Annotated in this window: 48 protein-coding genes (1 of these 48 only partly in view); 29 read left to right on the plus strand and 19 right to left on the minus strand. The window is 43.7% G+C overall.

The genetic code is table 11. The features are described 5' to 3' along the window. The first annotated feature begins 82 nt into the window (after positions 1–82). The 9 genes from LX99_RS10135 (at position 83) to LX99_RS10175 (ending at position 11,085) form a co-directional block, all read left to right on the plus strand. Positions 83–1,201, plus strand: a complete 1,119-nt coding sequence (locus LX99_RS10135) for a GNAT family N-acetyltransferase (protein WP_109607781.1) — start codon at positions 83–85, stop codon at positions 1,199–1,201. Next, positions 1,198–2,184 (plus strand): NAD-dependent epimerase/dehydratase family protein, encoded by a 987-nt coding sequence (locus LX99_RS10140; RefSeq protein ID WP_109607782.1) that lies wholly within the window; start codon positions 1,198–1,200, stop codon positions 2,182–2,184. Before LX99_RS10135 ends, LX99_RS10140 begins: the two co-directional genes overlap by 4 nt. 40 nt (positions 2,185–2,224) lie before the next feature. Then, positions 2,225–3,547: an inositol-3-phosphate synthase gene (locus tag LX99_RS10145; protein WP_109607783.1), complete on the plus strand. Its 1,323-nt coding sequence runs from the start codon at positions 2,225–2,227 to the stop codon at positions 3,545–3,547. Positions 3,548–4,038: 491 nt separating this feature from the next. Continuing rightward, positions 4,039–6,606: a DUF5686 and carboxypeptidase-like regulatory domain-containing protein gene (locus tag LX99_RS10150; protein WP_109607784.1), complete on the plus strand. Its 2,568-nt coding sequence runs from the start codon at positions 4,039–4,041 to the stop codon at positions 6,604–6,606. Between the two features lie 25 nt (positions 6,607–6,631). Further along, positions 6,632–7,369 (plus strand): CDP-alcohol phosphatidyltransferase family protein, encoded by a 738-nt coding sequence (locus LX99_RS10155; RefSeq protein ID WP_109607785.1) that lies wholly within the window; start codon positions 6,632–6,634, stop codon positions 7,367–7,369. A 277-nt stretch (positions 7,370–7,646) separates the two neighbouring features. Then, positions 7,647–8,273, plus strand: a complete 627-nt coding sequence (locus LX99_RS10160; protein ID WP_109607786.1) for a sterol desaturase family protein — start codon at positions 7,647–7,649, stop codon at positions 8,271–8,273. Position 8,274: 1 nt separating this feature from the next. After that, positions 8,275–9,210 carry a phosphatase PAP2 family protein gene (locus LX99_RS10165; protein WP_109607787.1) on the plus strand — a complete coding sequence of 312 codons (936 nt, stop codon included), beginning with the start codon at positions 8,275–8,277 and terminating at the stop codon, positions 9,208–9,210. Positions 9,211–9,620: 410 nt separating this feature from the next. Continuing rightward, complete coding sequence (locus LX99_RS10170; RefSeq protein ID WP_109607788.1) at positions 9,621–10,418, plus strand: hypothetical protein; 798 nt, start codon at positions 9,621–9,623, stop codon at positions 10,416–10,418. Between the two features lie 109 nt (positions 10,419–10,527). Beyond that, positions 10,528–11,085 carry a CAP domain-containing protein gene (locus LX99_RS10175; RefSeq protein WP_109607789.1) on the plus strand — a complete coding sequence of 186 codons (558 nt, stop codon included), beginning with the start codon at positions 10,528–10,530 and terminating at the stop codon, positions 11,083–11,085. A gap of 72 nt (positions 11,086–11,157) precedes the next feature. On the opposite strand, the gene LX99_RS10180 is transcribed toward LX99_RS10175, so the two are convergent. The 5 genes from LX99_RS10180 to LX99_RS10200 all read right to left on the minus strand — a co-directional run bounded on the left by LX99_RS10180 (position 11,158) and on the right by LX99_RS10200 (position 14,446). Next, positions 11,158–11,403 (minus strand): DUF1456 family protein, encoded by a 246-nt coding sequence (locus tag LX99_RS10180; RefSeq protein ID WP_022832440.1) that lies wholly within the window; start codon positions 11,401–11,403, stop codon positions 11,158–11,160. A 28-nt stretch (positions 11,404–11,431) separates the two neighbouring features. After that, positions 11,432–12,733 (minus strand): DEAD/DEAH box helicase, encoded by a 1,302-nt coding sequence (locus LX99_RS10185; RefSeq protein WP_109607790.1) that lies wholly within the window; start codon positions 12,731–12,733, stop codon positions 11,432–11,434. 118 nt (positions 12,734–12,851) lie between these two features. Beyond that, positions 12,852–13,121: a hypothetical protein gene (locus LX99_RS10190; RefSeq protein WP_109607791.1), complete on the minus strand. Its 270-nt coding sequence runs from the start codon at positions 13,119–13,121 to the stop codon at positions 12,852–12,854. 57 nt (positions 13,122–13,178) lie between these two features. Further along, on the minus strand, positions 13,179–13,856 hold the full coding sequence (locus LX99_RS10195) for a pseudouridine synthase (RefSeq protein WP_109608062.1): 678 nt from the start codon (positions 13,854–13,856) through the stop codon (positions 13,179–13,181). A 239-nt stretch (positions 13,857–14,095) separates the two neighbouring features. Continuing rightward, positions 14,096–14,446, minus strand: a complete 351-nt coding sequence (locus tag LX99_RS10200; RefSeq protein WP_109607792.1) for a hypothetical protein — start codon at positions 14,444–14,446, stop codon at positions 14,096–14,098. A gap of 271 nt (positions 14,447–14,717) precedes the next feature. Here LX99_RS10200 and LX99_RS10205 point away from each other — a divergent pair, with 271 nt between their 5' ends. From LX99_RS10205 to LX99_RS10240, 8 genes are all read left to right on the plus strand, one after another. Beyond that, entirely contained in the window at positions 14,718–15,188 is a 471-nt protein-coding gene (locus LX99_RS10205) for a pyrophosphohydrolase domain-containing protein (protein WP_211318995.1), read from the plus strand. A gap of 23 nt (positions 15,189–15,211) precedes the next feature. Further along, entirely contained in the window at positions 15,212–16,168 is a 957-nt protein-coding gene (rlmF, locus tag LX99_RS10210; protein ID WP_245927888.1) for a 23S rRNA (adenine(1618)-N(6))-methyltransferase RlmF, read from the plus strand. A 105-nt stretch (positions 16,169–16,273) separates the two neighbouring features. Then, a complete protein-coding gene (locus LX99_RS10215) occupies positions 16,274–16,978 on the plus strand; it encodes a 3'-5' exonuclease (RefSeq protein WP_109607793.1) in 705 nt (234 codons plus the stop codon). After that, complete coding sequence (locus tag LX99_RS10220) at positions 16,962–18,869, plus strand: DUF294 nucleotidyltransferase-like domain-containing protein (RefSeq protein ID WP_109607794.1); 1,908 nt, start codon at positions 16,962–16,964, stop codon at positions 18,867–18,869. Before LX99_RS10215 ends, LX99_RS10220 begins: the two co-directional genes overlap by 17 nt. 71 nt (positions 18,870–18,940) lie before the next feature. Further along, complete coding sequence (locus tag LX99_RS10225) at positions 18,941–19,627, plus strand: NUDIX hydrolase (RefSeq protein ID WP_022832448.1); 687 nt, start codon at positions 18,941–18,943, stop codon at positions 19,625–19,627. A gap of 252 nt (positions 19,628–19,879) precedes the next feature. Then, positions 19,880–20,776, plus strand: coding sequence for an NUDIX domain-containing protein (locus LX99_RS10230; RefSeq protein WP_109607795.1), 897 nt, complete (start codon positions 19,880–19,882; stop codon positions 20,774–20,776). A gap of 4 nt (positions 20,777–20,780) precedes the next feature. Further along, complete coding sequence (locus LX99_RS10235) at positions 20,781–22,196, plus strand: nicotinate phosphoribosyltransferase (protein WP_109607796.1); 1,416 nt, start codon at positions 20,781–20,783, stop codon at positions 22,194–22,196. Between the two features lie 71 nt (positions 22,197–22,267). After that, positions 22,268–23,164, plus strand: coding sequence for a ribose-phosphate diphosphokinase (locus LX99_RS10240; RefSeq protein ID WP_109608065.1), 897 nt, complete (start codon positions 22,268–22,270; stop codon positions 23,162–23,164). A 59-nt stretch (positions 23,165–23,223) separates the two neighbouring features. Here LX99_RS10240 and LX99_RS10245 read toward each other — a convergent pair whose 3' ends face one another. The 6 genes from LX99_RS10245 to LX99_RS10265 form a co-directional block, all read right to left on the minus strand. Beyond that, the gene (locus tag LX99_RS10245) at positions 23,224–25,035 is read right to left on the minus strand and encodes a DUF262 domain-containing protein (protein ID WP_109607797.1); all 1,812 of its coding nucleotides are present in this window, start codon (positions 25,033–25,035) and stop codon (positions 23,224–23,226) included. Position 25,036: 1 nt separating this feature from the next. Further along, positions 25,037–25,828, minus strand: a complete 792-nt coding sequence (locus tag LX99_RS10250; RefSeq protein ID WP_109607798.1) for a hypothetical protein — start codon at positions 25,826–25,828, stop codon at positions 25,037–25,039. Between the two features lie 320 nt (positions 25,829–26,148). Then, positions 26,149–26,289, minus strand: a complete 141-nt coding sequence (locus LX99_RS25625) for a hypothetical protein (protein WP_170122668.1) — start codon at positions 26,287–26,289, stop codon at positions 26,149–26,151. Positions 26,290–27,127: 838 nt separating this feature from the next. Continuing rightward, entirely contained in the window at positions 27,128–27,466 is a 339-nt protein-coding gene (locus LX99_RS10255; RefSeq protein WP_109607799.1) for a nuclear transport factor 2 family protein, read from the minus strand. Positions 27,467–27,628: 162 nt separating this feature from the next. Further along, positions 27,629–28,876, minus strand: coding sequence for a cation:proton antiporter (locus LX99_RS10260; RefSeq protein ID WP_109607800.1), 1,248 nt, complete (start codon positions 28,874–28,876; stop codon positions 27,629–27,631). Between the two features lie 42 nt (positions 28,877–28,918). Continuing rightward, complete coding sequence (locus tag LX99_RS10265; protein WP_109607801.1) at positions 28,919–30,217, minus strand: NAD(P)/FAD-dependent oxidoreductase; 1,299 nt, start codon at positions 30,215–30,217, stop codon at positions 28,919–28,921. Between the two features lie 203 nt (positions 30,218–30,420). Between LX99_RS10265 and argB the strand changes: the two genes are divergently transcribed. From argB to LX99_RS10295, 6 genes are all read left to right on the plus strand, one after another. Then, positions 30,421–31,266 (plus strand): acetylglutamate kinase, encoded by an 846-nt coding sequence (gene argB, locus LX99_RS10270; protein WP_109607802.1) that lies wholly within the window; start codon positions 30,421–30,423, stop codon positions 31,264–31,266. Beyond that, positions 31,263–32,078, plus strand: coding sequence for a pyrroline-5-carboxylate reductase (proC, locus tag LX99_RS10275; protein ID WP_109607803.1), 816 nt, complete (start codon positions 31,263–31,265; stop codon positions 32,076–32,078). Before argB ends, proC begins: the two co-directional genes overlap by 4 nt. A 198-nt stretch (positions 32,079–32,276) precedes the next feature. Further along, a complete protein-coding gene (locus LX99_RS10280) occupies positions 32,277–33,653 on the plus strand; it encodes an aspartate kinase (RefSeq protein WP_109607804.1) in 1,377 nt (458 codons plus the stop codon). Between the two features lie 100 nt (positions 33,654–33,753). Next, a complete protein-coding gene (locus LX99_RS10285; RefSeq protein WP_109607805.1) occupies positions 33,754–35,094 on the plus strand; it encodes a hypothetical protein in 1,341 nt (446 codons plus the stop codon). Between the two features lie 14 nt (positions 35,095–35,108). Further along, the gene (locus tag LX99_RS10290) at positions 35,109–38,027 is read left to right on the plus strand and encodes a DUF6493 family protein (RefSeq protein ID WP_146203095.1); all 2,919 of its coding nucleotides are present in this window, start codon (positions 35,109–35,111) and stop codon (positions 38,025–38,027) included. Positions 38,028–38,198: 171 nt separating this feature from the next. Then, positions 38,199–40,931 carry an alpha/beta hydrolase family protein gene (locus LX99_RS10295; protein ID WP_245927889.1) on the plus strand — a complete coding sequence of 911 codons (2,733 nt, stop codon included), beginning with the start codon at positions 38,199–38,201 and terminating at the stop codon, positions 40,929–40,931. A gap of 50 nt (positions 40,932–40,981) precedes the next feature. On the opposite strand, the gene LX99_RS10300 is transcribed toward LX99_RS10295, so the two are convergent. From LX99_RS10300 to LX99_RS10315, 4 genes are all read right to left on the minus strand, one after another. Next, the gene (locus LX99_RS10300; protein WP_109608066.1) at positions 40,982–41,641 is read right to left on the minus strand and encodes a protein-L-isoaspartate(D-aspartate) O-methyltransferase; all 660 of its coding nucleotides are present in this window, start codon (positions 41,639–41,641) and stop codon (positions 40,982–40,984) included. 170 nt (positions 41,642–41,811) lie between these two features. Next, positions 41,812–43,401, minus strand: coding sequence for a dihydrolipoamide acetyltransferase family protein (locus LX99_RS10305; protein ID WP_109607808.1), 1,590 nt, complete (start codon positions 43,399–43,401; stop codon positions 41,812–41,814). Positions 43,402–43,443: 42 nt separating this feature from the next. Beyond that, positions 43,444–44,691: a competence/damage-inducible protein A gene (locus LX99_RS10310; RefSeq protein WP_109607809.1), complete on the minus strand. Its 1,248-nt coding sequence runs from the start codon at positions 44,689–44,691 to the stop codon at positions 43,444–43,446. A gap of 6 nt (positions 44,692–44,697) precedes the next feature. Next, a complete protein-coding gene (locus tag LX99_RS10315; RefSeq protein ID WP_109607810.1) occupies positions 44,698–47,442 on the minus strand; it encodes a putative LPS assembly protein LptD in 2,745 nt (914 codons plus the stop codon). A gap of 52 nt (positions 47,443–47,494) precedes the next feature. On the opposite strand from LX99_RS10315, the gene LX99_RS10320 reads away from it, so the two are divergent. Then, positions 47,495–48,427 carry an N-acetylmuramoyl-L-alanine amidase family protein gene (locus LX99_RS10320; protein WP_109607811.1) on the plus strand — a complete coding sequence of 311 codons (933 nt, stop codon included), beginning with the start codon at positions 47,495–47,497 and terminating at the stop codon, positions 48,425–48,427. A gap of 113 nt (positions 48,428–48,540) precedes the next feature. Further along, positions 48,541–49,485 (plus strand): MlaD family protein, encoded by a 945-nt coding sequence (locus LX99_RS10325; RefSeq protein ID WP_109607812.1) that lies wholly within the window; start codon positions 48,541–48,543, stop codon positions 49,483–49,485. 155 nt (positions 49,486–49,640) lie between these two features. Here LX99_RS10325 and LX99_RS10330 read toward each other — a convergent pair whose 3' ends face one another. The 4 genes from LX99_RS10330 to LX99_RS10345 all read right to left on the minus strand — a co-directional run bounded on the left by LX99_RS10330 (position 49,641) and on the right by LX99_RS10345 (position 53,004). Beyond that, positions 49,641–50,555 (minus strand): ribonuclease Z, encoded by a 915-nt coding sequence (locus LX99_RS10330; protein ID WP_109607813.1) that lies wholly within the window; start codon positions 50,553–50,555, stop codon positions 49,641–49,643. Positions 50,556–50,576: 21 nt separating this feature from the next. Further along, positions 50,577–50,954, minus strand: coding sequence for an STAS domain-containing protein (locus tag LX99_RS10335; protein WP_109607814.1), 378 nt, complete (start codon positions 50,952–50,954; stop codon positions 50,577–50,579). 50 nt (positions 50,955–51,004) lie between these two features. Then, on the minus strand, positions 51,005–51,949 hold the full coding sequence (locus LX99_RS10340; protein ID WP_109607815.1) for a phosphoribosylaminoimidazolesuccinocarboxamide synthase: 945 nt from the start codon (positions 51,947–51,949) through the stop codon (positions 51,005–51,007). An 89-nt stretch (positions 51,950–52,038) separates the two neighbouring features. Next, a complete protein-coding gene (locus tag LX99_RS10345) occupies positions 52,039–53,004 on the minus strand; it encodes a PhoH family protein (protein ID WP_109607816.1) in 966 nt (321 codons plus the stop codon). 101 nt (positions 53,005–53,105) lie between these two features. Here LX99_RS10345 and LX99_RS10350 point away from each other — a divergent pair, with 101 nt between their 5' ends. The 4 genes from LX99_RS10350 to LX99_RS10365 all read left to right on the plus strand — a co-directional run. Further along, entirely contained in the window at positions 53,106–53,882 is a 777-nt protein-coding gene (locus LX99_RS10350; RefSeq protein ID WP_109607817.1) for an SAM hydrolase/SAM-dependent halogenase family protein, read from the plus strand. Between the two features lie 16 nt (positions 53,883–53,898). Then, a complete protein-coding gene (locus LX99_RS10355; protein WP_109607818.1) occupies positions 53,899–54,423 on the plus strand; it encodes a hypothetical protein in 525 nt (174 codons plus the stop codon). Positions 54,424–54,451: 28 nt separating this feature from the next. Beyond that, entirely contained in the window at positions 54,452–56,284 is a 1,833-nt protein-coding gene (locus LX99_RS10360) for an ABC transporter ATP-binding protein (RefSeq protein ID WP_109607819.1), read from the plus strand. A gap of 161 nt (positions 56,285–56,445) precedes the next feature. Beyond that, positions 56,446–57,671: the 5' portion of an MBL fold metallo-hydrolase gene (locus tag LX99_RS10365; protein ID WP_109607820.1), read on the plus strand. 181 nt of this gene lie beyond the right edge of the window; the window shows 1,226 of its 1,407 coding nt (coding positions 1–1,226); its start codon is at positions 56,446–56,448; its stop codon lies beyond the right edge, outside the window.

Below are 57,671 nucleotides of genomic sequence, written 5' to 3' on the forward strand. Positions count from 1 at the left end.
GTTTACTTTTAAACTAAAGTAAACCGGATGCACATTATTATTTATAAGGCATACCAATTTGCCCTATTAATCATTTACCAGCATGATTACAATTGTAACGGTTAAATCAAAAAAACAACTGGCTTCGTTTATCGATTTTCCTCACGACCTGTATAAGAACGACCCGTACTACGTTCCTGAGCTTTTTATCGCCCAAAGGGATCTTTTAACTAAACATCCGTTTCATAAACACAATACTGTACAACCGTTTCTGGCTTACGATGGCGATAAAATTGTTGGCCGAATCGCCGCTATTTTAAATAACGGGCATAACGAGTACAGCCATGTGAATGATGGTTTCTGGGGATTTTTTGATTGCATCAACGATACTTCGGTTTCAACCGCTTTGTTTGAAACCGTTACCAGGTGGCTTAAAGAAAAAGGTGTAACCGGTAAATTGTTAGGCCCTACCAACTTTTCAACCAACGAGCCATGCGGCTTATTGATTGAAGGTTTTGACAGTTCGCCATTTTTGATGAACACCTACAACTTTGCCTATTACGCCAATTTGGTTGAAGCTTTTGGCTTTACCAAAGATGTTGACCTGATAGCATGGCACTGGGATGGGCAAAATTACGACGATAAATCGGTTCGCCTGTTAAATTCGCTCGAAGAGCGTTTAAAACGCAACGATATCGTGATCCGTAAAATCAACATGAAAAATTTCAAGGAAGAGGCGGTAAAACTTCGCGAAGTTTACAACTCTGCCTGGGATAAAAATACAGGCTTTGTACCGCTCACCGATGAAGAGTTTGATTACCTGGCCAAAGACCTGAAACTTATCCTCGACCCCGACTTTGCCATTGTAGCCGAGCACAAAGGCAAATTGGTGGCTTTTGGTTTGGCGCTGCCTAACTACAATGATATTTTTAAAACCATTAAACGCGGCAGGTTGCTGCCTACGGGCATTTTCAAATTGCTGTTTGGCAAAAAAGCGATTACAGGTATCCGTATTTACGCGTTGGGTGTTATTGAAGATTACCGCAAAATGGGCATTGAAGCCTGTTTATATGGCACCATCATCAGGGAGTATAAAGCTAAAGGCTACGCGCATGCCGAAGCAGGCTGGACATTGGAAAACAACGACATGGTGAACCGCGCCATTGAGGCGATAAAAGGCGATCCGTACAAAAAATACAGGCTATACCAAAAAGCGATATGAAGGAGCGGGTTTTAATAACCGGTGCAAGCGGATTTGTAGGATATCATTTGATAGAAGAGGCATTACAAAACAATTTTGAAGTTTTTATAGCGATACGAAAAAGCAGCAGGATCGATCATCTTAAAAACTTCGACATCCAATACATCTACCCCGAATTTAACAACCCGGAAGCTTTGAAACGGCAACTGGCCGAAATTAAGCCCGATTACATTATCCACGCCGCGGGCGTTACCAGCGCCCGGTCTGAAGCCGAATATAACCGCATTAACGCTACTTATACTTACAACCTGGCCCTGGCGGCAAAAGAAGCCTGCCCTACTTTAAAAAAGTTTGTATTGGTTGGCAGCCTTGCCGCAGTAGGCCCTTTAAATACCTTAAACGGGTTGATAACGGGGGATACAATCCCCCGGCCTGTTACCGCTTACGGTCGGAGCAAACTACTGGCCGAGCAAAAACTAAAAACGGTTACAGGTTTGAGCTACACCATACTGAGGCCTACCGCGGTTTATGGCCCGCGCGACACCGGCATATTTATATTTTTTAAACAGGTGGCTAAGGGCATTGAGCCCTACATTGGCAACGCACAACAAAAGCTGAGCTTTATATATGTTAAAGACCTGGCCAAGGCCTGCATTAAAGCGCTTTATGCCGTTAACAACCAAACATTTAACCTGAGCGACGGCAATTTTTACAGCCGTTATGAATTAGGCGACATCACCAAAAATGAGCTGAAACTCAAACCCCTTAAGTTTCATTTGCCTGTAAACTTTGTAAAAATAATTGCGGTGGTTTCTGAAAAACTGAGTTATTTGAGAAATAAAGCCGCGATACTGAACGTTGAAAAATTGAATGAACTGATGGCTGTTAACTGGCACTGTGATATTGAAGCAGCTAAATCCGATCTCGGTTTTTATCCCTCCTACAATCTGCAAGCCGGGGTGACCGAAACACTAAAATGGTATAAAGCCAACAATTGGCTTTAAACCCTCCAGATTTGCTTAACCAAATAAATTGTTACATAAAATGAAAATTAACATTACACCTGCCAATGGTAAGCTCGGCATCCTGATTCCCGGATTGGGTGCGGTAGCCACTACCTTGATTGCCGGCGTAGAGGCCGTTAAAAAAGGCATCTCGCAGCCAATTGGCTCCCTCACGCAAATGGGGCACATCCGCCTGGGTAAACGGACCGAAAACCGTAACCCTAAAATCAAAGAATTCGTTCCGCTGGCCGATCTTAACGATATCGTTTTCGGGGGCTGGGACGTTTACGAGGATAACGTATTTGAAGCCGCATCTAACGCGCAAGTGCTTGAATCAGGGTTGTTACATGCCGTGAAAGCCGAGTTGGAAGCTATTAAACCGATGAAAGCCGCGTTTGATAAAAACTACGCTAAAAACCTTGATGGTACACACGTTAAAACCGGAACCAGGCTTGAACTTGCCGAGCAGGTGATGGATGATATCAAAAACTTTAAAGAGGCTAACGGCCTTGACAGGGTTGTTTTGGTATGGTGCGGATCAACCGAGATCTATTACGAAGCATCGGCTGTGCACCAGTCGTTAGCGGCATTTGAAGAAGGCTTAAAAAACGACGATAAGCTGATCGCTCCAAGTATGATCTACGCTTACGCGGCCTTAAAACTGGGCGTACCTTTCGCTAACGGCGCCCCTAACTTAACTGTTGATATCCCTGCCTTGGTGGAGTTGGCTAAATTAACCAAAACCCCTATTGCCGGTAAAGATTTTAAAACCGGTCAAACTTTAATGAAAACCGTTTTGGCGCCGGGTTTGGCTGCCCGTTCATTGGGTGTGCATGGCTGGTTTTCAACCAACATTTTAGGTAACCGCGACGGCTGGGTGCTTGACGATCCGGATAACTTCAAAACCAAGGAAGTATCAAAACTGGGTGTATTGGAAGATATCTTTAAACCGGAAGATAACAAGGAGCTTTATGGTAACATTTACCACAAGATCCGCATCAACTACTACCCTCCGCATGGCGATAACAAAGAAAGCTGGGACAACATTGACATTTTTGGCTGGTTAGGCTACAAAATGCAGATCAAGATCAATTTCCTTTGCCGCGATTCGATCCTGGCAGCTCCTATCGCGCTGGATCTGGCAATATTCTGCGATCTGGCTAAACGTGCCGGTATGAGCGGTGTGCAGGAATGGTTGTCCTTCTACCTGAAATCGCCTCAAACCGCGCCTGGTTTACCGGCCGAAAACGATATCTTTAAACAACTGATCAAACTGGAAAACACCCTGCGTTACATCATGGGTGAAGACCTGATCACCCACCTCGGGTTAGATTATTACGAAGACGCGTTTGCCGGGCAATAATCGCCGTTAACGACATAACGTTACAAACAGCCGTGGGTAGTGATGCTGCTTCACGGCTGTTTGTTTTTGTTTGGTAAAAATCTGCAATCTGCGGTAACAATAATTTACACATGCTGTTGTAATTGCGGTTTGTAAAACGATATGTTAAAAAGTGTTATTATGCTATACAGGTTACAATTTTACCAGGTTGCAGAAGTTAAATGACTTATATAAGGCTATGGGTAAACAATATTTGACTTTTTGACCACATTAGTCTGTAGTGTTTTTTTTTTACCTTTGGCCTGTTAATTGCAAGCTCCGATAATTATCTGCCGGGAGCGTACTAATGTTCAACAAAACAGGTTATTATCAGGCGGATACCTGTAAAAAAAGGGGCGGAACAATATATCTGCCAAAAGTATAGATTAAACTAATACATACGTCTTTATAACAAGTATAGCAGTATTACAGTGGAAAAAAGAAGTTTGTATTTGCACAATTGCTCAAGATACATGGATTTTAAAAGAATTTATAAAAGCTTATTTTTCCTGATACTGTTCTTTTCAGCTTCGGCTTTGTATGCACAGCAAACGGTAATAACCGGTACCGTTACAGATGCCGGTAACAAACAAACCCTGCCTTCTGTAAGCATTTCATTTACCGGTACCACCATAGGCACCACTGCCGATGTAAACGGGAAATACCGTCTCGTAACATCAAACCAGGATTTAAAACAAATAAAAGTTTCTTTTTTAGGCTATAAAGACGCGTTTTTAACCGTTGTGCCAGGTAAAGAACAGGTAATTAATGTACGGTTGTCCACCGCCTCGCAACAGTTGAACGAAGTTGTGGTAAAATCAGCCAAAAGAACTACCAGGTATCGTAATAAAGATAACCCGGCTGTAGAACTGATTCGTAAGGTTATTGAAAACAAGGAAAAAAACCGCCCTGAAGCTTATAATTACGTAGAGTACAAGGAATACGACAAAATGATGTTCGCGCTGAGCAATGTATCCGCGCAGTTTTCCGACAGGAAGTTTTTCCGCAAATACAAATTCATTTTAGATAACCGCGACAGCTCATTGGTGCCGGGTAAATCCTTGCTTCCAATTTATTTGGATGAAAAAGTACAGCAGGTTTACTATCGTAAAAAACCTGAAAAAACCCGGGAAAACGTATTAGGTCAAAAAAGTGTTAATTACGGGCCGGGCATTGATAATGAAGGCCTTACCCAATATTTTAAACACCTGTACAACAAGGTTGATATTTACACCAATAACGTATTTTTAATAACCAGCCAGTTTTTAAGTCCTATTTCAGACAACTCGCCAAACTATTACAAATTTTTTATTGCTGATACCATTGTTGATGAGCACAACCAAAAGCTGATCAAGCTTGATTTTACCCCGCGCAACACTACTGATGTATTATTTGAAGGTAGTATTTACATTACGCAGGATGGTAACTTTGCCGTTCAGAAATGTGATCTGACCATCAACAAGCATATCAATATCAACTTCATCAGGTCGATGACTGTTAACCTGGAGTTTCAGCAAAACCCCGACGGGCGTTACCACCTGAGCAAAAGCACTACCATTGCAGATTTTGGCGCCTCTAAAAAAGATGCGAAGAGTGGGTTGTTTGGGATAAGGGCCATAACGTTCAGCAATTATGTGGTGAATAAAGCCCGGCCGGATACCACCTACGAGGGATCGGAATATGCCGAACTGAGCGATGAAGTGAAGCACCGTCCGGAATCGTTCTGGCAGGAAAACAGACCCGATACGCTAACCGCTGCCGAGGGTAAGGTTTATAAAAATATTGATAGTTTGCGCAATATGCCCTCGTTTAAACGTACGGTAGATATTGCTACGTTATTACTGGCAGGCTATAAAGGTTTTGGCAAATTTGAGTTAGGCCCCGCAAACACGTTTTACAGCTTCAACCCGGTTGAAGGGTTTAGGTTACGTGTGGGTGGCCGTACCACGCCCGAACTGAGTAAACGTTATTATTTTGAAACTTATGCCGCTTACGGTTTTAAAGATGAGCGCTGGAAATACTTCTTAAGTGCTACCTATTCGCTTAACGATAAATCCATCTATCGTTTTCCGCAAAACTATATCCGTGCAAGCTTTCAGCGCGATACAAAAATTCCGGGCGCAAGCCTGCAGTTTGTGCAGGAGGATAACTTCCTGCTATCATTTAAGCGCGGCGTGAACGACAAGTTCTTATATAACGATTTTTACCGCTTTGACTATGTGCATGAACTGGAAAGCCATTTCTCGTACGAGATGGGTTTTAAAAGGTGGACACAGGAACCCGCAGGATCATTATATTTTAACAATGTAATTGATGGCTTTGCCCATTCGGTTCACCAGCTTACTACTACCGAGTTAACCGGTAGCGTGCGCTGGGCACCTCATGAGCAGTTTTACCAGGGAAAGATTTACAGGATACCTATTCCAAACAAATACCCCGCCTTTGAGTTAGACTATACAGCAGGGATAAAAGGTTTATTTAACGGCGAATACAACTACCAGAAACTTGATTTCCGTGCCGATAAGCGTTTTTACTTTTCGCAGTTAGGCTACGCGGATATCAATGTTTCGGCAGGCAAAATCTTCGGTACCGTTCCATATCCGTTGTTAACTATTCACCGGGCCAACCAAACCTACGCTTACGATATTGATTCGTATAACCTGATGAACTTCCTGGAGTTTGTGAGCGATAAGTACGCGAGTTTCAGGATCGATCAGCACTTCAGCGGTTTCTTCTTTAACAAAATACCTTTGCTAAAGAAACTGAAATGGCGCGAAACAGCATCGGTTAAAGTACTTTACGGTGGCCTGTCTGATCAGAACAACCCATCAATACACCCGGCCTTATACCAGTTACCGGTTGGTACCGATGGCGTACCTATTACTTACACTTTGGGCAAAACGCCTTATGTTGAAGGTAGTGTTGGTATCGAAAATATATTTAAATTTATACGCATAGATTTTGTAAGACGCTTTAATTACCTTGATCAGCCAAATGTTGCCCAATGGGGACTTCGTACAAGGGTTAAATTCGACTTTTAAACATCGCGCCTAATACGTAGAGAAAATGGAACAACAAGCAACAACATTGAGAAAATCTTTTAGAACCAGCCTTCAATTAGGTATTTATAAGGTTATTGATCCGTTTGTAAAGATCCTCATAAAAATCGGCTTAACTCCTAATGCCGTTACCACTATCGGTTTTGTGCTGAATGTGGGCGTAGCAGGCATATTTATTTTAGGAGCGGAAGAAGGTAACCGCGGCGACCTGAGTTATGTTGGCTGGGCCGGCGGATTGATATTGTTTGCTGGATTGTTTGATATGCTTGACGGGCAGGTTGCACGTTTAGGTAACATGAAATCAACATTTGGGGCATTATATGATTCGGTGCTTGACCGCTACAGTGAGCTGATTATGTTTTTGGGCATCTGCTATTACCTGGTGGCCCATCACTACTTTTTAAGTTCGATAGCGGCGTTTATAGCCTTGATAGGTTCTATGATGGTAAGTTACGTACGCGCCCGTGCCGAAGGCCTTGGCGTTGAAATTAAAGGCGGTTTAATGCAGCGCCCCGAACGTGTAGTTACCATTGGTTTATGCGCGGCCCTATCAGGCATTGTGGCCCAATATATAGGCGGTAACTACAAGTTATTTATCCCCGGAATTAAATTCCATGTATTTGAAACCATATCGATATTTACCATCCCGTTGGTAATCCTTGCAGTGCTTACTAACATAACTGCCTTTAACCGCTTAAAAGAGGCTAAAAAAGCATTGATAAAACTGGAAGAGGAAGGGAAATAAGTCTAAAGTTCCGAGCCTGAAGTCTTAAGTTCTAAGTCGAGGGTTTAAATACTTTCAGGCTCTCGACTGCTGACTTCGGACTTAGAACTTCAGACGTAGAACTTTCGACTTAGGCACAAATATCATATCTTCGCAACATTAAAACAAAGGCCTTTACATAAGCTCGTTTCTTTGCTAAAATTGCCTTATCGGTTAACAACCGCTCGTCCCTTAAATAATTAAACACACCATAAACAGGCAGGGAGATCCTGAAAGCATTTTCAAACCTGATTATAACATGAAAAAGAAATATGTATCCAACTCGCAGGAGTCTGTGAGGATGTTTAAAAGCGATTTTTTAGAGGCTCTTTCAAAAGTTCACTGGACGGTGCCTTTGTATATTTTTGTACCTGTTATCGGCTATTGCAGCTACAAATATTTCGACACGATGGGGTTCAATATCCTGGGCTATATCGGCATGTTTTTCTTCGGCCTGTTTATATGGACGCTTACAGAATATGTGATGCACCGCTTTGTATTCCACTATCACCCGAGCGAAAAACTGGAATGGGCGCAACGTTTACACTTCATTATGCACGGTGTACATCACGATTATCCGAGCGACGCCAAACGCTTGGTGTTACCACCATCTTTAAGCATTCCGTTAGCTACCGGGTTTTTCTTTTTGTTTAAATGGTTATTACCTGTTAATTACATCTGGGGATTTTTTCCAGGCTTTATTTTAGGCTATCTGATCTATGATATTTCGCATTATGCCATGCACCACTTTAACTTTAAAAGTGGTTTATTCAAAAAAATAAAGCAACACCATATGCTGCACCACTACCAGGACCCTGATAAAGGTTACGGTGTAAGCTCGCCGTTTTGGGATAAAATTTTCCGTTCAGATTTCTTAAAAAAATAGCATGGGCAGTGCCAACCACGGCGTTAAGGTAAATATCCGCTCGATCATTATCATTTCGCTGCTTTCTATCGCTTACCTGGCATTTTCAACATTCCTGATAGGGTACAAACCGGATGAGCTAACGCTTGTGTTGATTTTTAATGTGCTTTTTTATGCTTCGGCCATAACCCGTAAGTTTATTTTAGGCTTCACTATTTTTATAGTGTACTGGATCATTTTTGATTACATGAAGGCCTTCCCCAACTACAACTATAACCCGGTACACATAGCCCAGCTTTACAATGCCGAAAAGCACTTGTTCGGGATCCATTTTAATGGCAAGCTACTTACCCCTAACGAGTACTGGCTGGCCAACACCCAAACCTATATTGATGTAATATCGGGCTTGTTTTATTTGTGCTGGATCCCTGTACCGCTGGGTTTCGCGGCTTATTTGTTTTTTAAAAACAAAAAGCAGTTCCTTAATTTTTCAATAACTTTTGTATTGGTGAACATGCTGGGGTTTATAGTTTACTACGCTTATCCCGCAGCTCCGCCATGGTTTGTACAGCAACACGGGTTTCATTTTATCCCGCTAACCATGGGTAATACCGCGGGCCTGGCACGGTTTGATGCATTTTTCCACGCCGAAATCTTTAAAAACATCTATACAAAAGGTTCCAATGTGTTCGCGGCCATGCCGTCGTTGCATTCCTCCTACCCGGTAATTGTACTTTACTATGGGTTAAAAAACCGCCTGGGCTGGGTTAATGTTTTCTTCGCGATAGTTACTGTTGGTATTTGGTTTACGGCGGTGTACGCGAGCCATCATTATGTGCTGGACGTATTGGCGGGTATTACCACAGCTTGCCTGGGCATAGCGCTTTTCAATTTTTCAGTGAAGAAATTTCCCGCTATGCAACAAGCTCTCAATAGTTATCAGCGGGTAATTTCTTAGAACCATTAAATTCAAATCATTTTCAGGGTAAATAAAACACCATATCCCTGACTTACGGGGAGAGCGTCGTTGATTTCGCGAAACGGCTTTAAATTTATTTCCGCTTGTATTATTGAGGGGAGTCTTTGCTACCGATGCAATCTTGACGGCATTTGCACTTCGCTATAAGTTAAATACAACAATTCCTTTTTTATATACGCTTCGGCGGGTTCAACAAGTCGCCTTCAAAAGCCTATTAACAGATGTTGAACATTTTTTTCGTGCCTATCAATTTGAAAAACAAGCCCTAAGGCGCTGCAATCGCACAAAAAGCCCTATAAGTTGTTTAAATCGCCGTTTATTCCCTTGAACAGGCACACTATTTGAGAAAAAATAGAAACATTAATTGTATATTCGGGTAATCGGTTCATATGAAGAGACTTATCACTCTACTTATTATTATCACCGCTGTGTTTAATCTGACCGCGCGCGCAAGTGAGCTGGACAGTCTTAAACAAAAATTACAGGTAACCAGCGATTCGCTTAAAGGTCCGATTTACACCCAGATCGCGGCTCATTACTTAGGTTACGACACCGTATCCACCCGCCGTATGAAATACTATTTTCAAACAGAGGCGCTAAATTATACCATGCTTGCCCTGCACAGCTATTCGGCTTATAATGATACATTAGGGCTGCGCACCAGCTTTAACGCGCTGGCTAAGGTATACCGCTCGCAACGTAAATTTAGCCAGGCCAAATGGTTTATACTACAGTCGAACACCATATCGAGGCAACGGAAGGATACGCTGAACATCATCGCCTCATTGGTTGAACTTGCTGCCATTAAAAGCGATATAAAAGATTATAAGCTAAGTATGCGGGATTTGAACGATGCTTTGGCCTTATCCTTAAAAACGCATGACCCTAAAAAAGAGTCGATAGTTCAGGTTGGCTACGCCGAGCTTTATCGTAAAATGAATGATTTTGAAAAGGCTGCCATCGCCATCAAACGACACGAATTTCTGGACGATAGCCTGAACCAGGTAACGATAGACAGCATTGCCCAGGTAAATATTGCCAAAACCATCCAGCTTAAAAAGAAGGATTCGATACTGGCTAAAAAAAAAGTTTATACCGCCAACTTCAGGCGCAGGCCCATGCTCAAATCAGCCAGGAGCGTAGCATTTCCATCCTCCTCATTATTGTTATTGTCCTCATCGTTATAAGCGCCTTTATTTTTTATAAGAGAAAGAGAGGCGGCCGCCGGCGTTTACATATCCGAAAGCAAAAAAAATAAATTAAACTGCAAGCGTTTAATCGTGTCAAAACATTAACATGAAAAAGTTGATAATTATGTTGATTGTGCTGTTTGGCTTTAACAGTGCCTACAGCCAAAGCAGCAGCAGGTTTAAAGCCGAATTTTTAGCACGGATAAACGCCACCCGGCAAAAAGGCTGCAACTGCGGCAATAAGTACTTCCCGCCTGCCCCTCCCCTCACCTGGAACGATGACCTGGAGGATGCGGCGATTGCCCATGCTAAAGATATGGCCCGGCAAAGCTATTTCAGCCATACCAGTAAAGACGGCCGTAGCATGGAAGACAGGATAGTTTCTGCAGGTTACAAGTTTAAAGGCTATAAAAGCTTTGCCATCGGCGAAAATATAGCGCAGGGGCAACTCAGCATTCCCGAAGTAATGGATGGCTGGTTTAAAAGCGAAGGGCACTGCCAAAACCTGATGAACCCCGATTTTAAAGAAATTGGCGTTGCCGAATACAAAAATTACTGGGTGCAGGATTTTGGTGGCCGTACCGAGTTCTCGGCTCAGCAGCAAAAGCTCATCAAATCCGGGAAATACAGGTTAATACAGGAAAAACCGGTTGAGCGGCATTGAGATTTGTCTGAACTCGAATTTGGGGAAATTTTCTTTGCATTCGTTAAATTCAAAAAATCGGGGTCAGACAACTTATTCTGCTTGTGGTTTCGGCTTTGGCTCTCTCGGTCCGCGTTTATAAATGATCAAACCGTTTAAAAAGTTACGCAATATCTGGTCTCCGCAGGGTTTAAAGTTGGGATGATCATCGGCGCGGAATATGGCCCCTATTTCTGCTTTGGTGATCCTGAAATTAACCAACGCCAGCACTTTGATGATATCATCATCCGTAAATTTCATAGCCACCCGCAGCTTTTTCATTATATCATTATTGCTCATCTTTATCTCTTTTTTCGTTAAAACAAAGTTATCGCGAAATCTCCATCTTCACTTTTTTTCCTTTAATTTTTTCCGCTTTGATCTGTCGCACCACAGCTTCTATTTTATCGCGCTTAATAGCCGCGTACGACGAATGGTCGAGCACCTCTATCAACCCGAGGTCATCCTTTGCTAATCCACCTTTTTTTAGCAGCAAGCCTACTATATCTACCTTGTTCACCTTATCTTTTTTACCTGCTGCTATATAAAGCGTAACCCATGGTGATGCGGGCGGAAAAATTAACTTTTCGGGCAGTACTTCAACTTCGGGTAACTCTTTTAAATAAGGCAACTTTTCATCGGGCGCGAGCATCAGGTACGAGGTGCCTTTGGCATTCATCCTGGCGGTACGGCCATTGCGGTGCACAAATGCCTCTTCGTTATGAGGTAGCTGGTAGTGGATTACAAATTCAATCTCTGGGATATCTAACCCCCTCGATGCCAAATCGGTAGTGATCAGCAGGCGGTGGCTCCCGTTCCTGAATTTAAGCAGCGCGCGCTCCCGGTCGTCCTGTTCCATACCGCCATGAAAAATATCATGCTCCAAACCTTTATACCACAGTAACTCGCTAATGCGGTCTACCGCTTCGCGGTGGTTACAGAATACAAGCGTAGCTTTGTTTCCTATTTTGCAAATGAGAGCGAACAAGGCTTCAAGCTTATCAGCGGCCTCGCTGATCACTGCCATTTGTTTGATATCGGGGGCCGATAGTGTATTGGTTAAAAAATTGACTTCTTTGTATTGAGTGATCCCGGTAAAGGCCGGGATTTCATCCATTTTGGTAGCCGAAGTAAGGATGCGCCTGTTAATTGCCGGCATCTGCCTGATGATATAAGCCATATCCTCCTGGAAACCAAATTCGAGCGCCTTATCAAATTCATCCAGCACCAATGTTTGTATGGTTTCGGTACTAAAGTTTTCTTCGCGTAAGTGATATGCTATCCGCCCCGGTGTACCTACCAAAACCGCCGGGGGCTGCGACAGGTTATTACGCTCAACTTTAACCGCATGCCCGCCATAGCAACAATTAATTTTGAAGCCGGTGCCCATAGCTTTCCAAACCTGCTCTATCTGTAAAGCCAATTCACGCGACGGGGCAAGGATCATTACCTGTACCGTGCTTACGTCTTTTTTAAGCATACCAAGCAAGGGCAATAAAAAACCAAGCGTTTTGCCCGACCCGGTGGGCGATAACAAAATTACATCTCCCGTTTTGGCGGCGCTGAGCGCGGCATGCTGCATGGGGTTAAGGGCAGTTATGCCAAGGTTACTAAGCGCCTGATTAATCATCGAATTTATTAATGAACCGCAAAGATACGGTAAATATTCGGGGGCGAAGACCAGGAGTTACATCTACACTTGGTTGAAAAGGGGAAAGAGAAAATGTTTCCAGGTATGCTTCTCTTATCTACTCCGCAACGAGGGCATTCAGGTTAAGCTTTACAAACCGTGCTATATGTTTAGCATCATTATGGCTCAGGTTACCCATGCCCGTATATTCCCACTCTTGCATGTTATCATCAAAAACAATATCGCCAAGGTCGGTTTCGCCTTCATCTAAACTAAACACCCCTGTGGCGTAAACATCTGTACCGGGCATTTTCTGGTGTACCGGCCGGATCGTGATATGACGCAAACCATCATCAGTATCCAGATCATAAATAACAGGTTGTTTCATGTATATTATACAATAGGAACACCTTTTTGTTTAAAAGTTTGCCTTATGGTTAATTAACTACCAGCCCATGATATCCATTACCCGTTTAAACTCGGGTTGAAGCCCGGCCTCTATATTTATCTCCATCGCGGTAACAGGGTGTTCAAAAGTTAACTGCGAGGCGTGCAGCAACATGGTATTCATTTCCCAGCGTTCTGAAAACAGCTTGTTCTGTTTGTTACAGCCATGGGTACGGTCACCTATAATGGGGTGAAAAATGTGGCTCAGGTGTTTGCGCAGCTGGTGCATACGGCCGGTGGCGGGTACGGCTTCAACCAACGAATATCTTGATGTTGGATGCTTGCCGAAGGCGATGTCAAGCTCCGCGCGTTTTAAGGTTGTGTACGATGTAAAAGCATCCTGAAGTGTGCCGTTCTCCTTACGTAGCGGATAATCAATGTCCTCGGCATCGATAGTATGCCCCCGAACTATGGCAAGGTATTTTTTACTTACCCGGTTCTCCATAAAAGCCTTTTGCATGGCTATCTCTGTTTGCTTATCAAAAGCGAAAAGCAAAATGCCGCCGGTTTTACGATCGATACGATGAACAGGGTTTACCTTTGCGTCAATCTGGTCGCGCAACAATTGCAGGGCAAATTGAGAAGCATCTGCCGCTATGGGCGACCGGTGAACCAGCAAACCATGAGGTTTATTAATAGCTACAAGGTTTTCATCGCGGTATATGATCTCTAACATAGGCATTTTACAAACACCGAATTTACAGTGATTTTTTGTTTCTGAAAGTAAAGGCATGTAATTGACTCTTTCCGGAAGACAAAGCAATATCTCCATAAAATAAAAAAGCCGCCCAAAAACGAGCGGCTTAACTTATAAAATCAGTAATGCAATAAATTAGAATGTAAACTGACTGAAGAGTTTTTCAATCAGCCAACTTTAGGATATAAAATAAACAAAATAACTACTTTAAGCAGTACTTATTCCGCTTTTTCAGTTTCAGAAGCTTCAGCTTTTTTGCTTGAAGCCGGTTTTACCGGCTTTGCAACAACCGGCGCCTTTTCTGCAAGCACTACCGCGTCGCCTTTTTTGGCTTTTTTTGCCTTGGGCGCTTCGGCTACTGTTGCCACGTGTACCACGGGACTTAGTTTTGAAGCCAATGTTTTAGCCAGGTTTTTTGAAGCTTTATCAATAGCTTTTTTTGCTTTTTTAATGTCGGGGCCAAATTCACTTACCAGGGTTTCTATCTGAGAGGTCAGCTTTTCTTTTAACTGCTTTTTTAATGCTTTACGGGCTTGTTTGGTAGCTGCTTTATCTTTAATATTTTTCATGTGAATGGATTAGAAATCAGATTGGTTGAACGTATCAATATTTTGACACACAAAAGTAAGTTAAATTCAAGTTGATTTAATATTATCTTTATGTTAACAATAGTAATATTTGTTAATTTTTTATTAATTGAGAATCAGCAGGAATAAAAAAAATGAAATCGTATTTCTTTCGTAAGCCAGGATATTTTATCAGCGTTGAATTATTAATTTTTTGATGGCCTGTGGGTTAATTCATACCTTAGCCGCTTAATTGTATTTGCTCCCGATCATCATGATTAAAGATTTAAGCGCGTTAACCCAGGTTGCCGAATTTCACAGCACCTTTAAACATCCTATTATTGAAAAGCCGGCCATCCCATCAAAATCACGTTCAGACCTGCGTGTTGAACTGATTGCCGAAGAACTAAAGGAATTGCAACAGGCTATTAATGATAATGATATAATTGAAGTAGCCGATGCCCTTTGCGATTTGCAGTATGTATTATCGGGCGCGGTACTTGAATTTGGTTTAGGATCAAGGTTTAAGGAGTTGTTTGATGAAGTTCATCGCTCAAACATGAGCAAAGCCTGCAAAACCGTTGAAGAAGCCGAAGCAACCATTGCCCATTACAAAGCAAAATCCGGTACTGACGCTTATTACAAAGAAATTGACGGCCTGTACCTGGTATACCGTACCGCTGATCACAAAACACTAAAATCAATCAACTATTCGCCTGCCGATTTAAAAGGTATTATAGGCTAATCATTCACTAAAAACTAACCGCTTTGTCATCATCACCAGCAAACAGCCAGCCCGAGGTAAAAACCAATATGCACCCCCGCAATAAACATCGTGAGGGGTACGATTTTAAGGCATTGATCAAAACCTTACCGGCGCTGCGCCCCTTTGTGCGGATGAACGATTACGGCAACCAAACCATCAACTTCGCCAACCCATTAGCGGTAAAAACGCTTAACCAGGCGTTGTTGCTGCATTATTACAGTGTAGCGCATTGGGATATTCCTGATGGCTTTTTGTGCCCGCCGATACCCGGAAGGGCGGATTACATTCATTATGTGGCCGATTTACTGGCTGCTGTTAACGGCGGTGTTGTGCGTAAAGGCCGCAAAGTGAGGGTGCTGGATATTGGCACGGGGGCCAACCTGGTTTACCCGATAGTAGGTTTTAAAGAATACGGCTGGAATTTTGTGGGAGCCGAACTCGATTTGGAAGCCATGGCATCGGCTCAAAAAATCATCGAACAAAACACCCACCTAAAACTGGCTGTTGAGCTGAGGCAGCAAAGCAAAAAGGCCGATATATTTAAAGGCATTATCAAACCCGGCGAACTGTTTGACCTAACCATTTGTAACCCGCCGTTTCACGCCTCGGCCAAAGAAGCCGCGGCAGGCTCTGCACGCAAGTGGGACAACCTTGGCTTGCGTAAGGATAAACAACCGATACTTAATTTTGGCGGGCAAAATACCGAACTATGGTACCCCGGCGGCGAGGCCAACTTCCTGAAATTGATGGCCGCTCAAAGCAAGGCTTTTGAAAAACAGGTATTATGGTTTACCACTCTCGTATCAAAAAAAGAAAACCTCAGGGTATTGTATAACGCCCTGCAAAAAGAAGGCGTAAAAGATGTGCAAACCATCAACATGTCGCAAGGGCAAAAGATGAGCCGCCTGATGGCTTGGACTTATTTGACTAATGAAGAACAAAGCGCCTTCAATCGTTAATTTTCACATAATATAAAGGGCCGCTTGGCGGCATGCAAATCTGTTTTATTTGATCTGTGAAGGCCATCATGTATCATCATTCAAATAAATTCATAAATTTAGCATGTGCAAGATTACCTTTTATTTATAGATACCGAAACATCCGGCCTGCCCATTAAGTGGGACCAGCCCTATTGTAATAACGATAACTGGCCTTACGCGCTCCAGGTATCGTGGATAGTGTTTACTAATGATGGCCGGGAAGTAAAGCGGGAAGATCATTACATAAAAGATAACGATTTCATCATCAGCGAAAAGGCTTTTAAAGTACACGGACTTACACCTGAGTTTTTATTAAAGAATGGCGAGTGGCGTAAAGATGTAATGCGCAAACTTGCCAATGATTTGCTTGAATTTGAACCGCTGGTAATAGGCCATTTCATTGAGCTCGACCTGAATGTTGCCGGGGTTGAATTTTTCCGCACCGGCATCGCCAATCCGCTGGATAACCTGAAAACATTTTGCACCATGCTGGCCACCACCAAATGGGTGCAAAACCCGCAGGCCAAATACCTTAGGTTAAACCAATTGTATGAGTTTTTATTTGGCAAGACCTTATACAGGCAGCACAACGCCATAGAAGACGCCGAAGCCACGGCCGAATGTTTTTTTGAAATGCGTAAACGCGGCGATGTTAACGAAGACAGCGTGGAGCACCAGGAAGTTTACCTGCAAAAAATCCGCTCCGAACAAAAATACCTTTTACCTGCCGCCATTATTTTAATATTAATTATCATCATAGCTTTTTGGTTATATGGTTCACCGTCTTGAATTTTTAAGCAAAGTTGCTCCTTTTGATCTGCTCCCGCAGGATGTATTACAGGAAGTTGCCGATCAGTTGCAGGAGATCCGCTACAGTAAGGATACCCTGATCTATCAGCAGGAAGTAACTAAAATGCGCGGCGTTGATATCATTGCCGAAGGCGAATATGAATCTTTTTTTTACGACAGCAAGCAAAACAAGCGCCTGCTTGAGCATCATTACCCGGGCTATTGCTACGGTGGTATTTCGGTATTGCTAAACCGAAAGCAATCTATCCGCACGGTTATAGCTAAAAAAGGCACCACGGTTTTCTTTTTGCACCGTAAAGATTTCCGCTCGCTTTGTAAAGCCTACGAAGAGTTTTTTCAATACTTCACTTCTGATTTTGGCAAGCGGATGCTGAATGACGAATTTGCTCATTTTTATAAAAAACCTGCTACTTTCGAGGAAAGCTATATCGCTTCAGAACAGCTTTACTCGCGCAAGATTGAAAATATCGAATACCGCGACATTGTTTCGTGCAGCAGCGAAACACCTGTTTTTGAAACGGCCCGTTTAATGGCCAAACATAAAGTAAGCTGTATTTTTATCCGGAACAGCCAGGGCGAAATTATTGGCTACGCTACCGATATTACCCTGCGCGATAATGTAACAGCCAAACAGGTTGATACCGCGCAGCCTATAGCCAATGTAATGGATAACCCTATTGTTTGCATTAGCACCAACGCCTATGTTTATGAAGCTATCCTGATGATGTTCCGCACCAAAACGCGTTACCTGCTGATAAAAAATGGCAACGAGTTTGTGGGCAGTATCAGCAGGAATAAATTACTGGCCGAGCAGGCGCAATCGCCACTGGTATTTATCCAGTCAGTAAAACAAGCCATTTCGGTACAGGAACTGAAACGTAAGTGGGAATCTGTGCCGCAAATGGTTACACAATTGCTTGGCAGGGGCGTTAACGCGGAGATAGTGAACCAGGTAATTACCACAATTGCTGATACCGTAGCCGTTAAGGTGATTGAAAGTGTTATTGAAACCATGGGGCAGCCGCCTGCCAAATTTGTTTTTATGGTGCTTGGCAGCGAAGGCCGAAAGGAACAAACCTTTAAAACCGACCAGGATAACGCCATCATTTACGAAGATAAGGCCAACGAGCACCGCGAGCAGGTGCGCGGGTATTTCCTTGACTTTGCCCAACAGGTATCCGAAAAGCTGGACCATATTGGCTTTAGCTTTTGTACAGGCGGCTACATGGCCCAAAACCCCAAATGGACACACTCGCTTTCGCACTGGAAACGCAACTATGAAAGCTGGATGACCGAGGCCGTACCCGAAACAGTGATCCAGTTCTCTACCTTTTTTGATTGCCGCTATTTGTATGGTGAAGCGGGTATCATGAATGAACTTAAAGAGTTTCTGGATGAGGAACTGCAAAAACCACTGGGCAAGATTTTTTTCCACCTGGCAAAAAATGCCCTGCAATATGAGCCGCCGCTAACCTTTTTTAAAAACATCAAAACCTTTACCAAAGGCAGCCAGGAAGTATTCGATATCAAAAAATCGATGACACCTATTGTAGACCTGGTACGCGTTTATGCCCTGCGCCACCGTGTTTTTGAGGTAAACACCGGCGAGCGCCTCAAAGCCCTGAAAGAAAAAGGCGTATTCAGCGAACAGGAAGCACAAGAGCTTACACAATCGTATTATTTCCTGATGAGCCTCAGGTTACGTAACCAGGCATCTCAAATTATACAGGACCGCACCGAACCAGATAATTACATCGACCCGGATAAGCTCACCAAAATTGAAAAGGTTGCGTTGAAGGAGATCTTTAAAACGATCGATAACTTCCAAACCAGGATCAAGCTGGAATTCACTAATAATTTGTTTGGGTAAGCCGGTAACATAAACCGCAATACTTATTTTTCCCTCTTGCCCCGCCGTTTCCCATTGCATAACTTTGTAATATGCCGGGTGCTCAAAACATAAAAGTTGCTGTTGATGCCGTAGTTTTCGGATATACTTCGAAAGAAGGACTATCCGTGCTGCTTATTAAACGCAATATCCAGCCGTTTAAAAACAGCTGGGCACTACCGGGGGGCCTGGTACGCGATGATGAATCGTTAGAAGACGCCGTTCAGCGCGAACTGAGGGAAGAAACCAGCATCAGTATCAGTTACCTTGAGCAATTGTATAGCTTTGGCGAGCCGGGCCGCGACCCACGTAACCGCGTGATTTCCATCACCTACTACGGCCTGGTACGACCAGATGCCTTTGATGTAAAAGCAGATACCGATGCCAGCGACGTAGCCTGGTTCAACATCAAAAAACTCCCCTCGCTGGCTTTCGACCATACTACCATCATCAGCGTGGCGCATGAGCGCCTTAAAAGCAAAATGCTGTACCAACCAGTAGGCTTTGAACTGCTGGAAGAAAAATTCCCCTTCTCCGAACTGGAGAAACTATACCTCGCCGTACTCGACCGCCCTTTTGACCGCCGTAACTTTAAAAAGAAGATCACCAAATACGGCTTTCTGGAAGAGACCAACGAAAAACAAGCCCTTGAAGGCGCCGGCCGCCCGGGCAACCTGTTCCGCTTTAACGAAGAGAAGTATTTTTTGTTGAAGAAGGAAGGGATTAGCTTTGAGATATGAGCAGCCAGCCCCCTCTAAATCTCCCCCGGTAGTGGAGACTTTAAAAATTGCCATCTCGAAAAACCTTTACATCTTCGTAACTATGGCTGCTGGCGCACGCGTGTCGCGTGTGCCCCCGCATTATTAGTATGCTTCCTCCCAAACAAAACCCACCCCTCCCCGCTTTACGATAAGCATCTACAAAAAAATAAAAAAATAATTTGCGTATTAAAAACGCATATTTATATTTGCGTATAATTAACACAAAATAAAATGAAAACCGCAGTAATTATAGCACGCTTCCAAACGCCTTACCTTCACGAAGGGCATAAGGAGTTGATTGCACAGGTTAAGCAAAAACACGCCAAGCTGATTATCTTGCTGGGTGTAAGCCCCATTAAAGGCAGCCGCAAAAACCCTTACGACTATTACACCCGCGAAAAAATGATCAAGAAAGACTACCCCGAGGTAGTTGTTTTGCCGATAAGCGATAACCCGAGCGATAAGATCTGGTCGGAGAATTTGGATAACCTGCTGAAAAGCGTTTTCAGCGCCGAGCAGTTTTGTTTGTACGGTAGCCGCGATAGTTTTATCCCCTACTACAGCGGCAAATTTGAAACCGTTGAGCTGCCCGAACACGGCGATTACAACGCTACCGAGCTGCGTAAGCAATATGCCGATAAGGTATTTGACTCAAAAGATTTCCGCGCGGGCATCCTGTACGCCTACTACAACCAGTACGCTAAAGTTTACCCAACCGTGGATGTCGCCCTGTTCAGGAATAACCGCAGCGAGATATTGCTTGGCAAAAAGGCCATCAACAATAAATGGCGCTTTGTAGGCGGATTTTCTGATCCGGAAGATGCCTGTTACGAGGATGCCGCCAAACGCGAACTCACTGAAGAGTGCGGCGAAATGGAAACAACCACCATGCAATACGAAACATCGGCCAAAATAAATGATTGGCGCTACCGCAGCGAGGCCGATAAGATCATTACCCTGCTGTTTAGCTGCGATTTTATTGATGGCGAGCCACAAGCCCAGGATGATATTGCCGACCTGGCCTGGTTTAAATTAACCGACCTGCCATTCATGATAAAAGACGGTTCTGTAAGTGAAGAACACGTTGATTTGTTTAATTTCATCACCGGCAAATACCTTAAAAACTAAAGCCATGAAAAAGGAAAATCTGATCCTCTTAGCCGACGCATATAAATACGCCCACCATAAATTTTACTACCCCGGCACCACCCAAATTTACAGTTACCTGGAAAGCCGTGGGGGTATGTTTAACGAAACCGTTTTTTTCGGTCTGCAATATTTTTTGAAGGAATACCTGCAGGGGCCTGCCTTTAACCAAATTGATTTGGACGAGGCCGACGAGTTTTTAAAACAGGTTTTTGGTCGTAACGATGTGTTTGATTGCAGCAAGTTTCAATACATACTGGATAAATACAACGGACACCTGCCTGTACGCATCAAAGCCGTGGCCGAGGGCAGCAGCGTACCCACCGGCAACGTGCTCATGACCATCGAAAACACCGACCCGGAATGCTACTGGCTCACCAACTTTTTAGAAACCTTGCTGATGCAGGTTTGGTACCCCTGCACCGTGGCCACCTTAAGCCACGAGGTTAAAAAAGTGGTTACCCGCTACTATGAAGAAACCGCCACACCCGAAGCTTTTGGCGGGATTGGTTTTGTGCTGAATGACTTCGGTTTCCGCGGGGTGAGCAGCGTGGAGAGCGCCAAACTGGGCGGTGCCGCGCATTTATTAAGCTTTGCAGGCAGCGATAACCTGGCCGGATCAGGCATGGCTATCAAATACTATCATGCCGATAAGGTGCATGGCCTCAGCATCCCCGCTACTGAGCACAGCATTTGTACCCTGCTTGGCGAAGAAGGCGAACTCGAGGTATTTAAACATGTACTGCGCAGCTTCCCAACCGGCGTTATTGCCTGCGTGAGCGATAGCTTTAACATTTTCCGCGCCTGCAGCGAGTATTGGGGCGAAGATTTGAAACAGGAAATCCTGCAACGCGACGGCACCCTGGTGATCCGCCCCGATAGCGGCGACCCGGTACGTACCCTGCTCGAGATTTTCAGTATCCTGTTTGATAAATTCGGCTTTACCACCAATGCCAAGGGCTACAAAGTGTTGCCGCCACAGGTTAGGGTGATACAAGGCGATGGCGTTAACTATACCGAGATAGGTGTAATATACGAAGCCCTTAAAGCCAACAGCATCAGCGCCGAAAACCTGGTACTGGGCATGGGCGGCGCCCTACTGCAAAAGGTTGACCGCGACACCCAGAAATTCGCCCTGAAATGCAGCGCTGCGGTAATTGATGGCAAAGAGGTTAACGTAGAAAAAAGTCCTACCGAAATGGATGCCGACGGCAACATTACCCCAAGCTTTAAAAAGAGCAAAGGCGGCCGCCTGAAACTGGTTAAAACTACCGAAGGCTACAAAACCATTCACCAAGGCGAACAACCTGAGCTGGCCGACCAGCTGCAAACCGTTTTTGAGAACGGCCATATCATTAAAGAATTTACCTTTGAGCAGGTAATTAATAATTTGCAGAATTAATAATTAATAGTCACCCAGCAATCCAAAAGCTTTAAGCCTTGCGCATTCAGCCTTTAGCTTTTTTAAAAAAAATGAAAAAACTACTTTTTGCCATAACCGGATACGAATACCTTGCCGAAAAAGTGCTGGCCCTTGGCCACTGCGAGCGCGGCGAAATTGAAGTGAGCCACTTTACCGATGGGGAGCGCTACCAGCGCATCCTATCAAACGTTGAAGGCCGTGAGGTGCTACTGATAGGCGGTACCGTAAGCGATAGCGCCACCCTCGAGCTGTACGATCTGGCCTCATCGCTGGTAAGCTACGGCGCCGATTCGCTTACGCTGGTGATCCCTTACTTTGGCTACAGCACCATGGAACGCGCCGTAAAGCCCGGCGAAATTGTGACCGCCAAAACCCGCGCCCGCCTGCTCTCGGCCATACCCAAATCAAACCGGGGCAACAAGGTAATGCTGTTTGATCTGCATAGCGAGGGCATCCAGTACTATTTTGAGCAGGATCTGTACCCTGTACACGTGTACTGCAAGGACATTGTGATTGAGGCAGCCACCCGCTACGGCGGCGACAATTTTGTAATGGCCAGCACCGATGCCGGCCGCGCCAAATGGGTTGAATCATTAGCCAACGATATGGGCGTAAATGCCGCCTTCATCCTGAAACGCCGCCTAAAAGGCGACCACACCGAAGTAAGCGCCATCAACGCTGACGTAGCCGGCAAAACGGTTATTATTTACGATGATATGATCCGCTCGGGCGGCAGTATTGTAAATGCCGCCCTAACCTATAAAAACGCCGGTGCCGGTGATATTTATGTGATCACTACCCATGGTTTGTTTGTGAATGATGGGATTGGGAAGTTAAAGGCTTGCAGGGTTATTAAGAAGTTGATCTGTACCGATACGCATGTGAATTGCAAGGATTTAGAGGGGGATGATTTTGTGGAGGTGAAGAGTGTGGCGGGTTTGATTTGAGGGTGAGGGGAGTAATCTAAGCAGGAGTAGCCATTCATACCTGCTTAGATTATTCAAAGTTACACATTAGATAAATTCCAAATATCCGATGCCAAATCTCTTAAAACAGCGTCCCGCTGTTGAATGAACTCGAAAAGTTCCGAAGATATATTGATAACTCCGGTCAATTCAGGTAAATAATCTTGTTTTAAGAGATACTTCAACTTTGTAGCTGGAGAACGTTTCGTTTCTATCGTTTCTATATCATGCCTCCTCACTAAACAGTAGTTAGCTACTGAATTTATAACCATTTCCCATTGACCATCTTCAACCTCTTCTGGTTTGTCTACAGTTTCAAAGATTCTTGCAAGAACAAAAGAACTTTGCCTTTTACTTCTCATGAGTTGAACAAAGTTACAATCATGTGTATTAAGATAATACAATATTCGTGCGAAGAAATAATGATAGTAGCCCCAATTATCCATTTGATGAAATTGTGATAATAATGTTCCTTCATTCATCGATTTCTCCAATTCTGAAAATAGCTTTTCTTTTAGCGTACTAACATCTAAGTTTCTTATATTTTTAATAAAATCATACATAGAATACCTTATCGTACTCTGAGTGATCGGCTTACTTAATATAGACCTAACATTTGTATAACAATCAATGAAATTTGCTACAAGCACCAACTTTTCATCTATCACCTTCTCATCATCTATTTTAGAAATTGGAGATAACATCAAAGGATAGAATATTGAATCGGCTAATGGGTAAAAATTCGCAATGTAAATAATATCAAAATCTTCATCGTGGGTCTCCTTCAAACTGTATATTTTAATGTATAATGACGAATAAAAATCAAAATCAGATTGGATAAAAAAGTAATAATCATCAGGTGACTTTAAAAAGGTTTTAGATGGATTATTCTTAACCCAAGAATTGAATTGAGTACCAATAAGTTCAAAATCTTCGTTTTCAGCACCGCTCTGTTTAGTCCTTATCGATACGGCATACTTCGCCCGCAGCCAAGCTCTAAAAAAATCTAAATCGCCGTCTGTTTGACTATTAATCTCCGCAATTCTCGACTTCCAAAATTCATTCATTTCATCACTTTTCTCTTCGTCATTTATCTTCGATAAAAGAAAGCCTTTGAGAATTTCAGTGGGGCTAAGAGTCATACCCCTGTCGTTCATTGTTTCGAAAATCGTATAAGCATTTTCCATACTATATGCCTTTACCTCTACAAGTAGTACCTTTTCGAGCAACCATTCTACAAAAAGAGGTAATTTATTTTGACTAAGAATATCTTCAGGGAATAACTTGGTTATATCTTCATATCTGTCAATAATATTCAAAACTGATTGATCATATTGAATATCTCTACCATCTTGCTCTTTGCTATCGAATTCTTCAACGTTGCTGTATATTGTATCAGGGCTCTGTAATAAGTGTTCAATAACCTTTCTTCTTGTTTCAACATTTAAGACCAAAGTTCTTTTACCTGCTTTGGTAACGTAAAAGAAGGGATTGAGATCTCGCAATTGATTTTTACCTAACTCTAAATGTGATTGTGCGTGATTAAGGAAAATAAGTAATAAAGTAAAAGAGGTAAGACGCTGCTGACCATCAACAATTGATAATTCGTTCTTATCTTCACAAAGAACAATCGGCCCCATATAATAACAATCATATTGATCATAGTCATCAATCTGATGTCCCTCATCGTAGTTATTTAAAAAACTGGTAGTTAAATCACTAATCAACGCTTCAATATGTTTTCTTTGCCATCTATATTCTCGTTGAAACGCATCAATCCGATATCTTTGACCATTAAGTACCTCTGTTAATTTTTTATCTTTAGCGTCAATCTTATTTGCTATATGTCCCATATTACTTAAGTTCTTTTATGATATGTTTAAGGATAAAAAATGCGTGTTCATAAATTGGTTGATTTATTTGTGTTGGATCTAAAAGTCCATGAAACAACAAGCATCTTAATTCGTAAAGAATCTGCACGAGGCCCTTAGCTATTAATTCTGTATCATTATTAAATCTAATTTTAGCATGTGCATCAAGCTCAATATAATCACTTTTCACTCTTGAAGTTGAAATAAAATCAGTCCCCTTATTCGGATCTATAAGTTGGAAACATTTCTTTATTTTCTCTTTGTTTTTTGCGTCAAGCGTTATATATTGATTATCAGTCAGAAAAGCCTTAAAATCATACGGATTAAATGTCTTATCCATCAAAGTTTTACTACTTTTGTCTATTATAACAGCTCTGTAGCCAGTATTCTTATTTGGAATAGCCTTATAAATAGTACCTCTCTTGTCGGTATCTGTAGCAGGCGCAGGGATTACGCCGTCAATCACTACTGATTTAAACGAAATCTTTTTTCCATAATTAGTAATACTTCTTTTTTCTAACTCCTCATGCAATTGCGCCAAGCGAAATCTAAAATCTCTGCTATCCAAATCCTTTTCATTGTCAAGCAGAGCTTGAATTCTGTTCCTAACCTTATTCTTTGTATTTTTTATTTTTTCAAGAGCTACACTATCTTTAGTTGTCGCATATTCAGAAAAATACCAGGCATTGAGAGGGATCCAAGCCTTTATAAACATTACATAGTAATCTGGATCGGCTTTAGATATCCAGTTATCAATATGTGCTTTAATTGACATCGGTTTGTGATATTTGGTTTAAGCAACAATGCGCTTAAATATATATATTTTCATATCACATTTTAATTTTATCATTAAATAATCTTATGAATGCAATAAGTTCCCTAATTGGTCGAAGTTTAGTGTAGCGTAATTTCATCCTAAACTACTCAAACATCCTGTAAAACTGTATATTTTTATAAGCTTTCAAGCCTTATCGCTCGACTACTGCAGAGTTAAAGATTTAAAACGCCTTGGGTTAAAATTACGCTATAGTCAACTTCGTTCAGAGAAAGAAATTCTCGATAAAACAACAAACGGCTGACTAACTTTGCCAGCCGTTAACAGTGGTCATCTATCACTGTAATAATAACCTTTACCGTCACAAGTTGGGCATTTTCTTCTGCCATCGCAGGTTGAACATTTCCCCCACCACAATCCTTTACCTGTTCCTCCACAGCCATAACATTTTCGTGTGCCATCACAACTTTTGCAAGTTTTTTTGGTTGCCGCCATACGACTGAATTTGTTGCCTACTCTTACAATATGCGGTTTTCGGCTTACCCCGATGTAGCAATTGGTTTATTGTTGCAGAATATGCCTAATTGCAAACACTTTCGAATATACGAAGTAACTTATATATAATATATATAAATAGTTTTTTTTTATTTTATAAAATTCTATTTATCAACAAATTAAATACAATAATTAATTAAAGATTTAAAAATGTTGAAATTATTAAATACTTTTCCTCCGATTAAATCTAATTCTCCGCTGCCGCAAGCGTCCTCGCTTGTGGCCCGCGTTTAGGTTTACAACATGCTATACCGCTTATATAACTTAGCATGATGACCACCCCACGCTGCAGCAAGCGTACTCGCTTGTGGCCCGCGTTTAAGTCTATAACCCCCAACTGGTCGAAGTTTAGCGGCAACTTAACTTCGTCCTAAACTGAGGCAAGCATTCTGCTTGCGTAGCCCCGCCTGGTCGAAGTTTAGCGCCAGCGTAACTTCGTCCTAAACTCACGCAAGCATCCTGCTTGCGTGACATATCAAGATATTACTTTGAAAGTTCTATGGATCGACAACCGTAAAGTTAAGCTGAAAGTTTAAAACAGTTTAGGTCGAAGTTACGCTACCGCTAAACTTCAACCAGACAAAGACGTTTCAGGCGCTTGCCTTATAAAAATGCTGCATACGCCCAACTGGCGCATATGCGGCGCAGAAAAAATCTTTGTACTGTTACATGCCCTTAACTATACCTCAAATACAAATCCGATAATATATCTACTTCAAATACAAACATTCTAACTTAAAAATATCAATTTTTAATAACAAAAGCATTTAGCTCTGCCATTTTGCCATCACGAAATTTCCAAACATCGCAAAAAGCATAGTTTACAATTTTCCCCCGATCATCCTTTAGTTGGATTGATCCGATAGCAACCAGGTCATCACCACTTTCTACATACCTATTGATTTGGAATGTTGATTCATCATAAGCATTCGCAAGATATTCGCGTACCTTATCTTTACCATCAAGGATACGATCGCCCACATATGTCCATTTCGTATCTTCCGTACAATAAGTCAGGAATCCTTCGTAATCACCTCTGCTAAATGCTTCGTTGGCTTTTTCTAATATTTCGCGGTTACTCATATCCTTAATAATTAGTATAATGATTCGTTGTTTTAAAGCATCTTAACTGCATTGCATTTCGGCAACACAATATTACACCCTATTGTTAGTGGATAAGCTTTTGTGGTTAAGTTTTCAACGGGGTTACGTTATCGCTAAACCCGCGGCAGATTGCGCATGTATTTATTCCTCTGTATTTTTAGATGCCCTGTTGATCATCGCATTCAAGGTTAAGCCCTGCACGATAACTGAAAATATCACGATAAAATAACATCCAGAGAGAATAAGGTGCCGATACGGGGTATTGGGTAACGATAATGCAAGCGCTATGGATATGGCGCCCCGCAGCCCGGCCCAGGTCATGATGTTGATATTACTGTAGTTAACGTTTAAACTACGCCTTAAAAAAGTGAGCGGAAGCATAATGCTTAACCACCGCGCAATTAAAACGGTTATAATTGATAAACTACCCGTAACCCAATAATTGTTCACGAAAGGCAGGTTGATTAGTTGCAGCCCAATCATTACAAACAGTATGGTATTCAGGATCTCATCTACCAGCTTCCAGAATTTCTCTAACGCCTGGTGCGATCGCTCCTTTTCGTCCTGGTTAATGGATTGGCTCCCTGCAAACAAGCCGGCAGTAACAACAGATAGCGGTATGGAAAAATTAAGCAAAACAGCCAGTACTGATAAACCCATCACCAGGGCCAGCGAAATAAGTACTATGGTTTGAAAATCCTTTACCGAATGCATCAGTTTATGTGCTATAAAGCCCAAAACAGCGCCTGCCAAAATACCACCAACTATTTCTTTGATGAGGGGCATAACTACTTTTGCCAACTCAATTTTTTCCTCGCCAACCCGGGCAACCTCCAATATCCCCACAAACAACATCAATCCGATACCATCATTAAACAATGATTCGCCCGAAATAATGGTTTCAAGATGTGCGGGCAATTTAGAGTTTTTAATAATTGCCGATACAGCTACCGGATCTGTAGGTGAGATGAGCGCCCCAAACAACAAACAATAAATCAGCGGCATATGAATATGAAAAACCGGGGCCACATAAAACAACAATAACCCGAATATCGCGGTTGATAAAATCACGCCGAGTGTGCTCAGCACAAAAACTGGCCGCATTTCGCGCTTTAATTTCCGCCCGTCAAGGTTAAAGGAACTTGAAAACAGCAGAAAGCCCAAAAGAATATTAAGTACTACTTTTGAAAAATTTATATTTTTTGACAGGCTTCCAAAATAATTGGCAACGGATGGGTTTACTTTATCCACAACCAATATCACAATGGATGTGATGGTAGCCAGCAACACCAGCCCTATTGTACCGGGCAGTTTAATAAAGCGCGCGTTGATGTATGAAAAAACCGCGCTGACGATAACCAATAAAGCAATTACAACAAACAGATCCATAAATACTTACCATTAAGGATTTAAAAGGATTATTGTTTGCTATTATCTCACCTCGGGGTCGGTCATTCCTGTTTTGGTATTAAACTGGCGAATAATCAACCTGTTATCGCTGTTTTTGGTAAAGTAGTTGATTGCCCAGCTAAAAAAGATGATGCCTTTGTTGGTAAAGCCCGCTAACGACATGATGTGTACCAGCCCCCAAACCAGCCAGGCAAAAAATCCCTGGAAATGAATTTTTCCCAAATCAGCCACAGCTTTATTGCGGCCAATAGTTGCCAGCGAACCTTTATCCTTATATTTAAACGGTACTAAAGGCTTACGTTTAAACATCCGGTGAACATTTTCGCCCAAATTTTGCCCCTGCTGAATGGCTACGGGGGCAACGCCGGGATGCCCGTTGGGGTATTCGTCGGTAATCATGGCGGCCACATCGCCTATGGCATAAATATTTTCGTAGCCTTTTACTTTGTTAAACTCGTCAACAAGGATCCGGTTGCCCCTCGCGATGCTTTCGGCGGGGATACCTTCCGGAAATTCGCCCTTTACGCCGGCCGCCCATAATACATTGCGGGTAAGTATGTTGGTACCGTCATTAATTTTAAGCAGGTAGCCATTATAGCTTTCTACGTGTACGCTATTGTAAATGGTCACGTCCATATCCTGCAGAAACTCTTTGGCTTTGGCCCGGGCCCTGGGCGAAAAGGCGGCAAGCAGTTCCGCCTTGCCTTCAACCAGGTAAACCTTCATGGCATGTTTGCGCAAGCCGTGATAATCCTTCATCAGAATCAGTTCCCGCATTTCGGCCAACGCGCCCGACAGCTCCACACCGGTAGGCCCGCCTCCTACTACCACAAAAGTCATTAGTGCGGCTTTTTCTTCCGGGTCTTTTGAAACGAGCGACATCTCGAGGTTTTGCAGTATCAGGCTGCGGAGATTGAGCGCCTCGGGGATATTTTTCATCGGCATGGCAAAACGCTCTATCTCCTTATTGCCGAAAAAATTGGTATTAGAACCGGTGGCTATCGCCAGGTAATCGTAATAAATGGTGCCGATATCAGTATCCAGCGTGTTGCTTTCAGGATTGATCTTTTTAACGTCTGCAAGTGCGAAACGAAAGTTTTGCTGCCGGGTAAAGATACGCCTCAAAGGGAAACCGATCGAATCGGCAGCAATAGAACCGGCAGCCACCTGGTATAACAAAGGCTGAAAAGTATGATAGTTGTGCTTATCGATCATCAGCACATCAACCGGCGCGTTTTTTAATTTCTTAGCTAACTCAATTCCCCCGAAACCTCCGCCGATGATAGCTACGCGTGGCCTGGTACTCTTTTTTTGCTCCATAGGTAGATATAAGCAATAATGATGCATTAAAGTTTGTCAATATTACTAAAACTTTCATAATCAAAATGTAAACTCTCCGCAACATTTCGTCGCATCGTTTTGCAAGATATTATTAAAAAAACCGGCTTATTTTATTAATTTAGGGTGATTTTTATTAAAAAAATCGGAAATTTGGCAAAAATATAGCTATATTAACAACAGCAATGAGCAAAATTGATACAGATCATATCAAATTGGATAAATTGGCATCAAATAACGCCCTTTATATAATCAAAATAGGGGGAAATGTTATTGATAATTCAGAAAACCTGTATCATTTTTTAAAGGACTTTGAGGCGCTTGAAGGCAATAAGATCCTGGTACATGGGGGCGGGAAAGTGGCCACGCAGATGGCGGAAGACCTGGGCATCGAATCGAAAATGGTTGATGGCCGCAGGATCACGGATATTGAAACGTTACGTGTGGTTACCATGGTTTATGGAGGCCTCATTAATAAAAACATCGTAGCGCAACTACAACGCTTTGGTAATAACGCGATTGGCTTAACAGGCGCCGATGGTAATTTTATTAAAGCGGTGAAACGGCCCGTAAAAACAATCGACTATGGGTATGTGGGTGATATAGTGAAGGAATCTATTAACCCGCAAAACATCGGCAAGTTATTGGATGCCGGCTTTACCCCCGTTTTTTGCGCGATAACGCACGACGGCGATGGACAACTGCTTAATACCAATGCCGATACCATTGCCTCGGCGCTGGCGGTATCGTTATCGGCGCTGTATGAAACTACCCTCATTTATTGTTTTGAGAAGAAAGGTGTACTGAAAGATATTAACGACGAAGAATCATTGATCAGCGAGATTGATCCGGAACGTTACGAACAACTGAAAGAAGAAAAAATAATACACAGCGGCATGCTGCCCAAACTCGATAACGCCTTTACTGCCATATCATGCGGGGTAAAAGCGGTAATCATAGGCAAGTCGGACGAACTTGGACAGCTGAAAGATAAAAAACCATTTGGAACACGTTTAACTAACAACGCATGAACTCACAACAGCACATCTCTATTTTAGGCTCTGGTAACATAGGCCTGTCATTAGCCAAAGGTTTAGTTAAAGCCGGAATTTGTAAACCCCAGCAAATCTCCCTCACCCGCCGTAATATTGCCGCTCTTAGCCAATATGCCGAGCAGGGTTACCATGTATCTGATAATAACCTGCGCGCCGTGCGCAAAGCCGATATTGTTGTGCTGGCCGTACTTCCGCAGCAGCTTAACAAACTGCTGGATGAAATAAAGCCATCATTAAAACCGGATAAGCAATTACTCATCTCGGTGATATCGGGCGTTAGCTGTGCCGATATCCGACAGCACCTGGATCTTAACGTGCAGATCATTCGCGCCATGCCCAATACCGCTATTGCCATCGGTCACTCCATGACCTGTATCGCTACCGATAACGGCACCAACAAAAATATCAACCTCGCGCGTTCGCTGTTTGATACCGTTGGCGTAACCATACAGATCAACGAAGAACTGATGACCTCGGCTACAGCCCTTTGTGCCTGTGGTATCGCTTTCTTTTTACGTTCCATCCGTGCGGCTTCGCAGGGTGGTACCGAAATTGGGTTCCATGCGCATGATGCACTTAAAATGGCGGCACAAACTGCCAAAGGGGCGGCAGATCTGCTGCTGCAACTTGCATCGCACCCGGAACAGGAAATTGACAAGGTAACATCGCCAAGCGGCTGTACCATTGCAGGCCTTAACGAAATGGAACACCATGGCTTCAGCTCGGCCATGATCAAAGGGATCCGCCTCTCGGCTGAGAAAGCGGGCGACCTGTATAAAAAGGATTGATATCAGCTTAAAACAGAAAGCCTGACGACACAAACAAATTCGATAAACACAAAAATCATTATATTTCGATCGTTTTGATACAGGCTATCAAAACGGGAAACTTTTAAACAACAGTAAAAACACAAGTTATTATTAGTCAGCACAGTACCTGATATGGCATAATAATAGCCTTTTGCCTGTTGAACTTTCAATTATAAAATGTTAACAGTAGAAAAAATCGGCGGAACGTCCATGTCCGCTTTGGGCGATGTGATCAAAAACATCATCCAGTTTGAACGCAGCGGCGACCAGCTTTACAACCGCATATTTGTAGTATCGGCCTTTTCGGGAGTAACCAATCTCCTGCTTGAAAATAAGAAGACCGGCGCCCCCGGTGTTTACCATAAGCTGGCCACTTATAAGGATTTTCATCCCCTGCTTAAGCAATTGATTGTTAAACTTAAGCAGCTTAATAAAACCTACGAAAGCCTTGGCCTTAACCTGGCCGAAGCAGATAAGTTTATTGAAACCCGTATTAAAGACGCGCAAACTTACCTCGAAAACCTGGCCAACATCCTGGCATCGGGCTATGTAGGTAAAGAAGGTATTTTACAGGCCGCCCGCGAAATCCTGGCATCTATTGGTGAAAGCCACTCGGCATTTAACTTTACCAATATCCTGCAAAACATGGGAATCAACGCTACTTTGGTTGATTTAAGCGGCTTTCACGATCACCGGGCATTAACTATCGATCAGCGCATCAGGAAAGAGCTTGCCCATATCGATTTTTCAAAAACCATCACCATTGTTACCGGATACGCCAAAGGTACCGAAGGTATTATGCGCGAGTTTGACCGTGGCTACTCTGAAGTTACGTTCAGCAAAATAGCCGTTGCCGTAAAACCGCAGGAAGCGATTATCCACAAAGAATACCACCTGTGTACCGCCGACCCGCAGTTGGTTGGGGTTGAAAACTGTTTCCCGGTAGGTAATACCAATTATGATGTTGCCGATCAGCTGGCGGATGTGGGTATGGAAGCCATTCATCCTAAAGCATCCAAACCACTGGAAATAAACGATATCGACCTCAGGATCAAAAACACCTTCCAGCCCGAACACCCCGGCACGCTCATTACCCGCGAATACATTTGCGATACCAAGCGTGTTGAGGTGATTACCGGTACCGATAAGGTGATCATGATCGATATTTACGATCCGTCGATGGTGGGAAACGTAGGTACCGACTTCCACATTATGCAGCTGTTTTACAAATATGGTGTAAGCTATAGCTTTAAGGCTACCAGCGCAAACAGCATCTCAATTGTTATATGGGAGAAAGATCATAATAAAAAACTGATTGCCGAACTTGAAGATAACTACGAAAAAGTAGCCGTTGAAAAAATGGCGATGGTTTGCTTAATTGGCTCTAACATGGATCAGCCGGGCTTGCTGGCCAAATCTGCAACTGCGTTGGCTCAGCAGGGTATCAATATCAGGAGCTGTGGTTTTGCTTTGAGAATGGTAAACATCCAGTTTTTGGTGGCACGGGAAGATTTTAACGAAGCCATCCGCGCTTTGAATAAGGCCATGTGCTGATTTGAGGCGAAAGGATAAAGGTAAAAGGCGAAAGGTTAGTTGCGATAGGTAACTAACCTTTTATTTTTATAAATTAGCGGTGTTATCCTAAACTTCCTCCATGTCCGACACCTTAACATACCAGTATAATCAGCCTTCGTCATTAAGCAAGGTAAACAACAGCGACGAACTTTTCCTGGCTCAATACAGCGAAGTGCAAAAAAAAGATGCCTCCTGCTTTTTTTGGGGCAAACTTACCGATCCTTATGTTGTTTCGCGTTGCCTGCTTACGCTTTCAAACGTGGTAAAATCAAGTTTCAGCCTCTCGCCCTTTGATTTGATGATGCTGAAAGATCCTATTGTAACCGCCGGTAATGAAAAAATAAGGTTTGAAGGATTTTCGCATTGTGCAGGGGTATACGCCCGTGTTGATGTACTGGGCGACGGGCACGATGGCGAGTTTCTGGAAAACGGCACTACTAATGTCGATTTTAACCAGCCTATGCTATCAGCCCTGAGTAGCGTTCGCCGTAATGAAGAGGTATTGCTTTCTATCGGTAAAAAGGAGGTTACTTTACACCGGGAGGAGGGTAAAGTGGTTGAGCGTAAGGTGCCGCTGCCAACCAAATGGATCAAGGGCTTAACCAGTGTACAGGTATTCCTGTCCGAATCAGAACCGGCCTGCAAATTTAACCGGTTGCAGGCTATACAACTATTTAAAAGCATCCCACCTGGCAAACCCAAAACCGATTATTATTTACTGGTAAGAGGCGGAAAACCGATGTTCTCGCCGGTGCAGGCAGCAAACGCCATAACCGTTGGCGGGGTTCATCGCCTTAAATTAATTGAACCATTATTGCTGATTGCCGATCAACTACAGGTTTTTGCCCATAAAAATCAGCAATCAACCACTTGGCAGGTTTACATTGGCGCGGTCCGGTTCAGTCTTTCAATATCGCGGGATGCATGGCGCGGTTTTTCCGGAGAGGGTGCAGCGCTTGAATCGTTGATAGAAGATGTGCCCGAAAACTGGATAGAGCTGATGGATAGTTACAGCTATGCCAACCAGGAGTTTAACCCTACGCTGCTTGCCGTAAATGAAGGCCTTGATTTAAAAAAGGTTGAAAATTTAACGGGCAGGCTATCTGCCATTGGCTTACTGGGGTTTGACCTGGATGATAATAATTTCTTTTACCGTCGTTTACCCTTTAAAACAAGCCGTATCCTTACCTTAAACCCAAGGTTAAAAGATGCTGAAAAGTTAATAGCAGAAGGAAAAGTACAGATCAAATCAAATACCGGCAACCGTATAGAGGCCGAAGTGGAAGGAAGCGGCGTACACCATATGGTACTGCTGGAAAACGGCCAGGAACGCTGCACCTGCATGTGGTATAGCAAAAACCAGGGCGAACGCGGTGTTTGCAAGCATATTTTAGCGGTAAAAAAATTATTGGCCAATTAAGCTGTTTGATTGAGATGAGCACTTTTGCCGAACAATATCTGAAACTTTTACAAGAGCAACGCCAGGCCGATCTTTTTCCGCTGCTACAGACGCTTACTGATGCAGAGAAAAAGAAATTTGTGCCGGAATTAAAAAAGCTGGATACCCAATATTTTAAATATGAAATTATAGGTAAATCTAAATGGGGCGGCGATGAGTACGGTTTTAAATCTACAGATATTCAAAGATATATACTTAATATTACTCATTTTGTAGTTTACAACCGAAAAGATTTTGAAAAAGCCAACTCCGGAAGTGTGATCAAAAAAAAGGTGCTGGATACCATTTTGCCCTGGCACTGCCCCACATGGTTTAGTGACTATATGAATAGCTTTGGCGGTAACGAGTTTATACCACACTTTATTGATTACGAATGGTATATGGAATTGGTAGAGGGAGGATATGTAACCGAATCGGCATCGTTAATTGCCAGGATTTTGCCGCGTGCCATTTTTAAACCGCTCGACCGGGGACAGGCCTACCATCCCGAACTATTGGCTGAACGACCGGTTACGTTGCAAAAACATATCTGGTATATATTTGAACATGGCGGCGAGGTGCATTGGTCGGATGGAAATGAACAGTATTGGCTCAAAACTTTTAAAGATTTCTGCGAACGTGGTCTTTTAGAACGTTCAAGAGTGCTGAAAGAGGCGGCAATGTGTTTTAACCGCAATTTTAACCAAAGCTTGGCAGGCTGGTTTACTAATCTCCTGGTTTACCTTGAACCTAATAAAGCCGAACTGATCAAATTACAATCAATATTGCTGAATACATTAAACTCCCCGCATTCCAAACCAGTTAACACTGTCTTGAAACTGCTTAAAGATATAGCGGGAGACGATGGTTTCGAACAAGATCAATTTATAGAACATTGCCCACTGGTGCTCTCGTCCGATTCAAAAACAACGGTCACAAACACCTTGATGATCCTCGAAAAACTGGCAAAAAAGCACCAGAACAGGCGCAACGAAATAAGTATACTGGCCAGCCAGGCACTCATTCACCAGGACGATAAACTACAGGTACGCACCGCCAAGCTCATTTCCAAATACGCTGACAGCACCTCGTTAGATGTTTGGGAGGCCGTTTCTGCTTATCAGCAGGGATTGCTTTTTGAAGCGAGAACTATTCTTGAGCCTTTCCTGATACCTGAAGCCCCGGCTGACGATGAAGCTGCTCATTTTAACCTGACAACGGAACCGGCAGAACGCGAACCGATTCCTTTTCCGAAAAATTTTGATGAACTGGTATACCTGGCCAGCCAGGCTTTTGATCAGAATGAGGCCTACCATTTCGATCTGCTTCCGGCAGCCATATTAAGCTTTCAGCACGAAATGACGGAAGACAACATCCGCAAACTACTTCCTGCGTTTCAGCGCGCTTTTAAAACCACCACCGGCGATTGGGTGAGCGACCGTGGCTACCTTGACAGTTTGCTGTCCAAGTTTTTAACAAGCTATGGTTTGTTGCTGATTAAATTTTATCCCAGCGCCGCGCAATCATTTAAAGACCTGTACGACGACCATCTCAGTAAATTAAAAGAAAAAAACCAGGACACCAGGTGGTTTGAAAGCGGCATTAAAGCCTGGGAAGTGTATACACATTCCAAAGGCTATAAACCCCACAAACACATTTTGCTTAATGCCTTTTGGGCCCTTGAGCATAACCTCCAGGTACCGCTGCTTTCCACACCAACTCACCAGCCTTCGCTTGTTGACGTAAAAGAGTTGATCCGCAGGATCAGCGTGTATCAAAGCAGGAACACCCGCCCGGGCTTAATGGACTACCAGGTAGCTGTGATGCGCTGCTTTGCAGATAACCGGGATGAAGCTATTTCACTTGCAAATACGCTTTTAAGAGGCGAATCGCGTCAATTGATTGGTTTTATTTTAGGCGAAGATCATCAGCCTGCCCCACAACATCACCTGCAGCCGGTTTGGCTTGCGGCGGTTTTAACCCACCGGCGCCATCTGATAAACCAATGGGCGGGGTACAGCAAGTGGAGTGAAGAATACTTATTGGCTAATTTCAGCTGGTCATCTTACATAGAACATTACGAGCAGGACAGGTATAACTATCAAACACGGGTAAACGAAAAGATACCGGCTACCCGGGAGGCGGTAATCGTATCGATAGATAAAAAAGAGGCCACCCCGGTTATCTCAGGTATTAAGAGTTTATGGAATAAGCTTACCGGCAACAAAACCGCGGCCGCGTATGAAGAAGGCTATTTTGATTTTGTTGAGCTGAAATATAAATACATTTCGGCCGAGCAGAATGACATTAAGCGATTAATTTACTTAAGCCCCCATTGGCCTGAGCATTGGTTAATGTATATAAATAAAGACGCTTTCCGTTATTTTGACCTGCAGGGCGAAAACGACAAAAAGCTTGTAATTTATGCCCTGGAGGCGCTGATGACGCTTAAATACAACTATGGCGAAGCCGGTCATTTATTTATAGCTACCTGTATGCTGCTTAACGACAAAACCGTACGTTTATATGCTGCCGAACTATGGATAAAGGGGGTGAAAGAACAAACCTTAAACAGTAAAAAGCTTGGTGAAATTATAGGTAAACACGAGTACAACGGCCTCGCTCCCCTTAAACGTTTTACAGATCTCATCTTTTCAGGCATGCTGCACATTTCTCCGGTTCATGACCGGGAAATGGAACAATTACTTACAGCCTGTATCAGTAGCATGAACAAAAAACCTGTAAACAACACCAAAAAACTGCTTGATATTTATCTTGAAGTATTGGCTGCCAATAAACAACCTGTAATTGACGCGCAGGCATCAGCTATATTAACCGAATGGGAAAAATCCGGTAATAGCTTAACCGCGGTTATCGGGCGCATTAAACAGGGATTTTCCATCCAAAAATCATAACACATAAGGCCGGACAATTGTAACATTAGCACAGCATATTTTTTAAAAGCCGGCACTTTTCAGGATATTTAGGTTTTACATGTGCCTGCCATGCTTAAACATTTACTTTTTTCAGTTGCTTTATTGTTTGTTTCGCTCAACTTATGTGCGCAGAACGCAAGTAAAAAACCTTTGGATCATTCTGTTTTTGATGGCTGGCAAAGCGTTACCGGCCAGCGGATTAGCAACGACGGTAAATGGGTGGCGTACGTTGTAAAACCGCAGCAGGGCGATGCCGAGCTTGTGATTAAAGATTCAAAAAACAAAAGCACAAAAAAAGTTCCGCGTGCCGACACGGTAAAAATAACCGGCGATTCAAAATACGCTGTCTGCCTCATCCGGCCGTTTTATAAAGACATCCGTCAGGCGAAAATTAAAAAGAAAAAACAGGCCGATTTTCCCAAAGATACGCTCGGCATTATTCAATTAAGTTCAGGTGTCCTGAGTAAGGTTGCGGCGATACGCTCATTTAAAATGGCCGAAAACGTGCCGGTGTTGGTTTACCTCGCAGCTGCCGACACGATAAAAAAACCGGCCACCGGCGATACCTCAAAAAAAGCTGTTGCTGCGGCAGTCGCCCCGCCAACCCCTAACGGCGCCGATCTCACCATTAAAAATTTAACCGATAAAACCGAACGTACCTTTAAACAGGTTACCGATTACCAGATCAGTAAAAACGGAAAATGGATTGCATTTGCCGTCACAGCTTCGCCCAAGCAAAAAGACATGACAGCCGGATTGTACTTGTTCGACAGCGAAACGAATACGGTTAAACGATTAAGCACAGTTAAAGGTAGCTATCACAATATCATATTTGATGATGCCGCCCGGCAATTAGCTTTCACCGCCGAAAAGAACCCCGAAAAAGCATTGGTGAAACCCTTTAAACTGTATTACTACAATACAACAAAGGATACCGCCGAAGTTATTGCAGCCGAGGGGTTTGCTGGCGTACCGGATAACTGGGCGGTGAGCGGCGAGGGTAAAGTTAGTTTTAGCAAAAGCGGCAATAGCCTTTTCTTTGGCACCGCCCCTATCCCCAAACCCGCCGATACTACGCTTGTTGATTTTGAGGTTGCCAGGCTTGATATCTGGAATTATAAGGACGACTACCTGCAGCCCCAGCAACTCAAAAACCTGCAAGCGGAACTAAAAAGAAGTTACGTTGCCGTAATAAAACCCAACGAGCCCTTCCCTAAAATCATGCAATTAGGCAGTAAAGCAATCCCTGAGATATTAATTGCCGAAAATAAGGATGCCCGTTATGTGTTGGGCGTTACAGATACCGGGGCACGGGTACCGGCGCAATGGGAAGGCGGCACCAGGCAACAGGCTATTTTAATTGATACCAAAAGCGGCAACCACCGCCTTATTAACGGACCGGCTTTTAGCCGCTATTATATTTCGCCGCATGGCAATTATGTTTTATGGTTCGACAGCAAACAACAATCCTGGTTCAGCTATAACATCGCCAACGGGCAACGGGTAAACCTGGGCAAATCTACAGGTACGAGTATGGGTGACGAGCTGAACGACGTACCCGGATTTCCATCAGCTTACGGGCTGGCCGGTTGGACAGAAGGTGATAAGCGGGTTTTTATTTACGATAGATACGATATCTGGAGCATTGATCCTGCTACAGGTGATGCCTTTAATTTCACTGGTGGCACAGGCCGGAAAAACAAGCTCATCATGAGGTATGATCAAACCGACCCCGAACAAAAGTTTATACCGGCCACCGAACCAATGTGGCTTTTAACCCAAAACGAAGAAACCAAGCAATGGGGCTATTATAAAAAAATGCCAAACGGCCAAAACCCGCCTAATAAGGTGATGATGGCCGCCATGAGTTATGATAACCTGTTAAAAGCAAAAAAGGCTGATGTTTATATATACACCAAGGCAAACTACAAACTTTCTCCCAACCTGTACATTTCGGCCGATTTAAAAAAGGAAACAAGGCTAAGCGATATCAACCCGCAACAGGATGAATATAACTGGGGCACCGCCGAATTGGTTAAATGGATTACCCCTAAAGGCTACAAATCAACCGGGATATTGTACAAACCCGAAGATTTTGACCCGGCAAAAAAATACCCGATGGTGGTTTATTTTTATGAAAAACTATCGGACGGGCTTTACAATTACATAGCACCGGCCCCCACCCCGTCGCGCCTGCCAATATCTTTTTTTGTAAGCAATGGTTACCTGATTTTCGCGCCGGATATCAGCTATCAAACAGGGCACCCGGGGGCTTCGGCCGTTGAGTTTATCAACTCGGGGGTCGAAGCATTGAAAAAAAATCCATGGGTTGATGGGGCGCACATCGGCATACAGGGCCAAAGCTGGGGCGGTTACCAGGTGGCTTATCTCATTACCCAAACCAATATGTATGCGGCGGCCTGGGCTGGTGCCCCGGTTGTTAACATGACCTCGGCCTATGGCGGCATCCGCTGGGAGTCGGGCCTGAACCGCCAGTTCCAGTATGAAAAATCGCAAAGCCGCATCGGGGCCACACTTTGGGAAAAACCGGATTTATATATCGAAAACTCGCCGCTATTTCAACTCCCTAAGGTAAAAACCCCGGTAGTGATTATGAGTAATGATGCTGACGGCGCCGTACCGTGGTACCAGGGTATTGAAATGTTTACCGCCCTGCGCCGCCTGGGCAAACCGGTATGGCTATTGCAATACAATGGCGAGGCCCATAATTTAGTGCTGCGGCAAAACCGAAAGGATATCACCATCAGGGAGCTGCAGTTTTTTGATCATTTTTTAAAGGGAGGGCCTATGCCGGCCTGGATGGACAAGGGTGTACCCGCGGTTGATAAAGGGAAAGACTGGGGCCTGGAATTGGAAAGATGAAATTAGTCCTTCAAAAACAGGCCATAATGCCCTTTGGCTTCAGCAGTTGGTTACCAGGCCTTGTCGCCCACTAAGGGCACAAACCTAAAGGTATCCAGCACTATCTTCTCGTAATCATTTTCGCCAACCCTTAATATCGTAACCATTTTTTGTGTCTCTTCATCGCCTACCGGAATAACGAGGATTCCGCCGATTTTCAATTGTTTCAGTAGTATTTCGGGCACGGTTGGCGCGCCGGCTGTTACAATAATTTTATCATAGGGAGCATATTCGGCTTTACCTATCGAACCATCGCCCAGAAAAAAAAACGCGTTATAACCCATTTTTTCGGGCAACACATATTTGGTGCGATGATATAGTTTCTCCTGCCGCTCAATAGTATAAACTGTAGCGCCAAGTTCCAGCAGGATACAGGTTTGATAACCGGAGCCCGTACCAATTTCCAATACCTTATCCCCTTTACGGATATGCAGCAGTTCGGTTTGATAAGCTACCGTATAAGGCTGCGATATGGTTTGCCCCTCGCCTATCGGGAAGGCGATATCCTTGTAAGCCTGGTTCCAGAATGTTTCATCAAAAAAGTAATGTCGTTTTACCCTGCCTATCGCTTCCAACACGTGTTCGTCACCTATTCCTTTTTTTCTTAAAACATCAACCAACCTTTTCCGGGCACCTTGTTCGCGATAATTATCAATATACTTATAGGACATTTCGAAGGCAAAGTTAACACGTTTTTTGGTATAGGTTATGCCAGTAGCCTGTTTTAGGCTACACAATAATTTATGTGGTTCATTAGTAAAAATTTAATTTTCGAAACAGATCAATAAAAGGAAACGCCGGGCAAAATTGCCCGGCGTTTCCTTTTATTGATGGTCAAATATTATACATCCCTTGCAGGATCCCACTTTTCAAGGTAATCGGCCACGCGCCTTACAAACGATCCGCCTAAAGCGCCGTCAACAACCCTATGGTCGTACGACAGGGACAGGAACATCATATGGCGTATGGCGATCACATCGCCCTCTTTGGTTTCAATTACGGCGGGCTTTTTCTTAATGGCGCCCACGGCCAAAATAGCCACCTGGGGCTGGTTAATAATAGGCGTACCCATTACATTACCAAACGAACCCACATTGGTAATGGTGAAGGTACCTTCCTTAACCTCGTCAGGTAATAACTTGCCGTTGCGCGCGCGACCGGCCAGGTCATTAACAGCCTTTGTTAAACCAACAAGATTCAATTCGTCGGCCTTTTTAATTACCGGCACAATAAGGTTGCCGCTTGGTAAAGCTGTAGCCATACTGATGTTAATGGCAGCTTTTTTGATGATCTGCGTTCCGTTAACCGTTACGTTAATCATCGGGAAATCTTTAATGGCCTTAACAACAGCTTCAATAAATATGGGTGTGAAGGTTATTTTTTCTCCCTCGCGCTTTTCAAAGCTGTTTTTAACCTTTTCGCGCCACAGCACCAGGCTGGTTACATCGGCCTCCACAAATGAGGTTACATGGGGGGATGTTTGCTTACTCATCACCATATGATCGGCAATGAGGCGGCGCATCCGGTCCATCTCAATAATCTCGTCAGTGCCGGATATTGATGCGGCAACCGGAGCCGACGCAGGTGTATTTCGTTCAGATTTTGTTTCTGCGGGCGCAGCTGGAGTTGCAGCTTTTTCAAAGCTAACCGGTTCAGCATACTGAGGGGTACTCACAGCAGGTTGAGCTTCCGGAGTGATAGTCGGCTGCTGATCATTATTTTTAACGGTCTGGGGCTCAACAGCGGGCGGCAAAGGTGCTTCGGCTGATGAATTAACCTGTACCGGTGTGGTAAAATCCGCAGCCGCCGGTGGTGCATTTTGCACTTTAGCAACAGATAAAGTTTTGTTTTGCAGGTAGTTTAACAGATCATCCTTGGTTAAGCGCCCGTCAGACCCTGTTCCGGGGATATGGTCAAGTTCATCAGTACTGATCCCTTCCTGCGCGGCAATATTGCGTACCAAAGGAGAATAAAAACGTCCTTCAGCTTTAAAAACAGGAGCCTGCGGTACAGATCGTTGTTCCAACTGCTCGATGCCCGGTATATCGTCAAAATTTGCCTGCTGCGGTTCGGCTTCAGGCTGGTCTTTTATAGCTGTAAACGGAACCGACTCATGATATAAATTGTCGTTACTCGCGGCGGTGTCTACGTTTACCGCGTTTTCGGGCTGGATGGTTACCTCTTCAGCTTCGCCGGTTTCAATAACCGCTATAACAGCCCCAACCTGTACAACATCATTCTCCTTATACAGTTGTTCAACTAATTTACCCGCTACAGGCGAAGGCACGTCCGAGTCAACCTTATCGGTTGCAATCTCCATTACCGCTTCATCAGCATCCACTTTATCTCCGGGGTTTTTAAGCCATTTAATAACAGTTGCTTCTGCAACGCTCTCCCCCATTTTTGGCAACAATAGTTGATATCTGGCCATGCGTACAATATAGTTTGACCTCAAATTTATTAATTTTCGCTGTTACTTGTCAATTTCTGCAAGTAAATTATTCAACATCGCCAGGGCCATTACAGCGCTCCTTTCAATATTTTGACGGCGTTTACCGTCAAATGTGTATTTCTTTATCACGGTTTTTTGTTTGCCTGCAACCGCAATCCATACGGTGCCAACGGGTTTATCTTCGGTTCCGCCGCCGGGGCCGGCAACACCTGTAATAGCCACAGCCAGGTCTGATTTAAAATTAAGCAGCGCGCCCTCTACCATTTCCTTTACGGTTTCCTCGCTAACGGCTCCGTGTTGCCATAAAGTTTCATTGCGCACTCCCAAAATACTCTCCTTTAACTCGTACGAGTACGATACAGCGCCGCCTAAAAACACCAGCGACGAGCCCGCATGCTGCGTGAAGAGATGCGACAAATAACCGCCGGTACAGCTTTCGGCTACTGATAAAGTGAGGCCGCGGCTTTCCATTTTATCCAATATCGCCTTCTCAAGCGGGATGTCCTGGTCAATGACAAATGGCGAACCTATCCGGTCAATAAACCTGGCTGCGAAAATATCAACCTGCGCCTGTAAAACATTTTCATCTTCGCCAAAAGCGCTTAAACGCAAACGTACTTGCCCGGGTTTAGGCAGATAGGCTAATTTGATATATGGCGGCAGGTCATTTTCAATATCGGCAATCCGTTCAGCTAAAAACGATTCACCCTCACCTACTGTAAGTAGAGTTTTATGGATGATAACCGGCAGTTTAAGCGTGGCTTTTAGTTTAGGGATTACCTGCCCCTCCATCATATACATCATTTCGAACGGTACGCCCGGCATCGACATATAAATTACCCCGTTGTGGTTAAACCACATGCCCGGCGCGGTACCGTTTTGGTTAAGCACCACCTCGCAATTGGCGGGTACAAGGGCCTGCTGCCTGTTTACTTCTAATAAAGGCCGGTTATACTTGGCAAAAATGCGCTCCACATTGGTTAAAGCATCCTTATTTTCCACAAACCCGACACCGAAGTATTCGGCTAAGGTTTTTTTGGTGATATCGTCTTTGGTGGGCCCTAAACCACCGGTTATAAAGATAACATCCGCGCGACCGGCAGCTTCCGATAAAGCTTTCAGGATATGCTCCCGGTCATCACTTACTGAGGTGATCTGCTTCACCCTTAAACCTATTTTATTAAGCTCGGTGGCCATCCAGGCGGAGTTGGTATCTACTATTTGTCCTATCAATATCTCGTCGCCGATGGTAATAATCTCTGCCAGCATGTTTAGTTAATAAAAGGTTGATGTTGGGTTGTAATCGCTTCGTTTACTTAATTTCAAATCCTGCAAAATAGATGCTTTTACTTTTAAAGTTACGTTATACATTTTGTAAACGCCAAACGGGATCCACTGAAAGGAAAGATCCCAGCAATGCAGGTCGCGATAAATGGAAAACGATGTAGCGCTCGCAAACTTGGCGGCCTTGATATCGTAGGTAGTCGTAGCCTGAATTTTCCATTTTTGAGTAAGGTTCACATCGCCCGATACCTGCAAGGTGTTGCTGGTATTTTTGTTATTCAGATAGTTTTGATAGCTGAAACTATAATTCAGCGACAGGTTCCAGGGTACGTTGAAATCCACATAGGCGTTGGGATCGCTGTTTACCAAAGCAAGCCTTTGGGCCTGGTTAGGGTTCATGGTAGCGATGGTGTTCAACGCGGCATTGCCGGGAGTTGCTTTGGTTGAATTGAGGCTTCCCCCCATAGAAATATTCAAACCTGTTAAGGTCGGGAATTTACCGTCCTGCCATGCATACCGGTTAATATAGCGGCTTGTGCGTACAATCTGGTTATTGGCTATCGAATCGCTAACGCGGATCACGTACGGGCTAAACACCCCCGAAAAGCTGATACTAAGTTTTTGATTAAAAATAGCGGTATGACCCGAAAACGAAATATCAGATAATTTCATGGTATCGGCCGCGAAGTTGTAAAAAGTTGAAAAAGATAAGCCCTGTAAAATGGTGATCTTCTTGTCGGTGCCGGTAGTATCGGTTGATTTGGCTTTAACCTTGGCTTCAATAGTATTATCTACCGAAAAATTCAGGCCGGCTTGTTTCCCCGCCGACGGACCGCCATACACACCGTTTTGAAAAATAGAATATTTTTGATAGCTGTAAGGGTAAGGTATAGTTGCCTGGCTTACGGCTGTTTTATAATATCCAAAACTCGGATCGCTAAAATCGGGCCGGTAACTGAAGCTGATAGATGGCGTAGCAACATGCCTGATGGCTTTGAGGTTACCATGTTTAAAATACATGGTACCGTACAACTTGGTAGAAAAACCGGTGCTTACGCTGTATTCGCCCGCGCGTTTAAACCCGGGTATCGTATCAATAACCAGCTGGTTTGACCCGGAGATACTTCCCCTTTCAAACCTTTCGTTAATGCTTTGAAAATACCAGCGTTCAACATAGTTAACACTGCTGTTAAACTGGAAATATTTAAGTACGTTTAAGCCCAAACTTACCGGTATGGTATGTTGAAAGCCATTTTGCAGGCGTTTTGATAAAGTTTCGCTTTTAAATAACTGGCTTTCCGGTACATCATTCACCTTGTTGGTACCTACCAGGTTATAACTTACGGTAATTTTTTGATACCATTTCTGCTCGCCTACCCTATCCTTCGAATCGAAAGGGTTTATGGACGACATGCCGAAGGCGATGGTAGGCAACTCGATACTTACGGTTTTACGGGCTATATCCTGGCTATGCGAAATACCCACGCTTAAGTTAAAAGGTGTTCCCGCCCAGGTTTTACCGTAAGAGATACTGGACCTTAAACTGCTTTGGGCAAGCGCATTCACGTTATAGTTACTTGAAGCCGGGTTATTTCTGAAAAATCCTGAAGTTCCCGCGTCGACAGATGCACTAAAAGTGGAGCCCGGGTTGGCATTGGCATCCTGAACGTGCGACCAGTAAATATGCGCATCCTTTTGCGCCGGATCGCCTTCCAATCCGTAATTATGCGAGCCGAAGCTCAGCGTAACGTTACCCGTATATTTATAGCGTTTTAAATACCTCGCGGTACTGCTCAGTTCGTACGACCCTTTTGAATAGACGGTAGCAGTTGTGGTTAAATCAACATAATCGCTTATACCGATATAGTAACCAAATCCCCTCAGGTAAAAACCAAGGGTATTATCCTCACCAAAGGTAGGCAGTATAACACCTGAGGTACGCGTATCTGGTTTTGGGAAAAAGCCGAAGGGAATAGCAAGCGGCAGGGGAACGCCTTCAATTTCAAGATAGGCCGGACCGGAGATGATGCGTTTCTTCTCGCCGATACCGCGGGTAATCACAATGCCAAAGTGCGTATCGGGATAGGGCAAATCGCAGGTGCTGTAAATTACGTTACGATAGGCTACTTCTTCATCGTTAAGTTTTTTTGCCTGGCCGCCCGATATGAAGTTACCATCCTGCTCGGATGCGGGGTTGTAAATTTTCACCTTTTTGGTTTCGTAATTAAAAAACAACGAATCGGCAGCTACGGGTTTATCTGATTTTTGTTTAAGGATTGGCCGCCCTCCAAGGTACCTGTGGGATACCGGATCAATTTTACCACGGGCGAATACGATATGGTTATTCCTGTCTACACGGATATAATCGGCATCCAACTCAAAATCTTCGTAGGTTACACGCGCCTTACCATACAAATGAAGGATGTTATGATCGTTATCGGCATGGGTGGAATCTTCAGCTGTTGCTTTTACTTCCGATTCCAGGCCGCCATTCTTCTTTTTCTTTGTGGTATCATTGGCAGGTAAAGAATTTACAGGCTTGCCATTGCGCAGGGGTGTAATTGAACCCGATTGCTTACCTTTAAGAAGTTTCTTATCGCGAAGCGAATCGAGTTTGACAATGGTATCCGTTACCGGCTTGCAGCCATACTCGTAATTTAAAACCGGGCTGGCATGTGTAACCCCGTTTACTATTAATATAATTGCAAGCAGAAAAAAGAAGGTTGTGGATTTCAAAATTGATTATGAATAGTATTTTTGCAGATATAGTTAACAGCGTTCAAAAATAATGAAAAATAAGGCATTGAAAAGATTGATTTATCGTTTATGTGTGTTGTTGGTTTTCCTTTCAGTTCATCCTTTTAATTCATTTTGTTCAATACCCGGTAGCAGGCCTGTTGCAAACAGGGATACCGTAGTACCCGCCACCGGCTTCAAAATAAAAACAATCATTATCGATCCCGGGCACGGCGGTAAGCCATCAAGTAATGTGGGGCATTATTCGCACGGTGCATCTGGCTCATATTCATCAGAAAGGAATGTAACGCTGGCTATCGCGTTTAAATTGCAGGCTGCCATAGAAAAAGAATTGGGCGGCGTTAAGGCCGTAATGACCCGCACCACCGAAGATGACGTATCCTTTGAGCGCAGGGCCCAGATAGCCAACGAAAACAAAGGCCAGCTTTTTATATCCATCCATTGCAATTCCCTGTCAGACAGGGTTATTCGCGAACGCGTGGGCACCAAACATAAAAAGCCGGTATACCGCTCGGTACGGGTGCCCGATCGTTCAGGGAAAGGTGTACTGATGCTTGTTTACGGTTTGCACCGCACCCGCGAAGAGGAAAAAGCGATACAAAACAACCAGGTTGGTGAAGAAACCGAGCTTGACGGCGGCGCACTTGACCCGGATGATCCGACAACCATTATTTTAACAAACGAGTATAAGCGCAAATTCCGCCTGCAAAGTATCAAGCTTGCAACACTTATCAACAGTGAATTTACCGATACCGACGGAAGAAAAAGCGAGGGTATCCGCGAGCAGGGCATTTACGTGCTTTGCCATAGCGCCATGCCATCGGTACTGGTTGAAACCGGCTATATCAACAATCCGGATGATGAAAAATACCTGAACTCGGAAGAAGGACAGAACGAAATCGTAGCATCTATTGTGAGGGCGCTATCCATTTATAAAAAGGATATGGAGCAGGTTTCGCAATAATTTCGCTCCATTAACTTTTACGGTACATATAAATATAACGTACATATAAAACATATCGGCCTGTTTGCAGGTTTATCAACTTAAACAAATACACAAGGGTTAAAATCTACCTAATGAAAATTTCTAACGAAACCAAAATTGGCGCACTTACAGCCATAGCAATTACCATACTCATTTTAGGATACAGCTATTTACGCGGAAACGATGTTTTTTCGGGCTCAAATAAATACTACGCTATTTACAATAGTGTAGACGGCCTGGCCGTATCAAAACCTGTGCTGGTAAACGGCTACCAGATTGGCCGGATCTCAAAAATGGAACTGCAGCACGATGGCCGTACAGTAGTTGAATTTAAGATTGATCCGGATGTTGTGGTACCCAAGAATACGCTCGCCAAACTTGAAAGTACAGATCTTTTAGGCAGCAAAGCGGTTGTTTTTCAATTAGGCGACAGTAAGGCGCCAGCTGAAGACAGGGACACACTTAAAGCTGATATACAGGGAAGCCTGGCCGAAAGCCTGCAGCCCATTCAGAAAAAGGCCGAGATGCTGATCAGTAAGCTTGACTCATCGCTTTCGGCTGTAAACAAGATCCTGAACCCTAATTTTCAAAAAAATATCGACCGCAGTTTTATGAGTATCGCCAACTCGTTGCAAACTTTGGAAGGTACCACTAAAAAAATTGACAACCTGGTTGGCGCCCAAACCGGGCATATCGGCAATATTCTGGCTAATGCCGACGTAGCATCAGGCAGCTTAAAAACCAGTACCGCGCACCTGGCCACCATGACTGCTAATTTTGATAAAGTGAGCAGCGATATTGCAGCTGGAAACCTCAAACAAACGTTAGACAACGCCAACAAAGCCATGGCCGATCTGCAGGCTACTATCGCCAAAATCAACTCGGGCCAGGGATCATTAGGTTTATTGATGAACGATGATAAGATGTATAAAAACCTTACCGATGCTTCAAACAACCTGAATAACCTGTTTATTGATTTGAAGGCCCATCCAAAACGCTATGTAAGCTTCTCGGTATTTGGTGGTAAAAAAGATTAAAGGATTTTTCGTTAGCATACCATGCATAAAAACAGCCATTGCTCACATCGGGCAATCGCTGTTTTGTTTTTCGGACAAACGGGCTAACCCTGATATACAAGCAAAACTCAATAAGGATTGTTTACGTTTAAGAGAAACCGCGGTGTATTCAATAACTATTCAATAACGAAGGTCTTGCCTTCAATAGCCAGTTCGGTGTGTGGAAAAACGCTTTGCGCTTCATAAAGCAACTCATCAAGTGTACGGTAACGGGCCGAGAAGTGACCAATAAGCAGTTTACGAACATTTGTTTTCGACGCAATCTCCCCGGCCTGCACTGCGGTTGTATGATGGGTAATTACCGCCCTGTCCAGCATATCATGTAAAAAGGTTGCTTCATGATAAAGCAAGTTAACATTACTGATCTGCTCAAAATAACTTTCGTTATACATCGTGTCTGAGCAGTAGGCATATGATTTGGGTACGGCCGAATCGATAGTGAGTTCTTCGTTTTTATAAACCTTGCCATTCTCGTCGGTATAATCGCCCCCTTTTTTAAGGATGGAATAATAGGCTACCGAAATGTTCAGTTCTTCAATTTTCTCCTTGATGAGTTTACGCAAACGCTTTTTCTCCCTGAACAAAAAGCCCGTGCATGCAATGCGATGATCAAGCGGAATAGTTTCGATAATCACATCATTGTTAACCACAACTACTTCCGGTTTGTCGGTGCTGGTGAAAATATAGTTTAAAGTAAACTGTAGTTCGGTATCTGAATAGCGCAGTTGTAAATCGATAATTTCCTTTAGCGGTGCAGGGCAGATCAATACCAGCGGCTTTTTACGGCCGTTAAGGTGCATTGATGATAATAAACCAACAAGGCCTAAGTAATGATCGCCGTGAAGATGGCTGATGAGGATATGATCAATACGGCTGGCTTTAATATCATAGCGTAACATTTGCTGCTGTGTGCCTTCGCCGCAATCAATCAAATACAGGCGCTCATTGATGTTGAGCACCTGCGAAGTGGGGTTTCTGTTGAATATCGGTGTTGCCGAACTGCTGCCAAGTATTGTTACCTCAAATGTCATAAAGGGTAAACAATAAATGGTTTATCTTGCTTCTTTCTTTAATTCCTTTTCAATCTCTTCCATAAAAATAAGATCGACACCTTCTTCGGCAGTTGGCACAATAGTTAATACATTGTCCAGCTGCGAAATAGCGATTAAACGCGAAACAGCATCATTTAAGCCGGCCAGTATAAATGATCCGGTAGCATTTTTACACAAGCGATGACCAACCAAGAGGCTGCTTAAGCCCGATGAATCGGCAAATTTAACCTGCGACAGATCGAGAATAATATTGCGCTGCCCTTCCGTGTTGATCAAAATCAACTCCGATTTTAGCTGTGGTGTAACTATCGAATTTAACTTTGATTCGTTAAGCTTCAATACTATATACTTCTCGTGTTTATCTACAGTAAATTTCATTCTTATTTAAAATTGTAAGCTAATATAAATATTTTGTTGATATTTAAAAATTACAGATTGCTAAGCGCGTTGCTTATAGCTGTTTCAACACGTGATATTACGTTATTGTTTTCGGGCTTAACAAATGTTTCGCCTGTAATTTTTTCATATAGCTCGATGTAACGCTCCGATATGGAACTAACTATTTCGGGTGTCATTTCGGGCACTACTTGTCCCTCTTTTCCCTGAAAACCGTTTTCGATCAGCCATTTACGCACAAACTCTTTCGAGAGCTGTTTTTGCGGCTCGCCTTTTTCCTGGCGTTCGGCATATCCATCAGCATAAAAGTATCTTGACGAATCGGGCGTGTGAATCTCATCAATCAGGTAAATCTGGTCACCAATTTTTCCGAATTCGTATTTGGTATCCACCAAAATCAAACCTTGCCTAGCGGCAATTTCGGTACCGCGTTTAAATAAAGCTTTGGTATAGGCTTCCAGTTTAACGTAATCTTGTTCAGAAACAATACCTTTAGCAAGTATATCAGCCCGCGAGATATCCTCATCATGCCCTACCGACGCTTTGGTTGTAGGCGTAATGATAGGCTCGGGCAGGATATCGTTTTCCTTTAATCCCTCGGGCAAAACCTCGCCGCAAACCTGGCGTTTACCCAACGCATACTCGCGGGCGGCATGCCCTGCCAAATATCCGCGAATCACCATCTCTACCTTAAAAGGCTCGCAAATACGGCCGATGGTAGCACTTGGATCGGGAACCGCAACCACCCAGTTTGGCACAATATCGGCGGTAGCCTCTAAAAAACGGGCGGCAATCTGGTTCAGCACCTGTCCTTTATATGGAATCGCTTCAGGCAAAACCACGTCAAAGGCCGAGATCCTGTCGGTAACCACCATAGCCAGGTATTTATGATCTATCGTATAAACATCGCGTACTTTCCCCTTATAAAAAGCTGTCTGGCCCGGAAAGTTAAAATGTGTTTCTTTTATTGCGTTCATTCCTTAGTTCATGGTTGATAGTTCATGGTTCATAGTTGATTTGGGCAAATACCATGAACCATCAACTATGAACTATGAACCAATTATAATTACTGTATATCCCCGTAAGCTTCTAATATCCGCTTAACCAGTTTGTGCCTTACCACGTCTTCGCCGCTCAGGTATACTATTTCAATGCCCTTGATATCGGTTAAAATACGTAAAGCGGTATGCAGCCCCGATTGCTGTTTTTTAGGGAGGTCAATCTGTGTTACATCGCCGGTTACGATGAATTTGGCTGATGGCCCCATACGGGTCAGGAACATTTTCAGCTGCATATCGGTGGCGTTTTGGGCCTCATCCAAAATAACAAAACAATTATCGAGCGTACGGCCGCGCATAAAGGCCAAAGGGGCTATCTCAATGGTGCGGTTCTCGAGGTATACCTTCAGCTTTTCGGCCGGGATCATATCATCAAGCGCATCATAAAGAGGCCTCAAATATGGGTCGATCTTTTCCTTAAGGTCGCCGGGTAAAAAGCCGAGGTTCTCCCCCGCCTCAACCGCCGGGCGGGTAAGGATGATCCGTTTTATTTCTTTGTTTTTAAGTGCCCGTACAGCTAAGGCCACCGCGGTATACGTTTTACCGGTACCTGCAGGCCCTATGGCAAACAGGATATCGCTTTTGTTAATGGCATCAACCATACGGCGCTGGTTGGTGGTACGCGCACGCACCATTACCCCGTTAGGCCCGAAAACAATTACTTCACCACTCGCAAATTTATCGGCAGTAGCAGCCTCGGCAGGCATTGTATTGATATTGGCTTTAGAGCCAAGGATACGTTCAAGATCGGTTATATTGAGGTTTTCAAATTTTTCGACATGGTTTACCAGGTTTGTAAACTTTTCCTGGAAAATATTCAATTCATTATCATCGCCCAAAACCTTTACCTCACTGCCACGCGCAACTATTTTAAGCTTGGGGTATTGTTTCTTAATGATCTCAAAATGATCATTGTTTGGCCCCCAAAGTACAGCGGGGTTCACGTTTTCAATAGATAGCTTAAGTTCGTTCAATACTAATTTGATTTTTAGTTACAGATTTTTATGAATTAAAAATTGAATATTTGTAGCTTCAAATGCTACTACAAGATTAGCAATAAATATTTATAAAATTAATGGCAATTATAACATTAACTACTGATCTGGGCGATAAGGATATTTACCAGGCTGCTTTGAAAGGCAGTATCTACAAATCATTGCCTACAGTAAATATTGTTGATATTACCAACAACGTTGCGGCCTTTAACGTACAGCAAGCCGCCTTTATACTTAAAAACAGCTTCCATTACTTTCCCGACGATACCGTACACCTTATAGGAATTGATACTGTTTACAGCGATCATACCAAGTACCTCGCTATCCGCTATAAAAAACATTATTTTGTGGGCGCTGATAACGGTATTTTTTCATTGATGTTTGACAGCCCGCCCGAAGAGATTGTTGAGATCAATATTATGCAGGACCTTAAATTTCTGCATTTTCCTCTGGCAGATATTTTTGTTAAAGCGGCATGCCATTTGGCGCGGGGAGGTAAACTTAACGAAATAGGCTTACCGGTAGAAGAGATTGAAAACAAAATGAACCTGCAGCCGGTTATCGAAAAAAACCAGATAAAAGGTGTGGTGATTTATATCGATTCGTTCCAGAATGTGATCACCAACATTACTAAAGAGTTTTTTAACCGCGTACAGCAGGGCCGCCGGTTTGTGTTGAATTTTAAACGGAACGAAACCATTACCGATTTAAGCTGGCATTACAACGAGGTGCCCGTTGGCGAAAAACTATGCCTGTTTGGCATTAGCGACCACCTGGAAATTGCCATTAACAAAGGCAACGCCAGCGGCTTACTGGGCCTGAACCTAAACGATAAAGTGATCATCGAATTTCAATAACCCTTTTAATTGATCCATGAAAAAACTTGCACTGTTTATTTTTTTTGCAATCGCTTCCTTAACAGCATTTGGCCAGAGCCCCGTCAATTCCGATTCGGTGGCGTATCAGTTGCAACGACAAAAAATAAACAGGATGCTGGCGGCGCGCAAACAAAAGTTTGGGCAATATCAACAAAGCCTGAGCCAGCATACCGGCATTTTCGGCTTTCAAACCAAAGATGATATCCGCCGATCAGCGGGTATTTTGATGGAGATCTCCAAAACAGACGACGCCATTTTCCGGGAGTTGAAAATACTGCTGGAATACCGCGATTTTCAGCAGAAACAGATCCAGAACCACAGCCATGAGGCTGAAACCGCGAATGACGCTTACTTGAAGGTAGTAACGCATTTACAGCAGCAAAATACCCATCTTAAGCAACAGGTAAAAGAAGCCGGAGAGCATTTTGCCGCAAGGCAAAATATATACCTCGCGGTAATAGTTTTCATGGGTGCGTCAATTTTATTACTCCTGCTGCGTAAAAACCGGGTTAAAGCTTAAATTTGCGCCTTTAACTGATAACGCATACATGGCCAGAGGACGATTGAATAGTGGCGCTAAAACCGAAGCAGAACTACCTAAAGCAAAAATAAACCGCAGCAGCTTACGCAATGTTGCCAAACTGCTTACTTATCTTAAACCTTACAGGGTTAAGTTTATAGCCGGATTGGTTTTCCTGTTTTTATCGAGTTTGGTGGGTTTAGCCTTCCCGGCTATCCTGGGTGCCTTGATTGACGCGGCGCAGGGAATTTATAAATACAAATACCTTCCGCATGGCTTAAATGCCATCGCCATCATGGGCTTCATTATATTATTCGCGCAGGCCTTTGTGTCATTTTTCAGGGTAGTATGGTTTGTTCAGGTAGCCGAAAAATCATTGGCCGATATCCGTCGCGATACGTATTTCAAGCTCATTACCCTGCCCATGAACTTTTTTGCCAACCGCAGGGTGGGCGAACTGAATAGCCGCATATCCGCCGATCTTTCACAAATCCAGGACACGCTGACCACCACCTTTGCCGAAATGATCCGCCAATTGGTGATCATGGTAGGCAGCACCACCCTATTGGCAATCGTTTCAATCAAATTAACGCTGGCACTGTTAGCGATCCTGCCTTTCCTGGTTGCCTTCGCGGTATTCTTTGGGCGCTATATCCGTAAGCTTTCGCGCGAGGCACAGGATAAATTAGCTGAATCAAATACCATAGTTGAAGAAACACTGCAAGGCATTGCCAACGTGAAAGCTTTTGTAAACGAAGCGTATGAGGCAAACCGATACGATGTGCTATTACGAAAAGTGGTAAATATAGCGGTTAAGGGTGCAAAGTTCAGGGGAACCTTCGCGTCATTCATCGTGTTCTGCCTTTTCGGAACATTTGTAGGCGTTATCTGGTATGGATCTGTACTGGTTGCCAATCATGAAATTTATGTGGGCGACCTTACCACATTTATCATGTACTCGATATTTGTGGGCGCGGCCATGGGCAGCTTTCCTGATTTGTACGCCAACCTGCAAAAAGCCGTTGGCGCCAGCGAACGCGTATTGGAAATATTGGCGGAGCAAGGCGAAGATATTTCGATGACAGATAGCAACAACGCCATCAAACAAGCCATTAAAGGCGACCTCGAATTTAACGATGTGGTATTCGCCTACCCTTCCCGCCCGGAGATCACCGTTTTAAAAGGTATTTCGTTTAATGCCGATGCAGGGCAACGCGTAGCTATTGTGGGGCCAAGCGGCTCGGGTAAATCAACCATGGCATCGTTGATATTGCAGTTTTATCACCCTCAAAATGGTAGTATTTTGTTTGATGGCAAAGCTGCCGACAGCTATTCATTAACCGATATCCGCAACCAGGTAGCCATCGTTCCGCAGGACGTATTGTTGTTTGGCGGTACCATTTTAGAAAATATCGCCTATGGGCGGCTAAATGCCTCGAAAGAAGATATTATGCAGGCAGCTAAACGCGCCAACGCGCACCAGTTTATCTCATCTTTTCCCGAGGGCTACGAAACCGTTGTGGGCGAGCGTGGCGTAAAATTATCCGGCGGTCAGCGCCAGCGGATAGCCATAGCCAGGGCATTGCTTAAAAATCCTTCTATACTGATACTTGACGAGGCAACCTCATCGTTAGATTCTGAATCGGAACGCCTGGTGCAGGAAGCTTTGGAAGAGCTGATGAAAGACCGCACATCCATCATCATCGCCCACCGCCTGTCAACCATCCGCGAAGCTGATAAAATTGTTGTGCTTGAGAAGGGTAACATTGTTGAAAGCGGCAGTCACCACGAACTTATTAATAATGAGCAGGGATTATACCGCTATTTGAGCCAGCTGCAATTTGAGACTAACCAGGCTTAGATCCCGCTAAATTTTTATTCGCTTAAAATCCCAACCTAAAGCCCGGGAATACGTTTACAGCTAATAAAATCAGATTAAACTATTATATTCACAGGTAAAGATATTACCTACAAACGTAATAAATATTGCAGCGTGGAGAACAACACGTATTGTACATCAAAATGAAATTAACCATACACGGGGCGGCCCGTCAGGTAACCGGGAGCATGCATTTGCTTGAGGTTGGCCAATATAAAATATTAGTAGACTGCGGGCTGGATTACGAAAAAGACCGCAGTATATTATCAAACGAAAACTTTCCCTTTAATCCCGAAGATATTGATGTGGTTGTTCTTACGCATGCCCATATCGACCACTCGGGCAACCTCCCTACCCTAATCCGTTTAGGTTTTGAGGGGCAGATACTTTGTACCCCTCCTACCGCCGATCTGACAGAATTGTTGCTGCTCGATTCGGTAAATATATTTATGCGTAAAGCCGCGGCTAATAATGGCGGAGGCAAACACAGGCGTGGTAAAGGCCGGTTTAACACCCACGCTCAACCGCTGTACATGCAAAAACACGTAATGGATACTGTGGAGCGTTTTGTAACCATCGGCTTTAACAAGCCCTTCCGCATTACCGGCGATATCGAGCTTACTTTTGTGCCGGTTGGTCACCTGTTAGGTGCAGCTGCAGCGGTGTTTAAGGTAAATGACAAGGGGGAGGAAAAATCGATAGCGTTTACGGGAGATATCGGCAGAAAGAATTACCCTGTGTTAAATGATCCGCAGCCGCTGCCTCAGGTTGATTTCCTGGTTTCAGAATCAACCTACGGAGGGCGTTATCATTCTAAAGATAAAAACGTTGAGGACACGCTGATTGAGATCATCGAAAAAGCTTGTATCAGAGAGCAGGGCCGTTTAATTATCCCGGCTTTCAGTATCGGCCGCACACAATCATTAGTTTATACGCTAAACAAAATCTTCAGTACCGGAAAACTGCCGCCGGTTAAAGTTTTCGTTGATAGTCCGATGGCAACGCAAGCTACCGAGGTATTCCGCAAATTCCACAACCATGTGAACCAGGAGGCCCAGGATTTTTATCAAAAGCGTGGCGATGAATTTGAGTTTGATAATCTCACTTATGTGGAAACGCTGAAGGATAGCCGCCAGATCTCCAATTACTGGGAACCTTGTATCATCATATCTTCGGCGGGCATGCTGGAGGGAGGCCGCATTCAGGACCACCTGTTCTATAACATCCAGAATTACTACGCTACCATACTTTTTATAGGTTATTGCGCCAAGGGCACCTTAGGGCACCGCTTACTAAGAGGTGATGCTATCGTTCACATTAAAGACCGCGACCTGGCTGTTTATGCAACCATCAAACAAACCGATGTACT

The organism is Mucilaginibacter oryzae (assembly GCF_003148845.1).
GTDB lineage: Bacteria > Bacteroidota > Bacteroidia > Sphingobacteriales > Sphingobacteriaceae > Mucilaginibacter > Mucilaginibacter oryzae.

Bases quoted from the DNA above. Each gene is read 5' to 3' on its own strand.
- LX99_RS10135 (WP_109607781.1), top strand. From the start codon at position 83: ATGATTACAATTGTAACGGTTAAATCAAAAAAACAACTGGCTTCGTTT.
- LX99_RS10140 (WP_109607782.1), top strand. From the start codon at position 1,198: ATGAAGGAGCGGGTTTTAATAACCGGTGCAAGCGGATTTGTAGGATAT.
- LX99_RS10145 (WP_109607783.1), top strand. From the start codon at position 2,225: ATGAAAATTAACATTACACCTGCCAATGGTAAGCTCGGCATCCTGATT.
- LX99_RS10150 (WP_109607784.1), top strand. From the start codon at position 4,039: ATGGATTTTAAAAGAATTTATAAAAGCTTATTTTTCCTGATACTGTTC.
- LX99_RS10155 (WP_109607785.1), top strand. From the start codon at position 6,632: ATGGAACAACAAGCAACAACATTGAGAAAATCTTTTAGAACCAGCCTT.
- LX99_RS10160 (WP_109607786.1), top strand. From the start codon at position 7,647: ATGAAAAAGAAATATGTATCCAACTCGCAGGAGTCTGTGAGGATGTTT.
- LX99_RS10165 (WP_109607787.1), top strand. From the start codon at position 8,275: ATGGGCAGTGCCAACCACGGCGTTAAGGTAAATATCCGCTCGATCATT.
- LX99_RS10170 (WP_109607788.1), top strand. From the start codon at position 9,621: ATGAAGAGACTTATCACTCTACTTATTATTATCACCGCTGTGTTTAAT.
- LX99_RS10175 (WP_109607789.1), top strand. From the start codon at position 10,528: ATGAAAAAGTTGATAATTATGTTGATTGTGCTGTTTGGCTTTAACAGT.
- LX99_RS10180 (WP_022832440.1), bottom strand. From the start codon at position 11,403: ATGAGCAATAATGATATAATGAAAAAGCTGCGGGTGGCTATGAAATTT.
- LX99_RS10185 (WP_109607790.1), bottom strand. From the start codon at position 12,733: ATGATTAATCAGGCGCTTAGTAACCTTGGCATAACTGCCCTTAACCCC.
- LX99_RS10190 (WP_109607791.1), bottom strand. From the start codon at position 13,121: ATGAAACAACCTGTTATTTATGATCTGGATACTGATGATGGTTTGCGT.
- LX99_RS10195 (WP_109608062.1), bottom strand. From the start codon at position 13,856: ATGTTAGAGATCATATACCGCGATGAAAACCTTGTAGCTATTAATAAA.
- LX99_RS10200 (WP_109607792.1), bottom strand. From the start codon at position 14,446: ATGAAAAATATTAAAGATAAAGCAGCTACCAAACAAGCCCGTAAAGCA.
- LX99_RS10205 (WP_211318995.1), top strand. From the start codon at position 14,718: ATGATTAAAGATTTAAGCGCGTTAACCCAGGTTGCCGAATTTCACAGC.
- LX99_RS10220 (WP_109607794.1), top strand. From the start codon at position 16,962: ATGGTTCACCGTCTTGAATTTTTAAGCAAAGTTGCTCCTTTTGATCTG.
- LX99_RS10225 (WP_022832448.1), top strand. From the start codon at position 18,941: ATGCCGGGTGCTCAAAACATAAAAGTTGCTGTTGATGCCGTAGTTTTC.
- LX99_RS10230 (WP_109607795.1), top strand. From the start codon at position 19,880: ATGAAAACCGCAGTAATTATAGCACGCTTCCAAACGCCTTACCTTCAC.
- LX99_RS10235 (WP_109607796.1), top strand. From the start codon at position 20,781: ATGAAAAAGGAAAATCTGATCCTCTTAGCCGACGCATATAAATACGCC.
- LX99_RS10240 (WP_109608065.1), top strand. From the start codon at position 22,268: ATGAAAAAACTACTTTTTGCCATAACCGGATACGAATACCTTGCCGAA.
- LX99_RS10245 (WP_109607797.1), bottom strand. From the start codon at position 25,035: ATGGGACATATAGCAAATAAGATTGACGCTAAAGATAAAAAATTAACA.
- LX99_RS10250 (WP_109607798.1), bottom strand. From the start codon at position 25,828: ATGTCAATTAAAGCACATATTGATAACTGGATATCTAAAGCCGATCCA.
- LX99_RS25625 (WP_170122668.1), bottom strand. From the start codon at position 26,289: ATGGCACACGAAAATGTTATGGCTGTGGAGGAACAGGTAAAGGATTGT.
- LX99_RS10255 (WP_109607799.1), bottom strand. From the start codon at position 27,466: ATGAGTAACCGCGAAATATTAGAAAAAGCCAACGAAGCATTTAGCAGA.
- LX99_RS10260 (WP_109607800.1), bottom strand. From the start codon at position 28,876: ATGGATCTGTTTGTTGTAATTGCTTTATTGGTTATCGTCAGCGCGGTT.
- LX99_RS10265 (WP_109607801.1), bottom strand. From the start codon at position 30,217: ATGGAGCAAAAAAAGAGTACCAGGCCACGCGTAGCTATCATCGGCGGA.
- argB (WP_109607802.1), top strand. From the start codon at position 30,421: ATGAGCAAAATTGATACAGATCATATCAAATTGGATAAATTGGCATCA.
- proC (WP_109607803.1), top strand. From the start codon at position 31,263: ATGAACTCACAACAGCACATCTCTATTTTAGGCTCTGGTAACATAGGC.
- LX99_RS10280 (WP_109607804.1), top strand. From the start codon at position 32,277: ATGTTAACAGTAGAAAAAATCGGCGGAACGTCCATGTCCGCTTTGGGC.
- LX99_RS10285 (WP_109607805.1), top strand. From the start codon at position 33,754: ATGTCCGACACCTTAACATACCAGTATAATCAGCCTTCGTCATTAAGC.
- LX99_RS10290 (WP_146203095.1), top strand. From the start codon at position 35,109: ATGAGCACTTTTGCCGAACAATATCTGAAACTTTTACAAGAGCAACGC.
- LX99_RS10300 (WP_109608066.1), bottom strand. From the start codon at position 41,641: ATGTCCTATAAGTATATTGATAATTATCGCGAACAAGGTGCCCGGAAA.
- LX99_RS10305 (WP_109607808.1), bottom strand. From the start codon at position 43,401: ATGGCCAGATATCAACTATTGTTGCCAAAAATGGGGGAGAGCGTTGCA.
- LX99_RS10310 (WP_109607809.1), bottom strand. From the start codon at position 44,691: ATGCTGGCAGAGATTATTACCATCGGCGACGAGATATTGATAGGACAA.
- LX99_RS10320 (WP_109607811.1), top strand. From the start codon at position 47,495: ATGAAAAATAAGGCATTGAAAAGATTGATTTATCGTTTATGTGTGTTG.
- LX99_RS10325 (WP_109607812.1), top strand. From the start codon at position 48,541: ATGAAAATTTCTAACGAAACCAAAATTGGCGCACTTACAGCCATAGCA.
- LX99_RS10330 (WP_109607813.1), bottom strand. From the start codon at position 50,555: ATGACATTTGAGGTAACAATACTTGGCAGCAGTTCGGCAACACCGATA.
- LX99_RS10335 (WP_109607814.1), bottom strand. From the start codon at position 50,954: ATGAAATTTACTGTAGATAAACACGAGAAGTATATAGTATTGAAGCTT.
- LX99_RS10340 (WP_109607815.1), bottom strand. From the start codon at position 51,949: ATGAACGCAATAAAAGAAACACATTTTAACTTTCCGGGCCAGACAGCT.
- LX99_RS10350 (WP_109607817.1), top strand. From the start codon at position 53,106: ATGGCAATTATAACATTAACTACTGATCTGGGCGATAAGGATATTTAC.
- LX99_RS10355 (WP_109607818.1), top strand. From the start codon at position 53,899: ATGAAAAAACTTGCACTGTTTATTTTTTTTGCAATCGCTTCCTTAACA.
- LX99_RS10360 (WP_109607819.1), top strand. From the start codon at position 54,452: ATGGCCAGAGGACGATTGAATAGTGGCGCTAAAACCGAAGCAGAACTA.